The organism is Lysinibacillus sp. FW301-JW8, assembly GCF_058788755.1.
Genome location: NZ_JBYTBB010000004.1, coordinates 57,672 through 115,342 on the forward strand (window position 1 = coordinate 57,672; position 57,671 = coordinate 115,342).

57 protein-coding genes, 3 pseudogenes and 2 riboswitches (2 of these 62 cut by a window edge) are annotated in these 57,671 nt (G+C 36.7%); of the genes and pseudogenes, 44 read left to right on the forward strand and 16 right to left on the reverse strand.

The window, feature by feature from the left end; all coding sequences use genetic code 11:
- The 6 genes in view from AC3WOM_RS02845 to AC3WOM_RS02870 are tightly spaced (at most 34 nt apart) and all read left to right on the forward strand, a layout consistent with a single transcriptional unit that may run on beyond the window.
- Positions 1–306, forward strand: partial view of a nucleotide pyrophosphohydrolase gene (locus AC3WOM_RS02845; protein WP_492444832.1) — the 3' portion only. Its footprint begins 30 nt before the window's first position; 306 of the gene's 336 nt are visible here — the last part of the coding sequence; its start codon lies beyond the left edge, outside the window; the stop codon is at positions 304–306.
- The gene (gene dapB / locus AC3WOM_RS02850; protein WP_492444834.1) at positions 306–1,103 is read left to right on the forward strand and encodes a 4-hydroxy-tetrahydrodipicolinate reductase; all 798 of its coding nucleotides are present in this window, start codon (positions 306–308) and stop codon (positions 1,101–1,103) included. Before AC3WOM_RS02845 ends, dapB begins: the two co-directional genes overlap by 1 nt.
- Before the next feature lie 19 nt (positions 1,104–1,122).
- Positions 1,123–1,527 (forward strand): methylglyoxal synthase, encoded by a 405-nt coding sequence (gene mgsA, locus AC3WOM_RS02855; RefSeq protein WP_369595134.1) that lies wholly within the window; start codon positions 1,123–1,125, stop codon positions 1,525–1,527.
- A 34-nt stretch (positions 1,528–1,561) separates the two neighbouring features.
- Positions 1,562–2,707, forward strand: coding sequence for an N-acetyl-alpha-D-glucosaminyl L-malate synthase BshA (bshA, locus tag AC3WOM_RS02860; protein ID WP_427544372.1), 1,146 nt, complete (start codon positions 1,562–1,564; stop codon positions 2,705–2,707).
- Positions 2,694–3,872 carry a CCA tRNA nucleotidyltransferase gene (locus tag AC3WOM_RS02865; RefSeq protein WP_492444837.1) on the forward strand — a complete coding sequence of 393 codons (1,179 nt, stop codon included), beginning with the start codon at positions 2,694–2,696 and terminating at the stop codon, positions 3,870–3,872. The genes bshA and AC3WOM_RS02865 overlap by 14 nt, the downstream gene beginning before the upstream one ends.
- The gene (locus AC3WOM_RS02870) at positions 3,850–4,833 is read left to right on the forward strand and encodes a biotin--[acetyl-CoA-carboxylase] ligase (RefSeq protein WP_427544366.1); all 984 of its coding nucleotides are present in this window, start codon (positions 3,850–3,852) and stop codon (positions 4,831–4,833) included. The genes AC3WOM_RS02865 and AC3WOM_RS02870 overlap by 23 nt, the downstream gene beginning before the upstream one ends.
- Positions 4,834–4,875: 42 nt before the next feature.
- Here the strand turns inward: AC3WOM_RS02870 and AC3WOM_RS02875 are convergent, their stop codons facing one another.
- Genes AC3WOM_RS02875 through AC3WOM_RS02885 form a run of 3 tightly spaced genes read right to left on the reverse strand, consistent with a single transcriptional unit; the run spans position 4,876 to position 6,628 of the window.
- Positions 4,876–5,712 carry a DUF4097 family beta strand repeat-containing protein gene (locus tag AC3WOM_RS02875; RefSeq protein ID WP_427544363.1) on the reverse strand — a complete coding sequence of 279 codons (837 nt, stop codon included), beginning with the start codon at positions 5,710–5,712 and terminating at the stop codon, positions 4,876–4,878.
- The gene (locus AC3WOM_RS02880) at positions 5,713–6,315 is read right to left on the reverse strand and encodes a DUF1700 domain-containing protein (RefSeq protein ID WP_492444839.1); all 603 of its coding nucleotides are present in this window, start codon (positions 6,313–6,315) and stop codon (positions 5,713–5,715) included.
- Entirely contained in the window at positions 6,308–6,628 is a 321-nt protein-coding gene (locus AC3WOM_RS02885; RefSeq protein ID WP_054770306.1) for a PadR family transcriptional regulator, read from the reverse strand. The genes AC3WOM_RS02880 and AC3WOM_RS02885 overlap by 8 nt, the downstream gene beginning before the upstream one ends.
- 207 nt (positions 6,629–6,835) lie before the next feature.
- On the opposite strand from AC3WOM_RS02885, the gene AC3WOM_RS02890 reads away from it, so the two are divergent.
- The 6 genes and pseudogenes from AC3WOM_RS02890 to dinG all read left to right on the forward strand — a co-directional run bounded on the left by AC3WOM_RS02890 (position 6,836) and on the right by dinG (position 13,629).
- Positions 6,836–7,513 carry a TetR/AcrR family transcriptional regulator gene (locus AC3WOM_RS02890; protein ID WP_492444841.1) on the forward strand — a complete coding sequence of 226 codons (678 nt, stop codon included), beginning with the start codon at positions 6,836–6,838 and terminating at the stop codon, positions 7,511–7,513.
- Positions 7,510–8,271 (forward strand): annotated as a pseudogene (locus AC3WOM_RS02895) (CPBP family intramembrane glutamic endopeptidase). Before AC3WOM_RS02890 ends, AC3WOM_RS02895 begins: the two are co-directional and overlap by 4 nt.
- 381 nt (positions 8,272–8,652) lie before the next feature.
- Complete coding sequence (gene panB, locus AC3WOM_RS02900; RefSeq protein ID WP_427544351.1) at positions 8,653–9,489, forward strand: 3-methyl-2-oxobutanoate hydroxymethyltransferase; 837 nt, start codon at positions 8,653–8,655, stop codon at positions 9,487–9,489.
- Positions 9,489–10,343, forward strand: coding sequence for a pantoate--beta-alanine ligase (panC, locus tag AC3WOM_RS02905; protein ID WP_492444843.1), 855 nt, complete (start codon positions 9,489–9,491; stop codon positions 10,341–10,343). The genes panB and panC overlap by 1 nt, the downstream gene beginning before the upstream one ends.
- 1 nt (position 10,344) lies before the next feature.
- Complete coding sequence (gene panD / locus AC3WOM_RS02910; RefSeq protein WP_492444845.1) at positions 10,345–10,728, forward strand: aspartate 1-decarboxylase; 384 nt, start codon at positions 10,345–10,347, stop codon at positions 10,726–10,728.
- 129 nt (positions 10,729–10,857) lie between these two features.
- Entirely contained in the window at positions 10,858–13,629 is a 2,772-nt protein-coding gene (dinG, locus tag AC3WOM_RS02915; protein ID WP_492444847.1) for an ATP-dependent DNA helicase DinG, read from the forward strand.
- A gap of 302 nt (positions 13,630–13,931) precedes the next feature.
- On the opposite strand, the gene AC3WOM_RS02920 is transcribed toward dinG, so the two are convergent.
- Entirely contained in the window at positions 13,932–15,719 is a 1,788-nt protein-coding gene (locus AC3WOM_RS02920) for a sensor domain-containing diguanylate cyclase (RefSeq protein ID WP_492444849.1), read from the reverse strand.
- 232 nt (positions 15,720–15,951) lie between these two features.
- Between AC3WOM_RS02920 and AC3WOM_RS02925 the strand changes: the two genes are divergently transcribed.
- The 6 genes from AC3WOM_RS02925 to AC3WOM_RS02950 all read left to right on the forward strand — a co-directional run bounded on the left by AC3WOM_RS02925 (position 15,952) and on the right by AC3WOM_RS02950 (position 20,897).
- Complete coding sequence (locus tag AC3WOM_RS02925) at positions 15,952–16,722, forward strand: isocitrate lyase/PEP mutase family protein (protein ID WP_492444851.1); 771 nt, start codon at positions 15,952–15,954, stop codon at positions 16,720–16,722.
- A 19-nt stretch (positions 16,723–16,741) separates the two neighbouring features.
- A complete protein-coding gene (locus tag AC3WOM_RS02930; protein WP_492444853.1) occupies positions 16,742–17,308 on the forward strand; it encodes a bifunctional transcriptional activator/DNA repair enzyme AdaA in 567 nt (188 codons plus the stop codon).
- The gene (locus AC3WOM_RS02935; protein WP_492444855.1) at positions 17,305–18,222 is read left to right on the forward strand and encodes a DNA-3-methyladenine glycosylase family protein; all 918 of its coding nucleotides are present in this window, start codon (positions 17,305–17,307) and stop codon (positions 18,220–18,222) included. Before AC3WOM_RS02930 ends, AC3WOM_RS02935 begins: the two co-directional genes overlap by 4 nt.
- Positions 18,206–18,691 (forward strand): methylated-DNA--[protein]-cysteine S-methyltransferase, encoded by a 486-nt coding sequence (locus tag AC3WOM_RS02940; protein ID WP_427546782.1) that lies wholly within the window; start codon positions 18,206–18,208, stop codon positions 18,689–18,691. The genes AC3WOM_RS02935 and AC3WOM_RS02940 overlap by 17 nt, the downstream gene beginning before the upstream one ends.
- Positions 18,692–18,908: 217 nt before the next feature.
- The gene (locus tag AC3WOM_RS02945) at positions 18,909–19,259 is read left to right on the forward strand and encodes a DUF378 domain-containing protein (RefSeq protein WP_427546784.1); all 351 of its coding nucleotides are present in this window, start codon (positions 18,909–18,911) and stop codon (positions 19,257–19,259) included.
- Between the two features lie 273 nt (positions 19,260–19,532).
- On the forward strand, positions 19,533–20,897 hold the full coding sequence (locus AC3WOM_RS02950; protein WP_427546787.1) for an amino acid permease: 1,365 nt from the start codon (positions 19,533–19,535) through the stop codon (positions 20,895–20,897).
- A 96-nt stretch (positions 20,898–20,993) separates the two neighbouring features.
- On the opposite strand, the gene pgeF is transcribed toward AC3WOM_RS02950, so the two are convergent.
- The gene (pgeF, locus tag AC3WOM_RS02955) at positions 20,994–21,758 is read right to left on the reverse strand and encodes a peptidoglycan editing factor PgeF (protein ID WP_427546789.1); all 765 of its coding nucleotides are present in this window, start codon (positions 21,756–21,758) and stop codon (positions 20,994–20,996) included.
- A 145-nt stretch (positions 21,759–21,903) separates the two neighbouring features.
- Between pgeF and AC3WOM_RS02960 the strand changes: the two genes are divergently transcribed.
- The 4 genes from AC3WOM_RS02960 (at position 21,904) to AC3WOM_RS02975 (ending at position 25,905) form a co-directional block, all read left to right on the forward strand.
- Entirely contained in the window at positions 21,904–22,527 is a 624-nt protein-coding gene (locus AC3WOM_RS02960; RefSeq protein ID WP_492444858.1) for a transmembrane-type terpene cyclase, read from the forward strand.
- A 256-nt stretch (positions 22,528–22,783) separates the two neighbouring features.
- Complete coding sequence (safA, locus tag AC3WOM_RS02965) at positions 22,784–23,392, forward strand: SafA/ExsA family spore coat assembly protein (RefSeq protein ID WP_492444860.1); 609 nt, start codon at positions 22,784–22,786, stop codon at positions 23,390–23,392.
- A gap of 458 nt (positions 23,393–23,850) precedes the next feature.
- Positions 23,851–24,825, forward strand: coding sequence for a VanW family protein (locus AC3WOM_RS02970; protein ID WP_492444862.1), 975 nt, complete (start codon positions 23,851–23,853; stop codon positions 24,823–24,825).
- 255 nt (positions 24,826–25,080) lie between these two features.
- Positions 25,081–25,905 carry a methyl-accepting chemotaxis protein gene (locus AC3WOM_RS02975; protein ID WP_492444863.1) on the forward strand — a complete coding sequence of 275 codons (825 nt, stop codon included), beginning with the start codon at positions 25,081–25,083 and terminating at the stop codon, positions 25,903–25,905.
- 46 nt (positions 25,906–25,951) lie between these two features.
- Here the strand turns inward: AC3WOM_RS02975 and AC3WOM_RS02980 are convergent, their stop codons facing one another.
- The 3 genes from AC3WOM_RS02980 to AC3WOM_RS02990 all read right to left on the reverse strand — a co-directional run bounded on the left by AC3WOM_RS02980 (position 25,952) and on the right by AC3WOM_RS02990 (position 29,231).
- Positions 25,952–26,569 (reverse strand): HAD hydrolase-like protein, encoded by a 618-nt coding sequence (locus tag AC3WOM_RS02980; protein ID WP_492444865.1) that lies wholly within the window; start codon positions 26,567–26,569, stop codon positions 25,952–25,954.
- A gap of 758 nt (positions 26,570–27,327) precedes the next feature.
- A complete protein-coding gene (locus AC3WOM_RS02985; protein ID WP_492444867.1) occupies positions 27,328–28,104 on the reverse strand; it encodes a YibE/F family protein in 777 nt (258 codons plus the stop codon).
- On the reverse strand, positions 28,104–29,231 hold the full coding sequence (locus AC3WOM_RS02990) for a YibE/F family protein (RefSeq protein WP_492444868.1): 1,128 nt from the start codon (positions 29,229–29,231) through the stop codon (positions 28,104–28,106). Before AC3WOM_RS02990 ends, AC3WOM_RS02985 begins: the two co-directional genes overlap by 1 nt.
- 212 nt (positions 29,232–29,443) lie before the next feature.
- Between AC3WOM_RS02990 and AC3WOM_RS02995 the strand changes: the two are divergent.
- From AC3WOM_RS02995 to splB, 15 genes and pseudogenes are all read left to right on the forward strand, one after another.
- Positions 29,444–30,346 (forward strand): annotated as a pseudogene (locus AC3WOM_RS02995) (SDR family oxidoreductase).
- Positions 30,347–30,650: 304 nt separating this feature from the next.
- A riboswitch (FMN riboswitch) is annotated at positions 30,651–30,776 on the forward strand.
- 118 nt (positions 30,777–30,894) lie between these two features.
- A riboswitch (FMN riboswitch) is annotated at positions 30,895–31,020 on the forward strand.
- A gap of 240 nt (positions 31,021–31,260) precedes the next feature.
- Positions 31,261–31,899, forward strand: coding sequence for a riboflavin synthase (ribE, locus tag AC3WOM_RS03000; RefSeq protein WP_492444869.1), 639 nt, complete (start codon positions 31,261–31,263; stop codon positions 31,897–31,899).
- A 27-nt stretch (positions 31,900–31,926) separates the two neighbouring features.
- Positions 31,927–32,544 (forward strand): 3,4-dihydroxy-2-butanone-4-phosphate synthase, encoded by a 618-nt coding sequence (gene ribB / locus AC3WOM_RS03005; protein ID WP_492444870.1) that lies wholly within the window; start codon positions 31,927–31,929, stop codon positions 32,542–32,544.
- A 17-nt stretch (positions 32,545–32,561) separates the two neighbouring features.
- A complete protein-coding gene (gene ribH / locus AC3WOM_RS03010; RefSeq protein ID WP_492444872.1) occupies positions 32,562–33,029 on the forward strand; it encodes a 6,7-dimethyl-8-ribityllumazine synthase in 468 nt (155 codons plus the stop codon).
- Positions 33,030–33,186: 157 nt separating this feature from the next.
- The gene (locus AC3WOM_RS03015) at positions 33,187–34,641 is read left to right on the forward strand and encodes a spore germination protein (RefSeq protein WP_492444874.1); all 1,455 of its coding nucleotides are present in this window, start codon (positions 33,187–33,189) and stop codon (positions 34,639–34,641) included.
- A gap of 102 nt (positions 34,642–34,743) precedes the next feature.
- The gene (locus AC3WOM_RS03020) at positions 34,744–35,769 is read left to right on the forward strand and encodes a C45 family autoproteolytic acyltransferase/hydrolase (protein WP_492444876.1); all 1,026 of its coding nucleotides are present in this window, start codon (positions 34,744–34,746) and stop codon (positions 35,767–35,769) included.
- Positions 35,770–36,073: 304 nt separating this feature from the next.
- A complete protein-coding gene (locus AC3WOM_RS03025) occupies positions 36,074–37,381 on the forward strand; it encodes a sensor histidine kinase (RefSeq protein ID WP_492444878.1) in 1,308 nt (435 codons plus the stop codon).
- A gap of 119 nt (positions 37,382–37,500) precedes the next feature.
- Positions 37,501–38,049 carry a histidine phosphatase family protein gene (locus AC3WOM_RS03030; protein ID WP_427546828.1) on the forward strand — a complete coding sequence of 183 codons (549 nt, stop codon included), beginning with the start codon at positions 37,501–37,503 and terminating at the stop codon, positions 38,047–38,049.
- A gap of 24 nt (positions 38,050–38,073) precedes the next feature.
- Complete coding sequence (locus tag AC3WOM_RS03035) at positions 38,074–38,922, forward strand: GNAT family N-acetyltransferase (protein ID WP_492444880.1); 849 nt, start codon at positions 38,074–38,076, stop codon at positions 38,920–38,922.
- A 163-nt stretch (positions 38,923–39,085) separates the two neighbouring features.
- A complete protein-coding gene (locus AC3WOM_RS03040) occupies positions 39,086–39,694 on the forward strand; it encodes a transglutaminase-like domain-containing protein (protein WP_492444882.1) in 609 nt (202 codons plus the stop codon).
- 97 nt (positions 39,695–39,791) lie between these two features.
- Positions 39,792–40,013 carry a DUF2829 domain-containing protein gene (locus tag AC3WOM_RS03045; RefSeq protein ID WP_492444884.1) on the forward strand — a complete coding sequence of 74 codons (222 nt, stop codon included), beginning with the start codon at positions 39,792–39,794 and terminating at the stop codon, positions 40,011–40,013.
- 54 nt (positions 40,014–40,067) lie between these two features.
- Positions 40,068–40,823, forward strand: a complete 756-nt coding sequence (locus AC3WOM_RS03050) for a 3-oxoacyl-ACP reductase (protein ID WP_492444886.1) — start codon at positions 40,068–40,070, stop codon at positions 40,821–40,823.
- 151 nt (positions 40,824–40,974) lie between these two features.
- On the forward strand, positions 40,975–41,484 hold the full coding sequence (locus tag AC3WOM_RS03055) for a QueT transporter family protein (RefSeq protein WP_492444888.1): 510 nt from the start codon (positions 40,975–40,977) through the stop codon (positions 41,482–41,484).
- A 140-nt stretch (positions 41,485–41,624) separates the two neighbouring features.
- Entirely contained in the window at positions 41,625–41,849 is a 225-nt protein-coding gene (locus AC3WOM_RS03060) for a transcriptional regulator SplA domain-containing protein (protein WP_427546852.1), read from the forward strand.
- 13 nt (positions 41,850–41,862) lie between these two features.
- Entirely contained in the window at positions 41,863–42,891 is a 1,029-nt protein-coding gene (gene splB, locus AC3WOM_RS03065) for a spore photoproduct lyase (protein WP_492444889.1), read from the forward strand.
- A gap of 35 nt (positions 42,892–42,926) precedes the next feature.
- Here the strand turns inward: splB and AC3WOM_RS03070 are convergent, their stop codons facing one another.
- Positions 42,927–43,376 carry an NUDIX hydrolase gene (locus AC3WOM_RS03070; RefSeq protein WP_427546858.1) on the reverse strand — a complete coding sequence of 150 codons (450 nt, stop codon included), beginning with the start codon at positions 43,374–43,376 and terminating at the stop codon, positions 42,927–42,929.
- Positions 43,377–43,515: 139 nt separating this feature from the next.
- Between AC3WOM_RS03070 and AC3WOM_RS03075 the strand changes: the two genes are divergently transcribed.
- Both AC3WOM_RS03075 and AC3WOM_RS03080 read left to right on the forward strand, forming a co-directional pair.
- Positions 43,516–44,454: an arginine deiminase family protein gene (locus tag AC3WOM_RS03075; protein ID WP_492444890.1), complete on the forward strand. Its 939-nt coding sequence runs from the start codon at positions 43,516–43,518 to the stop codon at positions 44,452–44,454.
- Positions 44,455–44,473: 19 nt separating this feature from the next.
- Positions 44,474–45,787, forward strand: a complete 1,314-nt coding sequence (locus AC3WOM_RS03080) for an amino acid permease (protein ID WP_492444892.1) — start codon at positions 44,474–44,476, stop codon at positions 45,785–45,787.
- Here the strand turns inward: AC3WOM_RS03080 and AC3WOM_RS03085 are convergent.
- Positions 45,784–46,539, reverse strand: coding sequence for a YqcI/YcgG family protein (locus AC3WOM_RS03085; protein WP_492444893.1), 756 nt, complete (start codon positions 46,537–46,539; stop codon positions 45,784–45,786). The two genes, AC3WOM_RS03080 and AC3WOM_RS03085, sit on opposite strands and share 4 nt — an antisense overlap.
- Positions 46,540–46,880: 341 nt before the next feature.
- On the reverse strand, positions 46,881–47,318 hold the full coding sequence (locus AC3WOM_RS03090) for a MarR family winged helix-turn-helix transcriptional regulator (protein ID WP_492444895.1): 438 nt from the start codon (positions 47,316–47,318) through the stop codon (positions 46,881–46,883).
- A gap of 120 nt (positions 47,319–47,438) precedes the next feature.
- On the opposite strand from AC3WOM_RS03090, the gene AC3WOM_RS03095 reads away from it, so the two are divergent.
- Positions 47,439–48,026, forward strand: coding sequence for an NAD(P)H-dependent oxidoreductase (locus AC3WOM_RS03095; protein ID WP_492444897.1), 588 nt, complete (start codon positions 47,439–47,441; stop codon positions 48,024–48,026).
- A gap of 24 nt (positions 48,027–48,050) precedes the next feature.
- Here the strand turns inward: AC3WOM_RS03095 and AC3WOM_RS03100 are convergent, their stop codons facing one another.
- The 5 genes and pseudogenes from AC3WOM_RS03100 to AC3WOM_RS03120 form a co-directional block, all read right to left on the reverse strand.
- Positions 48,051–49,124 (reverse strand): sensor histidine kinase, encoded by a 1,074-nt coding sequence (locus tag AC3WOM_RS03100; protein ID WP_492444899.1) that lies wholly within the window; start codon positions 49,122–49,124, stop codon positions 48,051–48,053.
- Positions 49,121–49,798: a response regulator transcription factor gene (locus tag AC3WOM_RS03105; RefSeq protein WP_427546877.1), complete on the reverse strand. Its 678-nt coding sequence runs from the start codon at positions 49,796–49,798 to the stop codon at positions 49,121–49,123. Before AC3WOM_RS03105 ends, AC3WOM_RS03100 begins: the two co-directional genes overlap by 4 nt.
- A 17-nt stretch (positions 49,799–49,815) precedes the next feature.
- Positions 49,816–51,570 (reverse strand): ABC transporter ATP-binding protein, encoded by a 1,755-nt coding sequence (locus AC3WOM_RS03110; RefSeq protein WP_427546880.1) that lies wholly within the window; start codon positions 51,568–51,570, stop codon positions 49,816–49,818.
- A 149-nt stretch (positions 51,571–51,719) separates the two neighbouring features.
- A pseudogene (locus AC3WOM_RS03115) lies at positions 51,720–52,088 on the reverse strand (helix-turn-helix domain-containing protein); the annotation flags it as partial.
- A gap of 196 nt (positions 52,089–52,284) precedes the next feature.
- Positions 52,285–53,478, reverse strand: a complete 1,194-nt coding sequence (locus AC3WOM_RS03120) for an MFS transporter (RefSeq protein ID WP_492444902.1) — start codon at positions 53,476–53,478, stop codon at positions 52,285–52,287.
- 126 nt (positions 53,479–53,604) lie between these two features.
- Here AC3WOM_RS03120 and AC3WOM_RS03125 point away from each other — a divergent pair, with 126 nt between their 5' ends.
- The 4 genes from AC3WOM_RS03125 to AC3WOM_RS03140 all read left to right on the forward strand — a co-directional run.
- Positions 53,605–54,483, forward strand: coding sequence for a LysR family transcriptional regulator (locus tag AC3WOM_RS03125; RefSeq protein ID WP_492444904.1), 879 nt, complete (start codon positions 53,605–53,607; stop codon positions 54,481–54,483).
- Positions 54,484–54,717: 234 nt separating this feature from the next.
- Positions 54,718–55,980, forward strand: coding sequence for an MFS transporter (locus tag AC3WOM_RS03130; RefSeq protein WP_492444906.1), 1,263 nt, complete (start codon positions 54,718–54,720; stop codon positions 55,978–55,980).
- 134 nt (positions 55,981–56,114) lie between these two features.
- Positions 56,115–56,885 carry a helix-turn-helix domain-containing protein gene (locus AC3WOM_RS03135; RefSeq protein WP_427549045.1) on the forward strand — a complete coding sequence of 257 codons (771 nt, stop codon included), beginning with the start codon at positions 56,115–56,117 and terminating at the stop codon, positions 56,883–56,885.
- 28 nt (positions 56,886–56,913) lie between these two features.
- Positions 56,914–57,671, forward strand: the start of a protein-coding gene (locus AC3WOM_RS03140) for an efflux RND transporter permease subunit (protein WP_492444908.1). It continues 2,248 nt past the right edge of the window; 758 of the gene's 3,006 nt are visible here — the first part of the coding sequence; it begins with the start codon at positions 56,914–56,916; the stop codon falls past the right edge of the window.

A 57,671-nucleotide genomic window follows, 5' to 3' on the forward strand; every position in this document is an offset into this window, starting at 1 on the left:
CAGCAGCGTGTTGATGATTATATAGGACAATTTAAGGAAGGTTACTTCCCACCCTTTGAATTATTGGCACGGTTAACAGAGGAACTTGGTGAATTATCACGAGAGGTACAGGATGCTTATGGACAAAAAAAGAAAAAGAGTACAGAGGGAACAAATAGCATCGAAGAAGAATTAGGCGACTTTTTCTTTGTGTTAGTTTGCTTTGCCAATGCACAAGGTATTAAATTAGACGAAGCACTTTTACGCGTCATACATAAATTTGAAACGAGAGATAAAGATCGCTGGACTAGAAAGGATGAGGAATAATGTCGATTCGTGTAGCAATTGCAGGACCTAGGGGAAAAATGGGAGCTGAGGCTGTACATACAGTTATGAAACATGACAAAATGGAATTAGTAGCTGTACTAGATTATAAGGAAGTAGGAAAAACGTTAGCTGATTTAGACATGTTTCCAGCGAGCTATACAGTACCTATATTTACAGAAATGCATGATCTTGTAGAGGCAGCCGCACCAGACGTACTAGTGGATTTAACGAACCCACATGCAGTATATAAGCATACAAAAGAAGCATTACATTTAAATGTACGACCTGTCATAGGTACAACAGGTTTTACAGATAGACAACTAGAGGAATTATCAGCAATTGCAAAAGAAAAAGAACTAGGCTGCATTATTGCCCCAAACTTTGCGATCGGTGCAATATTGATGATGAAATTCGCGAAAGAGGCGGCAAAATACTTACCAGATGTAGAAATTATTGAAATGCACCACGATCAAAAGCTAGATGCACCATCTGGAACGGCTGTGAAAACGGCACAATTGATTCAAGAAGTTCGAGCACCAAAAGTGCAAGGACATCCTGAAGAAAAAGAAACGATTGCTGGCGCTAGAGGGGGAGAGTTTGATGGCATGCGCATACATTCTGCCCGATTGCCAGGTTTAGTGGCACACCAACAAGTTTTATTTGGTGGGGATGGACAGTTATTAACGATACGCCATGATTCTTTAAATCGTAATTCTTTTATGTCAGGGATAGCCTTTTGCGTAGAAGAGGTTATGAAAATGGATCAGCTTGTATATGGTTTAGAAAACATCATCTAAAGATGGGGATGGACGCTTTATGAAAATCGCACTAATTGCACATGATCGTAAAAAAGATAATTTAGTACAGTTTGCTATTGCTTACAAAGATATTTTAAATGAACATCATTTGTACGCTACAGGAACAACAGGACTGCGTGTAATTGAAGCTACAGGTTTAGAGGTTACACGTTTTCGTTCAGGTCCACTTGGCGGAGATCAACAGATTGGCGCAATGATTGCCAATAATGATATGGATATGGTTATTTTTTTCCGTGATCCTTTAACAGCACAGCCACATGAGCCGGATGTTTCTGCACTTATCCGTCTTTGTGATGTTTACCAAGTGCCACTGGCGACAAATATGGGAACTGCAGAAATATTACTTAAAGGCCTGCAAGAGGGCTTTGTGGATTGGAGACTGATTCAAGAAAGACGAAATTAACAAAAAGACGCGATTTAGAAAGGATGATCATCGAATGAGAAAGCTAAAAATCGGCATTACCTGTTATCCAACTGTTGGAGGCTCTGGTGTTATTGCGACAGAATTAGGAAAAATGCTTGCAGAGAGAGGACACGAAATTCATTTCATCACCTCAAGCGTACCATTTCGATTGAATAAAATATATCCAACCGTCTTTTTCCATGAAGTTGAAGTGAACAACTATTCGGTATTTCAATATCCGCCATATGATATAGCTTTAGCAAGTAAGATGGCTGATGTCATTAAGGATGAAGAACTGGATGTATTGCATGTACATTATGCTATTCCACATGCAGTATGTGCGGTATTAGCACGTGAGATGAGTGGGCGAGATATTGGCATTGTCACAACCTTACATGGCACAGATATATCAGTGCTAGGGCAGGATTCTACTCTGTCACAAGCTATAAAGTATGGAATTGATAAATCTGATATTGTTACTACAGTATCCAAAGCCTTAAAGGAACAAACTTATGAACTGATAGATACGGTAAAACCTATTGAAACGATTTACAACTTTGTAGATGAACGTGAATACTTCCCTCGTAATTCTAGTAATTTAAAGGAACAATTTGGTATTCAAGATGATGAAAAAGTCATTATCCATGTCTCTAACTTCCGTAAAATTAAGAATCTTCCGCATATTGTGGATTCATTTATGAAAATTCGTGCGAATATGAAGGCAAAATTATTATTAGTAGGAGATGGACCAGAAAAGCATCGTGTAATGGACCAAGTAAAGGAAAGTCCTTATGTAAAAGATGTTTTATTTTTAGGCAAGCAAGAAAACTTGGCTGAATTGTATGCCATCAGTGATCTAAAATTATTACTTTCACAGCAGGAATCATTCGGGCTGGTATTATTGGAAGCAATGGCGTGTGGTGTGCCTTGTATTGGTTCAAATGTTGGCGGAATTCCTGAGGTTATCGACCATGGTGTGGATGGCTATATCGTGGAATTAGGGGATACAGATGCCGTTGCAGAGTACGCTGTGAATTTATTGCAGGATGAAGAAAAATTACAACGTTTCCGTAAAGCTGCTATCCGTGCTGTCGATGAAAAATTCCACTCAACTAAAATCGTTGAGCAATATGAAAAATTGTATGAGAAGGTTGCGGAAAGAAATCATGCAAAACAATAAAGAATGGCAAATAGCCTATTCAGTTTTAGAACAATTAGAAAACGCAGGCTTTGAAGCAGTAATAGTAGGTGGTGCGGTGCGAGATACAATACTCGACCGCCCTGCCCACGACGTAGATGTGGCGACAAATGCCATGCCAGAAGAAGTAAAGACCGTTTTTAATCATACAGCTGATATAGGTATTCAGCATGGGACGGTACTTGTTATCGTGCCTGCCGGTTCTGTAGAGGTAACGACATTTCGCACCGATGGACAATATACGGATCACCGTAGACCTGAGGAAGTGCAGTTTGTGCGTTCGCTCAAGGAAGATTTACAGCGCCGAGATTTTACGATGAATGCCATTGCGATGTGCCGCGATGGTTCATTCGTTGATTTTTACGGAGGACATCAGGATATTGAAGCTGGTGTTATTCGAGCTGTAGGTAATCCTCAGATTCGATTTACTGAGGATGCGTTACGAATGCTTCGAGCAGTACGGTTTACAGCCCAGCTTGGTTTTGAAATTGAATCTGCAACATTGCAGGCGATACAGAACAAAGCCGCTGATATTTCCTGGATTGCGAATGAACGCATAAAGGCGGAGCTTGATAAGATGTGGATAGGGAAAGATGTTTTTAAGGGTATTAAAATTCTTGAAGAAAGTGGTTTAGCCAATTATTTGCATGGCTCTTTTGAGGCTAATCAGTGGAGTGATTTTAAGGCTCACAATAAGCTAGTAGGCTGGGCATATTTTGCAGTGTTACAGGGTGAATGTTGGCAAGACATATTGCGCTACTATCGATTATCGAATAAGGAAACCGGATTTGTTAAGTCCGTGCTAGCCGCTTTAGAGGCCTTAAAAAGAGGTTGGTCGAATATGGATTACTTGATGTTTACGCAGCAAGAACTTGAAACAGCTCGCTATTTTGCAGAGCTGAGGCAACTTAGCGTTCACATACCACAGCAAAGTATAGCTGAATTACAGGCTCAGCTTCCTATAAAACATCAGCAGGAATTAGTAGTAAACGGTTCGGACTTATTAACATGGTCTGGAAAAAAGGGTGGACCATGGATAAAAGAAGCATTACAGAAGATGCTAGAAGCAGTCGTGAATGGCGAACTACAAAATGACCGACAACAGATAAAGGAATGGATAGAGCATGAGTATTTCCATGAAGGATGAAATTTTAAAAAGAATATTAGCAGCGAATGGTGAAGCGGTTTCAGGTCAGGAGCTGGCAGATTCTCTTGGTGTGTCACGTACAGCAGTTTGGAAGCATATGCAGACATTACAGGAGGAAGGCTACACATTTGAAACGATTAAGAAAAAAGGTTATGTGCTGACAGGAGTACCTAATAGTTTAAGTCCAACACAAATTGAGCTTTTTCTAAATACAAAACAGTTTGGCCGTGAAATCCACTATTTTGATGTAGTAGATTCAACACAAACTATTGCTCATAAGCTTGCACAGGAGGGCGCACCACAAGGTACGGTTATAATTGGAGAAGAGCAAACAGCTGGCCGTGGCCGTCTGGCTCGTATGTGGGAATCTGCTAATGGCACTGGCATTTGGATGACTATTATTGTGAGACCAGATGTTACACCCCAGCAGGCGTCATCTTATACGCTTGTCGTGGCAGTTGCAGTGACAATGGCAATTAAGACATTATATAAACAAGTTGAACCGGCTATTAAATGGCCAAATGATCTACTCATTAACGGAAAAAAATGTACAGGCATTTTAACGGAGATGCAGGCGGAGGCAGATCTTGTACAAGCACTTCTTGTCGGTATAGGCATAAATGCAAATCAGGTGGCATCCGATTTTTCACCAGATATATCTGAAATTGCAACATCTCTACGCTTAGAAGCGGGTGAGGAGATTAACCGTGCTGCACTTGTTGCAACAATCTTACAGTACTTAGAGCAATTTACAGAGTTATATGTCAAAGAGGGCTTTACGAGTATAAAAGCGCTATGGGAGCAAATGTCCTGTACAATTGGTCAACGTATTGAGGTTACGACAATACGTGAACGTTTTGAAGGTATTGCTAGTGGAATTACAGACGATGGAGTACTACAGCTTACCCAAGATGATGGTACAATCCGAACAATTTATGCAGGCGATATAAAAATAAAATAAAAATAAGCTGCAAGTTCATTCTTGCAGCTTATTTTAATGTCATTATTTTAAAGACACATCTAAATCACCATGTGACAAGGAAACATTCAATTGATGATCACCTTTGTTCAATTGAGTAACTGTGCCACTTTGTTCTTCGTCATTGATCGAAACATCACCAAAACTTGTTTTTAATTCATAACCTATTTCACTTTGTTTATTCAGTAAGTGAAGCGTTGCATCTCCAAAGCTAGAGGTAATAGTGGTTTGACCATTTAAAGTTCCATCCATATTTATATCACCATGCTTGCTGTTAATGCTGGTGCCGTTACTAAAATATTGTTGGAGCGTTAAATCACCAAAATCCTGGGTAATCTCGGTTTTCTCACCAGTGGTATTAGCAAATGTAATATCACCATAATCTTGAATAAGATTAAGCTGTTGATAATGTAAATCATGAAGGGAAGTATCTCCGAATTTACTGTCTATCACAATCAAATCTAGTTGTTTATCTGCTGGAACATAGAGTTTGATAGAAGGAGTAGAAAAGCTAGCAAAACCAAATTGCATGCGATTCTTTTTCTTCGCTTTTGCTTCAATCGTCAAGGTTCCATTTTCAATATGATACGTTATATCTTGTTGCTCAAGTACATTTGCTTCTAATTTATAGTCGCTATCACTCGCGATAATGTTAATATCGCCATAGTCATTCACTATATTTATACTCGTAAATGCATCCAAATCATATGATTGACTGACTAATGTATTATTGTCTGGTAAATGCAGACCATCCTCATCTTTGATAAAGAACCATCGACCACCTGAAAAATAGCCGACTACTGCTAATAATATACCTAACGCAATCATTGTCATCGCTAAAAGGGTATTTTTGGAAGTCATTTACAAACCTCCTTTTCGTTTTTTCGTTATTTTGTGGAATAATCTCCCCAATGTCTCAACCGAAATAAGGACGATTTTCTTGATAAAACGAGCGACGATTGGGAAGAGTAAAACACCCAAGCCTGTTATGATAAAGCCAACCCCCATAAAGAGCAGAGCAGTGGGCCAATCCTCTGTTAAAATGAAGAAGCCTGAAACAAGGGCCGCAATTCCACCGAAAAAAATACTGATGATGCCAGCTCCAATAGCAAAGATAAAACTGATAATGACCGCACCTAATGAAAAAATAAGTGCAATAGCCGTTGCAAGTAATGGCAGAGAAAGTGGTGCTGATAGTATAGCTAGAATAATAAGCCAAATGGCTGTCATATTCTTTTTAGCTGACTTTTCTGAAGAAGTCTCTAAATCTTTCAGTGCAAAATCAGCTAATATTTGTGAGGAAACTTGTGAAGGGGAGCCGAGTTCTGTGATTACCCTTTGTTCATTCTCCTCTCCCGCCTCTTCAAAGTATTCTTCATAATAGGCAAGTGCAGCGTCTAATTCATGGGCAGGAAGCCGACGTAATTTTCCTCGAAGCTTTTTTAAATAGCTTACTCTATCCATTTACATTACCTCCTAAAAGTACACAATCAACCTTTTCCTTATAGAGTTTCCATTCTTTTAAAAGCTCTAGTAATCGTATTCGACCTTGTTCAGTAATTTGGTAATACCGTCTATTTCTACCTTGATACGGCTGATCGTAGGTTGTTAGGTAGTTTGCTTTTTGTAATCGACGTAACACTGGATATAACGTTGATTCTGAAATATCCATCACAGACTGAACTTGCTGTGTTAATAAATAGCCATATGCATCCTCTTTATCGACAATAGCAAGCACACAAGCATCAAGCAAAGCTGAGCCAAGCTGAAATGTCATCTTTTCCCACCTCTCGATGTATTACTTATACAAGGTTCTATATTATATATCATATAGTATGTGGATATTATATGATGTATAGCATTGATTTGTCAAATTTTATAAAAAATAAATGACAATATTGTCATTTTTACTTGAAATAAAAAATTGGTTAAAGTAATCTAAAAATGATACTAGTGTCATTTTTATAAAAAGGAGGATAATAGGGTGCCAAAGGTAAGCAAAGAATATGTAAAGGAAAAGAAAATGAGGATTTTAGAATCTGCCTTAACTGTTTGTAAAATGAAGCCACTCTACGATATTACGATGAGAGATATTATTAAAGCCTCAGGTATGAGTCAAGGGGGAATCTACCGTTATTATTCAGACTTAGATGAAATACTTGTTGAGGTCATAAACCAATCTAATGCTAACGCAGATTATAAACATGTTGTTGATGAAATAATGGAAACTAACGATTCACCCAAAACATCAATGATTCAATTATTTAATTTTCTTGGAGAGTATATAAAGGAAAACTTATCAACAGTGGGAAAATTCCAATTTGAGCTCACCATTTTATTTGCAAACAATCCAGCAAGGCAGGAGAAAATTTTGTCAAACATCACTGAGAATGAAAGTGGCCAATATTTAATACACAATATTTCTAATGTCATTCATAAGGGAATAACTACAGGCTACTTTCAGCCAACGATTTCGATTGAGGACCTATCTATCTTTATGGTCACCTCAATTGATGGCATTGTTAGGGATGTTTTATTGCAAAAATGTTATGGCGTTTTACCGATTGATCAAATGCAGTTTGATGAAATTAAATTGATGAATACACTATGTAAATCTGTGTTATTACTACTAGGTGCAAAAGAAGGGAGGACAGAGCATTGAGAGTAGAGATAAGAAGATTTTTAGTACTTACCTTTGCTACATCATGGTTCTTATGGGGAGGCTTAGCCATCTTAACACAGCTAAATCTTTTAAAATTTGGTAATGCGATTTCGATGATATTATTTATTCTAGGAGGTGTCACGCCAGCATTTTGTGAGATTTGGTTGAAAAAGAAATATTCAACGAAAGAAGAGTTTCAATCTTTTGTCCATAATATAAAAAATGCTAAACACCCTTTATCGTGGTACATATTTGTTATTAGCTTGGCATTTATCGCTTGCTTTTTACCAACTCTCTGGGGTGGAGCTGTAATGGAAAAACCACTATATCTAGCATTAATAGAACTTCCAATTATGATCATTGGAGGAGGTTTAGAGGAAATAGGCTAGCGTGGATTTTTACAGCCAACTTTGCAAAAAAGATGGTCTCCATTACTCAGTACATTTATGGTAGGTGCCATTTGGACAATTTGGCATTTACCATTATGGTTTGTCGTGGGCTCTAATCAAATGACTATGAATTTCCTTTGGTTCACTTTAACTGCTTTGGCGTTATCCTTTTTATTAACCATTATTTATCTTTCCACTAAAAGTATTTTTCTCTGTATTATTTTCCATGCTTTCATTAATTCACTTTGGGATGTTTTTATTCCGATTACAAATGTGACGTCTGGCTTATGGACTTTTTTATTGGCTTTCCTTCTTTTTACAATTTTTGAAGCCTATCGAAAAAAGAGTTTTCGCATAGTAAGAACATAAAGACTCTTACACTGAAATCATAAAGTAAATGTAATTATAAGAAAATAATAATTGAAGATTAGTAGGGAAATCTGTTATAGTATGTGCTGAAGGGCAGTATCCTTTGTGAACGGCACCTTCAAAAGCGTAAGACTTATTTCTAATAAATATCTGCCTTGATCTTTTAGAGACAGGGACGGAAGAAAACGAACGTTCTAAAATGGAACCTGATTCAGATATAGGCTATTAAGTATGCCTATAAAATAATCAAGTTACTGCCTCTTATGGAAATTGCAATGTAGGAGGTAATTTTGACCATGAACGAAACACTATCCTTCTGTCCAATTTAGGACCAGAAGGGTTTTTTCTGTTTTCTTTCCTTAAAAAAAGGAGGACTACATGATGAAAACTACTTCAGATTTTTTAAAGATGAAGGGAGCAGGTGAGAAAATTGTCATGCTGACTGCATATGATTATCCTGCTGCAAGATTCGCGGAGGAAGCGGATGTTGATATGATTCTAGTGGGCGATTCACTAGGAATGGTGGTGCTGGGCTATAACTCTACAATGCCAGTAACTGTAGCAGATATGGTTCATCATGCAAAAGCAGTGCGCCGTGGTGCAAAGGATACATTTGTCGTTGTGGATATGCCGTTTGGTTCCTATCACGGTGATGTAAACGAGACGTTGAAAACAGCTGTATTCATGATGCAGGAAACGGGTGCGGATGCACTAAAGTTAGAAGGGGCTGATGAAGTTATACCAGCGATACGTAAATTAACGTCAGCTGGTATTCCAGTGGTAGCTCATTTAGGGTTACTTCCACAATCGGCAGGAGTACTAGGCGGCTATAAGGTGCAGGGTAAAACCGCAGAGCAGGCAACGAAGCTACTAGAAGATGCAAAAAAATGCCAAGAGGCTGGAGCTTGTGCTGTTGTTGTCGAATGTATCCCACATCAGCTTACAGAGTTGCTATCTGCTAATCTAATCATTCCAACGATTGGCATTGGTGCAGGAGTAGAGGCTGATGGGCAAGTATTGGTTTATCATGACATGCTCGGCTACGGCTCCCATCATGTACCAAAATTTGTAGAGCGTTTTGGTGATATGGGGAACGAGGCAAGTCGTGGAATTGCAGATTATGTAACTGCAGTGAAAGCTGGAACATTCCCAGCGCCAAAGCATTTCTTCACGATGAAAGAGGAAGCACTGGATCAGCTATATGGGGGCGTAAAGTAATGAAAGTAGTCACAACAATTCAAGCACTAACGGCTGCAATCCAAGCAATAAAACGAAATCAACAATCAATTGGTCTAGTTCCAACGATGGGTTACTTACATGAGGGACATTTAACTCTTGCACAGACAGCTCGTGCTGAAAATGATGTAGTTGTAATGAGTATTTTTGTCAATCCAACGCAATTTGGACCAAACGAAGATTTTGAAAGCTATCCACGAGACCTGCCGCGAGATACGGAATTGGCAGCTTCAGCAGGGGTAGATATCGTTTTCGCACCAAGTGTTGAGGAAATGTATCCTTATGATGGCGGCATTCGTATTCATGCGGGTAAACAAGCAACCATTCTTTGTGGCGCGAGTCGCCCTGGGCATTTTGATGGCGTTTTACAGGTCGTATCAAAATTATTTCACCTAGTACAACCAACAAAAGCATATTTCGGCCAGAAGGATGCACAGCAAGTTGCTATAATTGCTACAATGGTCCGTGATTTTAACTATCCGTTAGAAATGCGAGTCGTTCCAATTGTACGTGAGGAGGATGGTTTAGCAAAATCCTCGCGTAATATCTATTTAAATGAGGCAGAGCGTTTGGAGGCACCTGCGATTTATGAAGCACTACAGCTAGCCCGCGATAGCTTTTTAACGAATGGTGAAGCAGAGACCGCTCTTACGAAGGCAAAAGCACATATTGCTACAAAGACAAGTGGCAAAATAGATTATATGGAACTATTAGCGTATCCAGATTTAACACCAGTCACTGCTAACACTGAGCAAGTATTATTGGCTGCGGCTGTCTATATTGGTAGCACTCGTTTAATTGATAATTGTATCTTTAATGTGAAAGAGGGATTATAAAATGTTGAGAATGATGATGAACAGTAAAATCCACCGTGCAACAGTGACACAAGCAGATTTAAATTATGTTGGTTCTATTACAATTGATGAGGATATTTTAGATGCAGTAGGTATGCTTCCAAATGAAAAAGTGCATGTTGTGAATAATAATAATGGGGCACGCTTTGAAACTTATATTATTGCAGGAGAGCGTGGATCAGGCGTTATTTGTGTCAATGGAGCAGCAGCACGTCTAGTACAGCGTGGAGATATTGTCATTATTATTTCTTATGTGTATGTAGATAATAAAGAGGCCAAAGAGCATAAGCCAACTGTGGCAATTATGGGTGAGGGCAATTCGATAAAAGAAATGATTACCCATGAGCCAGAGGCAACAATACTGTAGTATAAAAGGGAGCGTGTACAAATTGTGCATGCTTCTTTTTTATGTTTACTTGTAAAAGGCAAAGGGATGCTGCTAAACCAAAAATATGATAAAATTCATCTATCTAATGTGAACTGTGAGTTGAGATGTATGATGGAAAGTCAAAAATATGCAATTGTTGATTTGGAGACAACAGGTCATTCTCCAGCAAATGGGGACCGAATGATTCAAATCGCCATTGTAATTATGAAAGATTGGCAAATTGAGCGTACCTTTACAAAGTTTATTAATCCTGGTAAAGCCATTCCGCCTTTTATTCAGGATTTAACACATATTACGGATAAGGATGTAAAGGATGCATTGCCGTTTGAGGCACATGCCGACTACATATATGAACTGCTTGCTGAATGTGTGTTTGTCGCGCATAATGCAGATTTTGACTTATCCTTTTTACAAGCAGAATTTAAGCGTGCTGGCTTATCGAAATGGCAGGGCAAAAAGATGGATACGGTTGAGCTTGCCAAAATCTTGTTTCCAACATCACTTAGCTTTAAGCTAGGTGATTTAGCAGCAGATTTAAATATACCATTAGCGAATGCACATCGTGCGGATGATGATGCTATGGCAACTGCCGAACTTTTTAAATGTTGCTGGAAGGAGCTACTCGAACTTCCACAGCTAACCCTAGAGCAAATGCATAAACGATCATTTAGATTAAAATCAAATATATCCCAACTGTTTTTTGAGGCTCTTCAAATTAAACGGCAGCATGTAACGAGTAATGAAAATGTTTCCTACTACCGAAATTTAGCGATATGCGCTGGACGAAAACAGCAAACTAGCAATACGAAAATTGTATCTTTTCCACAAACAGCAGCTGAAAAAACATTGTTAATGGCAAAGACTATGCCAAACTTTGAGGAAAGGCCTGCACAATTTGGCATGATGGATACAATTTGGCAGGCTTTGAATGCAAAAAAAGAATGTGTCATTGAAGCCTCCACAGGTATTGGTAAAACAGTTGGCTATTTATTACCTGCGATTTTATATGCGCAAGCAGTGAATAAAAAAATCACTATAAGCACATATACATCTCATTTACAGGAGCAGCTTGTAGAGGAGGAGCTACCAAAGATTGAAAAAATTCTTGGTACAAAAGTCAATATTGCTGTTTTAAAGGGGATGCAGCATTATATTGATGTTGCACGCTTTGAGCAATGTATGGTCTACGCAGATGAATCCTATGATGATACTTTTACGATTTTACAGATTTTAGTTTGGCTTACTAAAACCGAAACAGGTGTCCTGAGTGAGCTCAATGTTTCAGGTGGAGGGCAGTTATTTATCGAGAAAATCCGTAAAATGCCTGATGAGAAAATATCAAGGGGCTTTGATTTCTATGAGCAAGCATTAAAAAATAGTGAGACTGCTGATTGCATTGTGACCAATCATTCTATGGTACTCAGTGATTTAGTACGGCAAACACCAATTTTTACTCAAATTAATGGGTGGATTATTGATGAAGCTCATCAATTTATACAAGCTACAATGCAGCAGGATGAAATTGTCTTCTCCTATACACAGTGGAAGTATATGTTTGGTCAAATTGGCACAATGGAGGAAACTGCATTATTTCATCAATTTAGTCAAGCTGCTAAGAAACGACAGCGAGTACCTATGCAAAGCTTACAGCGATTAGATACGCAATTTATACGCCTGCAACGTACATTTGATGAAACTATCCAGCGCGCTGCTCTACAAATGCAGCAGCAAATCAAAAGGAAACAGGCAAGTAGCAAATACACCTTATTTTTAGAGGATGTGCCACTAGCCAAAGAACCACTGTTAAAGGTGATCAAGCTTACGCAGCAGTGGCTTGATTTAGCGACAGAAGTAGGTCAGATATTTGAGAATAATATTGAGCAATTGGACAATAATGAGCTTTACCTATTATCGGAGTGGCATTATTGGATTCGTGAGATGAAGGTGAAAATTGCTGAATGGGAAGAAATTTTCCTATCCTCTCAGACTGAAAATTCTGTATGGCTGGAATTTGATGTACGAAGTATTCCAGGCAGTCTTCATGCCTTTAAGAAGCCAGTAAATGTTACGCCAATTATCCAAAAAGTGCTTGCACCGCTTCGTAAGCAAGCAAGTATAATTTGGACTTCAGGAACGTTAACGGTGCCAGGTAATGAGCGATTTGTGACACGGCAGCTTGGTATTACTGATAGCGTTGAAGTCACAAAGCTACAAGCACCTCCAGCTTATTATGCTGGTGCCAAAGCCTATATTGTCACGGATATGCCTGATATTCAACATGTATCGCAGGATGAATATATTGAAGCGGTTGCCCACGCGATTACTCGAACAGTACGTATGACAGAGGGGCGATGCTTTGTGCTCTTTACTGCACAAGATATGCTTCGTAAAACTGTAGAGTTGATTCAGGACAGTGAACTTCTTGATGATTACATGCTTTTTGCGCAAGGCGTAACAGGAGGCAGTCGCATGCGAATCCTAAAATCATTCCAAAAGTTTAGTCATGCTGTCCTCTTTGGCACCAACAGCTTCTGGGAAGGCGTGGATGTACCAGGAGACGCACTCGCATCAGTTATTGTGGTACGTTTGCCATTTTCCTCTCCAGAAGAGCCTGTATTTAAGGCACGGGCAAAACATATTACCGCACAAGGTCGCAATTCCTTCAATGAGTTATCATTACCTGAAGCCATCATGCGCTTTAAACAGGGTTTTGGCCGTCTGATACGCTCGTCTCAAGATAAAGGAGCCTTTATCGTGCTGGATCGTCGCGTTACGACAAAATCGTATGGTAAGGAATTTATCAAAGCTTTACCACCGATTGATGTAAAGAAATTGCAGCTACCGGAGCTATTAAAAGAACTGAATCATTGGCAGAAATAAATGTTAAAATCCCTTTTAGTCCATTGCTAAAAGGGTTTTTTTATGGCAAGGAGGGGTTGGAGCAAAGTGAAGGTGATTTCTGATTAGTAAGTATGTGACACAGATTATAGTGTTGGGGAACTGATCAAAAATAGGGGAAGCCGATCGAAAAACGCGGGGAGCTGATCGAAAAACGGGTGGAGCCGATCAAAAGTGAAGGAACCTTATTTCTACTGGGCATTAAAAATCAATAAAAAACCCTCAAAGAAACCGATGAGGGCAAGAATCTTGTATTGTTGTTGGCAAAATGTAATTTCTAACCTCTATTGAGAGGAGACCTGGGGATCCTCTATTAAAAATTCCACACAGTTTCGACCACTTTCCTTTGCTTGATATAACGCTTTATCACATCTTGATAATAAGGTATGAAGAGAATCTCCCTTGACATAGCTAGTTACCCCAAAGCTACTAGTCTTTCGTTTAACAATAGAGAAAGAATAATTTTCTAATTGCTGTCGGAGTGTTTCAGAAAGCTGCACTGCCTGTTCAAGAGTTGTATTAGGGCAGATCACTAAAAATTCCTCGCCTCCCCATCTTCCAATAGTATCTTGTTCGCGAATACTGGCTTGAAGAAGTTCAGCAGCTTCTTTTAATACCATGTCTCCTATTTGATGACCGAATTCATCATTTACTGCTTTAAAATAATCGATATCTAGGAGAATGATGGATAAGAGTATGTCTTGCTGCTGCGCATGTTCAAATGCTTCTTCTAAATCATGATCTAACCTTACTCGATTTGGAATTTGGGTAAGCCGGTCTGTATTTGCTAAGTGTTCAAGCTCCAATTTTGCCTTTTCTAGTTCTTGAGTTCGTTCTTGCACCTTATGTTCAAGGGTTTCATTCAGTATCTGCTGCATTTCTTGATGCTCTTTTTTGATAATATTGATTTTATCGCCCAATGCTAATGATAAAAATATGGATTCAAACATGGCACCAATGGCGGGAATATCCTCAAAAATACGTGGGTGGAAAGGAATCATATTTAAAAAGGCTAATGCCTGGACTATGACAGAGCCAAGCAAAACAGTCCAGCCTATCATATAAAATCTAGCCATTTTTTGGCCCTTTAACAATACAAACAAACCGCATATCCATAGAAATACAAAGACCACTACAGCAAAAGTTGTTGTAAAATTATTAACAATTGAAACATCAGGAATGATAAACACAGCCAATAAAGAAAGGCAAGTTATCCCCAAGAGAAGCCTTCCTACCATGTGGAATCTTGGTAAATATTTTTTTAATTCAAGAAATTCTAAACAAAATAGAAGCATAAACAAAAATAATAGATTACCGCTAATGACTAAGGATTTGATTAAAATCCATGAAGGTACTAATTGACCTACTAATTCAATATCTAAAGAATTCAATGTTGCTTGATAAAGAATAAAGCTAAACATATATAAAACATAGTATAAATAAGCTTTTTCCTTTAATGAAAAGTATAAAAAGAGATTATAGATTAAAAGAGCAGATAGAAAGCCATAAAAGATTCCTGTTAAATGTTTATAGTCAATCACACTATTAATCAAGCTATCCGTTGTATACAGATAAGAGATTACGCTTAAGGGCATAACCCCATCTAACTTTAGATAAATTTCTTTTATTGAAGGATCATTGATATGAAATATATTGGAGCGATACTGAATGTATTGTTCATCAATATTTGATATTCCCCTCTTTTGTACATGATAGGAACCGTCTTCTTTCACTAGGAATAGCTCAATATTATCCAGCTTATCAGTTATCTCAATCCAGTAATCTTCTTTATCCGTTATTAACTCTTGAATCGATAATTTTAGCCAAATCGTATCCGTTGTATGCCAAAAAAATAAATAGTCCTGATGGCTAGCAACAAAGGATTTATCATATGTACCACTTACTAGATCCTCTATGGTAGCTTTATTGGTAGTATCTCGAAAAATATCATAATGCTGACCTAAAATAATAGGATCTGTTTGCTCCGCAGCATGACCTGTCGAAATAGGCAAAAATAGTAATGCGATTAAAAAATAAAATATCAAGCTATTTTTCATCATTTTATTTTTCATTATTCAGCTTTTCTCCTGTCCTTCTGATACTGGAAAGTTTGCAAATAAATTTAATAAGATTACTAACAATCAAGTTTTTTATGTAAATATATCATATTCTATTCTATGTTAGTAACGACAATAAAAGAAATTAAACAGAAAGGTGAACAGACCATAAGAGCAAGATTTAGGACGAGTTGAATGTATCTTTCCTGATAATATGATGACTAATATATCATGAGGAGGCTACATAATGTCAAAAATTCAGGAATTCCATCAACTACATGCTGGCAAGGAGCTTTTATTAATAGGAAATGTTTGGGATTTATTATCTGCATTACTATTAGAGGAAGCAGGGTTCAAAGCGATTGGTACAACAAGCTGGGGGATTGCGAACTCATTGGGGTATGCAGATGGTGAGTTTATTGATTTTGATCGTCATTTGTCTATTATTAAAACCATGACAGACAATGTAAAAATACCTGTATCCGCAGATATTGAGGCAGGTTATGGTAGTGAACAGAAAACCATTTTAGATAATGTTTTAAGGACAGCAGATGTTGGTGTTGCTGGGATTAACATTGAGGATTCATTAAAAAAGCAAAAAGGATTACGAAACCTCAAGGAGCATTGTCATCTACTAGAAGCAATGAGAACGATGCTAGATAATCGAGGTTATAACAATTTCTTTATTAATGCTAGAACAGATACGTATTTTCAGATGCAGGAACCGTTCAATGAAATGATGGAAAGAGCTAAGTTCTATGTAGAGAGTGGAGCGAGTGGCATATTTATTCCTGGATTAACTAATGAAAAGGAAATAAAGGAGATAACTTCTAATATAAATGCCCCTATTAATCTACTTTCTTTACCAGAACTAACAGATTATCATAAACTGAAAGCGTTAGGGGTTAAACGATTTAGCTTCGGCAATGCGTTATCAGATAAATTAATCGCCTATTTGAAAATGAATGCTTCCCAATTACTAGAGGAGCAAAATACAGCATGTTTATATGAAAAATAACATAAAGGGGGAAAATATAGTGGGCACGAAAATTAACCTTTCTTTTGATGAAAAGTGGGAAAAAATTATAGCTTGTGATCAAACGTATGACGGTCTTTTTTATACGGCTGTCAAAACCACTAAAATTTATTGTCGTCCCTCATGCAAATCGAGAAAGCCCAAAAAAATAAATGTAGAATTTTACGATGAAATACAAAAGGTTGAGAATGCTGGTTATCGTGCATGTAAAAGATGCCAGCCTGAGATAGAGCATTCCCCCCATGCTCAGCTCATTAAAGATGTAACAGCCTACTTAATCAATGGGTATAAACAAAGACTAACCTTGCAGGATATTGCGAATCATATTAGGATTAGTCCATTTCATCTAGAGCGACTATTTAAACAAGAAACCGGGGAAACACCACGAAGTTATTTAGAAAAAATCCGAATAGATAAGGTTGCCTACCTTTTAAAAAACTCATGCTATTCTAATCTTGAAATTTGCTATGAAGCAGGCTTTCAAAGTTCCTCAAACTTCTATAAAGTATTTCGACATGTTAAGCATTGCTCTCCTAGTGAATATCGCGAAAAGGAGCTAAGAGGATGAATTGGATTAGTCAGGAGAACTCTATAGAGATTTATCCGCCAAAAGAATTCAATGCTCAAGAGTGTTTAATTTTTTTAAAAAGGTCTGATCAGGAAGTACTGCATCAGATAAAGGATGACTTTTTATATAAACTGCTGCAAATAAATGAGCAGCCAATTTTATGTCAAATAAAATTACAATCAAACTCCATCAAAGTCGTGTTTCCTATGCATGTCCCATCTGAAAGAAGTCACGAAGAAATTGCTCAGTATATTTGGGCATGGTTTGATTTAGAAAAAGATTTGAACAGTTTCTACAAAATGGCTAAAGAGGATATTATATTGAAGCTACTTGTACAAAACTATTATGGATTACGCATAATTGGCATGCCTGATTTATTTGAGGCACTCGTATGGGCAATTAGTGGGCAGCAAATTAATTTAACATTTGCTTACACATTAAAGAGAAAATTTGTAGAGCAATTTGGGGAAAACGTGACGTTTAAGGGAGAAACCTACTGGCTGTTTCCAACGCCTGAAAGGATTGCGACAATCCAGGTGGACGATTTACGTCAATTACAATTTACTCTTAGAAAATCACAATACATTATTGATATCGCTAAGATGATGGCAAGTGGACAATTATCAAAAGAAAAATTACTTTTAAAAACAGACTATGATGAAATGAAAAAATATCTAGTAACGATTCGAGGAGTCGGTGCATGGACAGCGGATTATGTGCTAATGAAGTGCTTACAGCAACCTGAGTCATTTCCAATTGCTGATGTTGGACTTCATAATGCTTTAAAAAAGCAATTAGTACTAAATCAAAAGCCAACGATTGAAGAAATAACTAGTTACTCTATCCATTGGACAGGCTGGCAGGCATATGCCACTTTTTATTTATGGAGGTCTTTATATGATGAAACGCTATAAATTAGATTATCTTTCGCCTATTGGTATCCTTGAAATAGAGGGAACAGCTACACATATAGTTTCTATTATGTTCTCAGAGCAGGAGCAACTCATAAATGTTCCTCATAAAGATACGCCGCAAATCTTAATTGAGTGTCATCAGCAAATACATGAGTATTTTATTGGTGAGCGTCAAGAATTTAACATTTCCTATGATTTTGAGGGAACAGTCTTTCAAAAAGATGTATGGAATGCCTTAACAAATATTGAATATGGTGAAACAGCAAGCTATAAAGACATTGCCGTTTCAATTGGCAATGAAAAAGCGGTAAGAGCAGTAGGCAGTGCAAATGGAAAAAATAAATTAAGTATCGTTGTTCCTTGTCATCGCATAATTGGCTCAAATGGAACGTTAACAGGCTATGAAGGCGGGCTGTGGAGAAAGGAATGGCTACTTCAGCATGAAAACTCAAATCAAAGGTCTAAATAACTCCTAAATATTGGGATGTTTACTAAATGAAAAACGTTTTACCTCTCTTTATTTGTAGTCAGAACTTTGCCTTTATGCTGTTTGTATAAAACAGCGGTTATTGCAAAAAATAAGACCGTCAAAATAAGCGATTTGATTACAATCAGTATTTGTAGTTTCATCTCTGTTATGACAGTTTTTCTGGACTTTTTTGATTACAAATGAAGGAGGTGTAGAAGTGAGCGTAGTTTACAGAATTGCCTTAGTATTAGTCATTATTGGTGCCATCAACTGGGGACTCATAGGATTCTTTAGGTTCGATTTAGTGGCTTATTTGTTCGGTGGGCAAACTGCAGTATTGTCAAGATGGATTTATGCATTAGTCGGGATAGCCGGAATCATAACCATACCGATTCTTGTGAAGCGTTTTGAGGAGGATGAAGATTTCGATCCGCATACTCGTATAGACAGAAATCCAAGTTACGGTATGGAGGCTGGAGAAGAGGCGGATTTCACTGAAGTAGAAACAACTGAAGTGAAGAAAGTAGAAAAAAGAGAGCCTTCAAATAAGTCTAAAAACAGAAAGTAATCGCAATTTAAAACTGGTGACCATTTGGTGAGGGCACTGAAAAAGTCGATTTTTAGTTTTTCAGTGCCCTTCCATTTGGTTCGTCAGTTTTTTTGTGCCTTGCTTTAGCTTTTATTACCCTTATTAGTAAGTTAATAACTATATTTTTTAGCCTTCGTATTAAAAAAATATGTTTTTCCTAAAAATACAATTGTGTTTTTAGAGTGTATTTATTATTATAGAAAAAGTAATTATTCAACTTAGAAAAACATCAAAGAAAGAGGCGTTATTTGAGTGGTAAACAAAGAATTAAAAAGAGGGTTAGAGGCACGTCATATCCAAATGATTGCGCTAGGTGGTACAATTGGCGTTGGTCTATTTATGGGTTCAGCCAGTGCTATTCAGTGGACAGGTCCCTCCGTGCTTCTTGCCTATGCCATAGCTGGTATCTTTATCTTTTTTATTATGCGGGCTATGGGAGAGATGCTGTATATGGAGCCAAGTACAGGCTCTTTTGCAACATTTGGCTATAAATATATTCATCCATTGGCTGGTTATTTAACAGCATGGAGTAACTGGTTTCAATGGATTATTGTAGGTATGTCAGAAATAATTGCGGTGGGTACATATATGCAATACTGGTATCCAGATTTACCAGGTTGGATTCCGGGGTTCATTGCAATGGTTATTTTAGGTGTCGCTAACTTTATTTCAGTAAAATCATTTGGTGAGTTTGAATTTTGGTTTGCGATGATAAAAATCGTTACAATTATTTTAATGATTATCGCGGGAATCGGTCTTATTTTCTTTGGTCTAGGTAATGATGGTATTGCTATTGGGCTATCTAATCTATGGGATCATGGGGGCTTCTTTACAGGTGGCTGGACAGGCTTCTTCTTCGCCTTATCATTAGTAGTTGCTGCCTATCAAGGGGTCGAGCTGATTGGTATTACAGCTGGAGAAGCAAAAAATCCTCAAAAAACAATTACAAATGCAATTCAAAGTATTATTTGGCGTATTTTAATCTTTTATATTGGTGCCATTTTTGTCATCGTAACGGTATATCCATGGAATGAATTAGGTACAATTGGCAGTCCCTTTGTCGCTACGTTTGCTAAGGTGGGGATCACAGCAGCAGCTGGTATTATTAATTTTGTTGTAATTACAGCAGCAATGTCGGGCTGTAATAGTGGGATTTATAGTGCTGGTCGAATGTTGTATACATTGGCTATGAATGGTCAAGCACCGAGATTTTTTGCCAAACTTTCTCATAATGGTGTGCCGTTATTCGGGACGGCAGGTGTTTTAGTAGGTCTAGTGATTGGCGTAGTCTTAAGCTATTTAGCGCCAGAAAATTTATTTGTCTATGTTTATAGTGCAAGTGTTTTACCAGGAATGGTACCTTGGTTTATTATTTTAATCAGTCAAATAGGATTCAGAAAAGCACATGGTGCGGAGCTATCTAAGCACCCATTCAAAATGCCATTTGCTCCGATTACAAACTATTTGACAATCGCCTTTTTAGTAATGGTACTAATCGGAATGTGGTTTAATGATGATACACGCGTTTCATTAATCGTGGGAATTATTTTCTTAGCTTTAGTGACGATAAGCTATTATGTATTTGGCATTGGTAAAAACCGTCATGAGCATCAGTAGTGTGAGAAGGAAGTGTCTATTTGGAGATGCTCCTTTCATTGCTAGAACATATTATAAATAGAGTAGGGACAATCTATCGCGGATTGTCCCTTTTACCTATTGTTCTTTTCGTATAATATAGCTTAAATGTCTGCCGGCTTGTTTGTCTTCGCGGTAGGAAAAACCATTTGGGCTAAGATATGTGCAGGTTGCATCAATGTCAATCTGCTTGGAAGGAATACCAACAAGCTCACATTGTTTTTTGACAGTTTGTTGATTATCAATATGATATTTTTTAGTTTGAGCATTATAATACATAAAATCCTCAGCGTAGCCTAGATTGTGGAATTTTTCATAGACATCCGTATCTACCTCAAATTTTTGTTGACTCAGTGCCATACCGATTTGTACATGAAAATCTTGTGGCTGACAGTGCTCTTGCTCGATTAGATGCTGGAAAAGCTTCACTGTCACTTCCTTCACTGTCCCTTGCCAGCCAGAATGCACAACGCCAATGAGCCCATTGACTTCATTATAAAAAATTACTGGTACACAATCGGCAGTAAAGCTACATAAAAGTAAATTTGGCTCACGTGTGTAAAGTGCATCAGTATTGGCAATGGCAGTATCCAATTGCTCAGCTCCTCGTCCTTTATCGGAGGCTGTAACGCAATAAAAATTAGCACTATGTGTTTGCTGTGTGCAGACAAAACTATTGAGGCTGCAATGCAACGAAGCTGCTAAATTTTTGCGATTTTCAAGCACATCCGCTATATTCACACAAGTATGCAAAGCCATATTATTATGTTCTAGCTCAATCTGATCTTTTAAGGTAATGCCAGCAATAAATGGGGCATTATCCACATAAATTTTAGTTTTCATATCATCACCTCGTCTTACTATATAGGATTGAGTTGTGAATGTATAGGCACTTCATACTTATACCCTTCTATTATATTTTTAGACATAAAGAATAGATTTCTTCACATATAGTATCGAAGAATCATAAATAGAAGGAGTGTGTATAATGGCTCAAGAAAAGCTTTTATTAATTTGTCAATTAGGCATGGGGCTATTTTGGATTATTACATATATACTCATTATCAAGCAGGGATTCCAAGATAAGAAGTATGGAATGCCAATGGCCGCCATTTGTGCCAATATTTCATGGGAATTTATCTTTGCCTTTATGTACCCACAAAACGATCTCCAAAGGATGATTACCTTTCTTTGGTTTATATTAGACATTATTATAATGATGCAATATTTAAGATATGGTCATAAAGAATATCGAAAATTAATTCCTAGTAAAATATTTTATGCATCATTTTTCATAACGCTTGGTGCTAGCTTTTTCATTATTTTAGCAATGATGCATGAATTTAATGATATAGCTGGAATATATGCGGCATTTTCACAAAATCTGATGATGTCAGGGCTGTTTATTGCCTTGTTATTACAAAGAGGAAATCTTAGCGGTCAATCGATGGGCATAGCATTTTGTAAAATGCTTGGCACTGTATTTGCAGCAGTAGGCTTTTATATGTACTTTCGAACTCCCTTGATTACCATTATTTCACTTGCGACTCTATTTTATGATGGACTCTATATTGTTTTAATTTATAGACTTTATCGAAAAAAGGTTAAATAAAATACCTTTTTACTTAAATTATGGGCAAGTATAATTGGTTTTTGTTTTAAAAAATGTTGGTAATTTATACCGATTACAATCATATTGCAATAATGTTACATAGCTAAACAGTGAGAACAGCGCTGTATAAGTCATTGTGTACCTGTTTTTAGCTTGTGTCATACAATTGTAAAATTCCTTCCAAATATTTAGTGATGATTAATACTTAGAAACTATTTACGATAAATATAGAGCCAATAAGGAAGGAATGAATAACATGTTTAAAAGAGTAAAAAAAGCAGCACTTGCGTCCGTATTATCTGCATCCTTATTAATTCCAGTCGGGGCGATGGCAGCCGATTCATATACAGTTGTAGCAGGTGATTCTCTTTGGAAAATTGCTGTAAAAACACAAACAGGTATACAAGAACTAATTGAAGCAAATCCACAACTTGCAAATCCAGATCAAATTAATCCGGGACAAAAAATTAATATTCCTACGAAAGAGCAGGCAAGCGTTGAACAGGAAGTTGTAACATTAGTCAATGCAGAGCGAGCTAAAGAAGGTCTACCAGCCTTAAAAGAAGAATGGGAGCTTTCTCGAGTGGCAAATTATAAATCTCAAGATATGCATGATAAAAAGTACTTTGATCACACAAGTCCAACTTACGGTACACCATTTACAATGATGAAAAACTTTGGAATAACGTATAAATCGGCTGGCGAAAATATTGCAATGGGACAACGTTCAGCAGAGGAAGTTGTGAAAGCATGGATGAATAGTACTGGTCATAGAGCTAATATTTTAAATAAAAACTACACACATATCGGCGTAGGATATGTGAAGGATGGTAACTACTGGACACAAATGTTTATTCAAAAATAGTATTGTATTGCCTGAATCAAAGTCAGGTATGCTTTATTTTCATTAAAACTCATATAGATTGAAGGACATCTCGTACTTGGCATATAATAAAAAAGTATATTTTGAAGTATATTTATAAATTACAAGAAGGACATTCATCCACAATTTATGGAAAATAATAGTTGAAACTCAAAAAGAGCGTCTAGTAGCTAAAACTAGCTATTAGGTGCTCTTTTCAATGTAATCATGTTTAATTTTAGATTTTAACATTTTTCATTATTGCTTTTTGAGGAGGATGGCCTGTGCTCGTGATTTCACCCACTTCTTTTCAAGCTCTAATAGGAAATAGTTGTTTTGAAGGTATACTACATGTTATTTATAGATTTTCATTTGCAAATAAAAACCCAAAAAAGTAACACACTATCCTCGATATATGAATAAGATGTTTCTGTAGTGACGATAGAGGTAGGTGTTTGTTCATGAAAAAGCAATGGATACCCATGCTTTGTATGCTCTGCACAATTGGACTAGTCGGCTGTCAAGAGAAATCGGTGCAAGAGAAAAAGCTGGAACAGGAAGTACAAGATTTAGAGCAGGAGCAACAGGCTGTTATGTATGAGCAAAAGCAACAATTGGAGACTGTTGTGGAAATTGTTGATCCTTCCACAAATACGGTTATACAGACAATTTCTCCAAATGAAATGGGTTATGAAAACAATGTGCCATCGTATACAAAGGAAATTGAACATTTGGCAAAAGCGTTGGCAAGAGGAAGTGGAGATACAGCTGGTTATGACCAGCGCATGATACTTGATAGGCTGGATGATAACGGAAAAATAATAAAGGGCAGTCCTTTAATTGTTTTAAAAGAAAAAGAATTGGTGGATAGAATATTAGAGGCTTCAGCATCTGGTGGTAAAGTAGTGATGCCGCTTTATATAACAGAAAGCGGTTATTATCTGGAGGATATTCCTTATTTAGAGGAAACCGTTGTCGCATCTTATACCACTTATTTTAATAGTGCTGATGTCGGAAGAAATAAAAATATCCAATTATCTGCTAAAGCGATTCATAATGTTATTGTCGGAAGCGGGGATTATTTTTCATTTAACACCGTTGTTGGACCAAGAGATGAGGAGAATGGTTATCAGCCTGCACCAGAAATCATTAATAAGAAGGTGGTGATGGGCATTGGTGGTGGTATTTGTCAAACTTCGTCAACTTTGTTTAATGCAGTAGATCAGTTGCCAATTAAGTTTGTTGAACGTCATCACCATTCCTTAGATGTTGGCTATGTTCCAAAGGGAAGGGATGCTACGGTATCCTATGGAGGCTTAGATTTTAGGTTTCACAACACAAGTGACGTACCGTTTTTAATCAAATCTATTTACGGGGAAAATTTTTTAACTGTGGAGATAAGGACAGCAAAAAAATATGTAGAATTATTGAAATAAACATAATTAATGCTAAAGACACCTCTGCTCAAGGGGTGTCTTTTTAAATGTGTCATGCTATAGTTAAATTGAGGTATTTCAGTATAATGATGGTTCATCCTTATAGGCTAATGCAGTGTATATGGTTGGGAATATTTTGATTCTGAAAAAAATATTTTGACACTTTTAATTACCTTATAAAGAGCTCTTAAACAGAAAATGCACCTCATATGATGGATGAACCTTTATCGTGTAAATGGGGAAGGGGAAAAGACAATGCATGCAAAGCTACAGGCAGCAATAGACTCAATCGATTTTTACCAGGTAACCTATCCAGAAGATGCTTGTATAATTGTTGCAGATACAGAGAGAGTCCTTGCCTACAAGCCAGGAAAACAAGTGGATTTAAAGGTTGGTGTCGGTGATCCTGTAGGTAAATATCGTGGAACAACAACTGAAAAGGCACTTAGCTCAGGTAGATTTATCCGAGAAGAGCGAAGTGCTGAGGATTTTGGCATGGCCTATATTGCATCTGCACAGCCTATTTTTGAAGGTGGACAAGTAATCGGTGTTATCAGTGCGATCCTTTCAAATGAAAAAATGGACCATATGCGTTTACTAGCAACAGAGCTATCGAGCTCAGTGGAAGAAATGACTGCGACGAATGAAGAATTAGCAAAGGCAAGTGTAGATGTTTCCAATCGATTAGAGGAACTATCTAAGTTCTCAGAGTCCATGACTGGTGATATTCAACAAATTAATGCCATTGTAGATTTAGTTAAAGATTTAGCTATGAAATCAAAAATTCTTGGATTAAATGCATCCATCGAGGCAGCTCGTTCTGGTGAGCATGGACGTGGCTTTGCAGTAGTTGCCACTGAGATTCAAAAAATGTCTCAAAGCAGTACCGAAAGTGCGAATAGCATTACAAACCAATTAGAGAGTATTAAACAAGCCATAGATCAAGTAAACGAATCAGCAAATCAAATTGCAGCATTTACTCAACAGTTTTCAGCGAGTATGTATGAATTAACAGATGCCTATAAAGGTGTTAATAGCACAGCAGAAAAATTAATGCACATTAGTGAAGTGAAGAATTAAAAAGAGGGGTATAGCCTTTCTATTTTATGGCTATACCCCTCTTTGATTAAATAATTTCTAAAATTTCCTTTGGAGCAGTTATTTTATATTCAGGCTCTTCCTGTTGAATTACCTCAATAGAATCATATCCCCAAGAAACCCAAATAATTGGTACCCCGACTTTTTTACATGCTACAATATCTCTTTGTTCATCCCCTATATATAAAACGTCTGATGCAGTACTGCTGGAGTCCTTTAAAAATTTCTTCAGCACTTTATCCTTCCCAAAAATACGATTTGAGCAAAGTACATTTGATACACAATGAATATCATTCATTTTTAGAAATTCTAAAATATTCTCCTGGGAATTGGACGAAATAATAAGGATTTTATAGCCTCTTTTATCAATTTCCATCAGCACATCCTTGATTCCCTCATAAAGATGAACCTCATTTAAGGACTGTCGGTATAGACGATAAAATTGAGGTAAAATCATGGGTAATTTATACATTGGAAAATCAAATAATTTACTGCGCTCCGCTATGGATAATTTTTTCAATGATTCAATTTCCTTTAACTCTATTCCTTTAAATTTATATTTTTGTGCAAGTGTATTCCAAGCTGATGCAAATACAGCCGTAGAATCAGCCAATGTGCCATCAAAATCAAAGATGATATATTTCATTGAAAATGTTCTCCTTTATGTTCTAGTTGTATAGACGCTTAGTCCTTGAAAATGTTACGTACCTAAGAAATCCGATTTAAAGTATAATAACAAGATTCTATAGCATATGAAGCAGGTGGTGGTAAATGACCCTAGGAAAGTAATTTTTTCAATTATGTACAAATGCAAAATGGACATCGCTGTGGTAAATATTGTATCGGAAAATGCTCCTATTGAATAATGAAAAGCTTTATTTTGGAGAAAGCAGAAAAATGCCTTACTTAACATACAAAAAACCAAAGAACTTCAAATAAAAGTCTTTGGTTTTGCATATATAAATCTTATTTACTGTGTTTTCTTCATAATTAATGAAAGTATTACATTAACTAAAAGAGCTACGATCTGTTTTAATTCTTTATCCACTTGCTAAAACTCCTTCGATAGCTAAAAAGATTATAGTGAAGTTAACATAATAAAATTACAGAATTTTCAGTTAAAAAAATTGTGCAAAATTCTGTACCCTCTGGTGAATCTATTCGGATGTTAAATTTAAATCCTGATGTTGATTATCAGCGATTATTTTCCTTTAGTTAGTACATCTCCATAATACTAACTCGCCTGTTTTTTACTATAGCAAAAAAAATTTTTCTAATGTAAGCACTTTTATTATGTTTCACAATACGATTTCGCAACTTAGACAAACTTTTTAGACATAGTATTCATTTTTAAATAAAAAAGTACCTTTCATCCTATGTGTGTGGTGGAAAGGTACATATTAATTATGATGCATTTTCTGTTTTTTCTTTTTTTCTTATTAAATAATAGGCATTTACAGATGCAGTAATAGGAATGATTAATGCAATCCCAATACCTGCACAAAAGATCATCATTAATTCAGTGCTAAATACTTTAGAATTAATGATCTCACCAATTGAATAGGACAGATCCTTAAACCATATAAGCAAGCTTAAATATCCACCGAAAAAAGCAAAAAATAGAGTATTAGTATCTGTACCTAAAATATCCCTTCCTATGCTCATTCCTAATGTAAATAGTTTCTTTTTACTAATAAATGGATTGTGATGAAGAATCTCATGCATAGAAGTGGAAATTGAAATCGCAACATCCAAAATGGCTCCAATTGTACTCATAATGATAACCGAAGCACTGATTTGCACAAAATTGACACCAATATAAAGGGAGAATATACTAATTTCCTCTGTTGATTCCTCTCCAAATCCTTGAAGCATAGATTTATCCGTTATCCATACAATGAAAAGTAACAAAATAATGATTGTTATCATCGTAGAAATAAAAGCAGTGACTGTTTTACTACTTATTTGATTAATATAAAAAAGGCTAATCCAACTTATAACAATACAGGCGATCAACGTTAATAAAATTGGACTATTTTTTGGATTAGTCATTAAAAAGATAGTAATAAAGAGAACCCCAAAGTTTATAAATAAAGATAGGAAAGATCGTGCTCCTTTTTTTCCGCCAATAACGATCATCAAGATGAATAAAATAGCAGTTAACCACACTAATACATTCATTATTTTGCCCTCTTTCGATTAATGAAAAAAATAGAAGTGTATAGACTAATGGGAATTGTTAAGACAACACCAATTCCACCTGAAAGGGCCCTAGTTAATTCTAATGAAAGGTTCAAGGAAAGTGTTTGTCCTAATGGATAAGAGTTTTTCAAATATAAAATTAACATAGGAATTGAACCACTAATATAAACAAAAAACAAAATACTTGTAATTGTTCCCATAATGTCTTTTCCGATATCCATCCCAGAGGTTTTCAGTGCTTGATTAGAAATATTTTGATTTTGATTAAATAAGGCAAAAATTGAAGAAGACATTGTAATAGAGACATCCATTACAGCTCCTAGTGCCCCAATAAATAACCCAGCCATAAAAATCACTCGATAAGGTCGTGTTAGAAATTGCATTTCTTCATATCGAAGCCCATTCTCGGATGTAATCCATAGAACTAAAGCGCTAATCAATACAGAAATAAAGGTTCCTAAAAGTGTTGCAACAATTGCTGCATAAGTTTTTTCATTAAAGCCGTTAATGAGAATTAAAGAAATAACTGTAAATAAAAGAACACAGACCCCGCTGATGAGTAACAAGCTTATATTTGAATGCTTTACGTATAAATCTAAGGAATATGATAAAACAAGAGCATTCACCATTAAACTTATAATTGAAAACAACCCTTGCTTCCTGCCAACTATTAGCAATGCAAAAATAAACACCCACGTTATCATTAAAACGAATTGATCACGCTTCACGTCTAAGATTGTACCTGTTAAATCTCCATTCTTGTCCTTGCTTTCTTTAATGGTAACAAACAAGTTATTTCCGGTATGATATTCTTGATCGAATGCCCCAGAGGTAGAATAGTTATTTTTTAATTTGATAATCTGACCTTTTTCTTGTCCATTTTTTAAGACAGCAGTAATATGCTGTGTATATACATAATCCTTATTATTATACATATCTGTTACAGGCGTTGAATCTATCACATGTATTTTAATCACTTCTGCAATAGGGCGTTGATAAAAGGCTTCGTTATTATTAACAAAAAATACAGAGGCGATGAAGCAAAATGCTAATAGAACATAAAATACAATTTGTTTATACTTTCTTATTTTCACTAGGTTATGCAACAGTAAAACCTCCGTTGAAAGGGACGCTATAAATAATGACTCACGATATCACTGTGATTTTTTATTGTCAAGTGAACCGCAAATTGATTTCATTTTTACTGTTTATGGTTAATTGAGAGGTTGTGTCGTGCTGTATGTCTTTTCCTAGCATTAGCAACATATATCTAATCATATCGAATCGTGTAGTTTCCATATTGGAAGGAGGTTACAATGTGATTCCGAAATATCCTTATATTGGATATGAAACAAAGTGCAAGCAAGTTCCCATTACATTCCCACCACAGCATCAAGATGTTCAGCCAGGGCTAGAATATGTTATGCGGCCAGTTCCTATTTCTGACAACCCGGCATATAAAGGAATCGGAAAATTAAATGGGAAAATCGCTATAATTACTGGGGGAGATAGTGGAATTGGTCGTGCGGTTGCAATCGGATTTGCAAAGGAAGGAGCCCAGATGGCTATTACCTATATGCCACATGAATGACCTGATGCAGAAGCAACGAAGCAAATGGTGGAGGTATATGGGCAATCCATTCTATTAATTGAAGGGGATTTACGTCATCCCGAGTTTTCTAAGGAAGCAGTAAGAAAAACGATTGAGTGTTACGGTAAGCAAGACATACTTATTTTAAATCAAGGTGTACAATTCCCGCAGCAAAGCTTTTTAGATATCTCAAAAGAACAATTGAATGATACCTATGAAACCAATATTTTCCCTCATTTTTATATGACAAAGGCAGGATTACCTTATATGAAGCAGGGTGAGGCAATTATTTCCACCGCTTCCGTGACTGCTTACGCTGGAGCCCCGTTACTTGTCGATTATTCTTCTACAAAAGGAGCGATTGTTTCATTCACTAGATCATTATCCTTGCAATTAGCGAGTAAGGGAATACGAGTGAATGCAGTTGCCCCTGGACCGATCTGGACCCCACTAATTGTCTCTAGCTATTCCGCAGAATATGTCAAAACAATGGGCTTAGAAACCCCGATGAAACGAGCTGGGCAACCATTTGAACTTGCACCTACCTATATTTATTTAGCTTCTGATGATTCTTCTTTTGTTACGGGTCAGGTACTGCATGTCAATTGTGGCATTATGACGGAAACGTAAGTAATTTTAAAGTTGTAGTCGATTAATTTGTAAAACAAAAGTAATTCAAATGAAGGGTGATTTTTCCAATTATTTTATCTTCATTCATTTTCTATGCGAAAGCGAGGCGACAGCAACAATTACGCCAAGGCGAAATTGAACTTCAATCAGAACAATTTTTGAGGTCAAATCGGCTGTGAGAAAATCGAGGAGTTGAATGTAGCAGAACTGTTTAATGAAGACATACTTGATAAAAGAACAATTTTTATAAACAATTGTATGGATAATATTATAAAATAGTGTTATCGTAAAGAATAAGCTAAATAAAATCCTTCAGGGTAGGGTGAAATTCCCAATCGGCGGTGATGAAGTAATTCAAAGTCCGTGAGCGAAAGCTGATTTGGTGCAAATCCAAAACCGACAGTGATAGTCTGGATGGGAGAAGGGTAAAAGTGCAAACTTTTTAAATTCGTATGAATTTATAAGGTTTATTTGATTATGCTTTTATGTTAACTTCCCGTCGTTGAGATTGGGAGGTTTTTTTATTTAGCGAATAAATTAAATAGCGAAATGTTCTTCGGGGTAGGGTGAAATTCCCAATCGGCGGTGATGAAGCAATTCAAAGTCCGTGAGCGAAAGCTGATTTGGTGCAAATCCAAAACCGACAGTGATAGTCTGGATGGGAGAAGAACGATGAGATGACAGCCTATGGAAAAAATAGAGTATCCAAAAGGTTTATTTGTTGACGTCTTATTTATATGAACTCCCAAACCCCTTTCAAAACGATGAAGGGGTTTTTGTTTGTTAGTGGGATAGAATGCTGAAAGTGATGAATAGAAATAGAAAAGTGATGGATTGACCCCAAAAACTGATGCATAGAATCACAAAACCGATGGATAGAGCCTTTAACGCGTAGAAAGAAAGCAGGTGGAAAAATGTTTACAGGGATTGTTGAGGATATTGGTACAATGAAAACCTTGCAAATCGATCAGCAAAGTATGAAAATAACGGTTCTTTCAGCAAAAATGGTGGAGGATGTAAAGCTCGGAGACAGTATAGCGGTCAATGGTGTTTGTTTAACAGTGACAAACTTTACTGATCGAGAGCTGACAATGGATGTCATGCCAGAAACGGTGAAGGCAACTAATTTGCAGCAGCTTGCTGTAGGAGATCCAGTTAACTTAGAGCGCGCCATGCCTGCGAATGGACGATTCGGTGGTCATTTTGTATCTGGGCATGTTGATGGAGTAGGAAAAATAGTACGTAAGCGACCATTAGCAAACGCAGTTTATATTGATATTGAGCTATCCGAGGAATTAATAAACAACTGTATACCAAAAGGCTCTATTACAATTGATGGTACGAGCTTAACACTTTTTCATGTTGAGCAAAAAAGTGTCACAGTATCACTAATACCACACACGTATAAGGAAACTCTTTTAGGTATGAAGAAAATAGGTGCTCCCGTTAATATTGAAACGGATTTAGTTGGAAAATACATTTTACACCAGCTAAAGCGTAATCAGGAAGTGCCAGCTATTACGAGAGATTTTTTAGCACAAAACGGATTTTAAACGATGAATGGTAAGGAGGTGCCAATATTGCTACACACAATTGAAGAAGCAATAGAGGATTTAAAACAGGGCAAGATGATTATTGTAGTAGACGATGAGGATCGAGAAAATGAAGGAGATTTACTGGCTTTAGCAGAGCATATGACGCCTGAAACGATAAACTTTATGGCGACATATGGAAGAGGCCTTATCTGCACACCGATTACACAGCAGCTCGCACAAAAATTAGCCTTACAACCTATGGTAAGTAACAATACAGACAATCATCAAACAGCATTTACAGTTAGCATTGATCATATGGATACAACAACAGGAATTAGCGCCTTCGAACGAGCAATGACAATAAAAAAAATGATTGAACCACAAGCAAAGGCAGAGGATTTTCGTAGACCTGGTCATGTATTTCCGCTAATCGCAAAGGAGAATGGTGTGTTAGAGCGTAGAGGTCACACCGAAGCAACCACTGATTTAGCAAAGCTTTGTCACAGTATTCCCGCAGGCATTATTTGTGAAATTATGGGGAACGATGGCAAAATGCTACGCTTCGATGAATTGATCAGCTATGCAACGCATCATCAGCTAAAAATAATTTCAATTGAAGAATTAGTGTTATATCGTCAGCAAAATCACAAAATTACAATTTAAAAGAGGAGAATTTAGATATGGGTAAAACATTTGAAGCACAATTAATTGGTACAGACTTAAAAATTGCTATCGTAGTAGGTCGATTCAATGAATTTATTACAAGTAAATTATTAGATGGAGCACTCGATGGTTTAAAGCGTCACGGTGTAGCTGAGGACTCTATTGATGTAGCATGGGTTCCTGGTGCATTTGAGGTTCCATTTATTTCAAAACAACTGGCAGAAACAAAGAAATATGATGCCATTATTGGTTTAGGGACAGTGATTCGTGGCTCTACAACACATTATGACTATGTATGCAATGAATCAGCAAAAGGAATTGCCAATGTATCATTAACAACAAATGTGCCAGTTATTTTTGGCATTGTGACAACTGAAAATATTGAGCAAGCCATTGAACGTGCTGGTACAAAATCAGGTAATAAAGGCTATGATTCTGCAATGTCTGCTATTGAAATGGCGAATTTAAAGAGAATGATTGGCTAAAACATAGTTTGATTTTATTTAATTGAAATTATTCATTTAAAGTATCTTATCCTCCTAAAACCTGAATATTTTAAACAAGCATGGGGAAAATATTGTGTAAGTGTATTGATGCATGTACGAATCTGGAGCTGAATCAGTAGGAGATGAGGAATATTCAATGGAACAAATCGTAAATTTGCAAACTTTGAAGGCATTATTTCAACGCTCTGCTGATGTGATTTTTCAAAGGTATACAATGCAGCAACATACAGTACATGTTATTTATTGTGATGCAATGATTAATGAACAATTACTACAAAGCGTTATTGTTCAAGAGCTCCAATCGATGCTTGAAAAGACTTCAGGTGAATTATTAGCGGAAGATATTATAAAGCATCTACACATTCCTCATTTGAACAAAATCTCAGAAAAAGAGGAAGTCATTACAAAACTCTATAAAGGACATGTGCTGCTGTATTTTGAAGATGCACAATTATTATTTACAAGTTATATTCCTAAAAAGCCAAACCGAGAGCCTAGAGAAACATCCCTTGAATTAGTCATAAAGGGTCCAAGAGACGATTTTATTGAGGATATCGATATTAATATTGCTTTATTACGAAAACGATTACCTACAAATTCATTAAGTGTTGAAACATATGAAATCGGCAAGCGTTCTAAAACATCTGTAGCAATCCTTTATATGGATGATATTGTTAATAAAGAAATGCTAGAGGACATCAAAGTACATCTTCAAAAAGTAGATACGGATATTGTGTTTAGTGGCGATATTTTAATGGAGAGAATTGAGCAAAGCGCAAAAATTCTTCCTAGACATGATTACACAGGTCGTCCTGATTTTGCTGTACAGGCCTTAATCAATGGTAGAATTGTAATAATGGTGGATGGTGTCACCTATGCCATTATTACACCAGCAAACGTGCTTCTAGTCTTTAAATCAGGCGAGGATTATTATTATCCGATTTTTGTAAGTTCTATGGAAAGACTGCTACGCATTGTTGGCATATTAATTAGCGTGCTTTTACCAGGCTTCTGGCTAGCGCTTACGACCTATCATCAAGAGCAATTACCTTTGATTCTTTTAGCAACAGTTGTGCAATCAAGGACAGGGCTTCCGTTTCCAACAGTTCTAGAAATATTACTAATGGTATTTATGTTTGAAATGTTCCGTGAGGCCAATATACGGCTCCCAAGTATCATTAGTGGATCAATGAGTGTCGTTGGAGGTTTAATTATTGGTGATGCAGCTATTAAAGCTGGTATAACTAGTCCTTCGATGATAGTTGTCATTGCTATTTCTAGCATTGCAGCCTATACGCTTGTCAATCAATCCTTTGTCACGGCAATGAGTATATTCCGCGTTATCATTATATTAGCGGCAGCATTTTTCGGCTTGTATGGCTTCTTTATAGCGATTTTTTTCATTCTGCTATATACAGCAAATTTGCGAGTGCTTGGCATTCCATATTTAAATTTAGGAGCAGATTTAGATTGGCAGGATATGAAAAAATCCTTAGTGAGATTATCTCCTAAAGGCTACGGTAAACGCCCAGCATTTTTAAATTTGCAGGATAAAACTAGAACTTCTCGTAAAAACAAAAAAATGGACTAGGTACTGGTATACCTAGTCCATAATTATTTTCTTGACCTTCTATTTGCTTGAAGCTTTATGATGTTGGAAAATAAGTAAGTTCAATAAGGGAGAGAAATCAACATGTCAGGTTATGAAGGGTTAATCGTCAAAGTTGAAAATGTGAGCGGTAGCTATCACCAAATTGGTTTACAGCAAAGCAAGGGGCTTTTATCTTTACTACAGATGCCAAAAGATATTTTACTGCACTTAACTAGATCTACTAATACTCAAACAGCGAAACAACTTTTACAGAAACATTGTCCACAGCTCATCCATGAGATGGAACGCTTGAGTGCTGGTTCAGCTTTATCGGTAGCCACTGTGCTTAGATTGTACAGTGGCTATTCTATTTCTTTTCCGGAGATGGGCTGCACAGCATTAGTGAAGGATGGGATGTATGTCCGTAATTATGATTTCAGTCCAGCTTTGTACGATGCTAGGCTTGTCTTTTCTAATCCAGAGAATGGTTATGCAAGTATCGGGTTTAGTCAGCAAATCATTGGTAGACTGGATGGGATGAATGAATACGGGTTAGTTGTTGGTCTGCATTTTGTTAATCATGAGTACTCTGAAGAAGGCTTTATTGCTTCTACAATTGTTCGTATACTATTAGAGCAATGTAAAACAATCGAAGAGGCATGTATGTTAATAAAGGAAATTCCCCATGGTTACTGCTATAATTATTCTATGACAGATTGTAGCGGGAGAGCTATAGTAGTAGAAGCCACCCCACAGAAGCAAGTGATAAAGCGGGAAAACCCATTAATTTGTACAAATCATTTTGAATCCATACATTTAATAGAAAAAAATAAGAAAATGATAGAAGGTTCTATTCACAGAAAGCGGTTTTTAACGAAATTACTGGAGGAAGAGCTTTCCATTACAGCCGTCTATCAACATTTTAATGCTGAAAATTCACCATTATTTTATGATAATTATCACGAATACTTCGGCACATTACATACGATTATTTATCAGCCGAAAACATTAAAGATCCTTGTCGGAATCGGAGGGAATGCACAGCCAATAGCATTTTCATTTAAAGAATACTTGGCGAGAGCTCTAACGCTTCCAAAAGAGATAAAAGGCATCATCTATACAAATTAAAGCTGTTTGGTAAAATCATACATGTTTTCGAAAAGGAGGTAGCTTGCAGGCTACTCTCTTTTTTTACTTTGCTTGGCACTTAAAATAAAAATTGCTTTTATGATTTTGATAAAGTAGGATAAACAAGAAATATACTCTAAAGGAAGAACACTAAACAACTAAAAAAGAAGAAGTTTATTATAGTATAATGATTACGATCATTTACAAATTTGTTTCGGTTGACATAGCCGCTATAAAAACCTTGCTCCAGCTACATCATGTCATGTCATTATTCATTTCTAGAGATGAGGAAGTACCACTTAGTATGAAAAATCGAAAATTAAAACTAATCCTAATCCTATCAACTATTTTATTACTATTGTTTACTAGTTTAAATATCTTTACATCGTATATTAAAATGAAAAAAACGGTAGAAGAATCCATTGCGAACCAAAGTCTGGAAGCTGCTATTTCGATTGCATCCTCAATCGATGTGGAGGCGTACCAACGATTTTTAAATAATCCAGAAAAGACTGATTACTATTGGGAATTACGAAGCTATTTAAATGATGCGAGAATTAAACTTGGTGCATTATTTGTTTATACCTTACAGGTAGATAATCCAAAGGTTTCACATGCTATGATTATGGGAATGCCTAGTGAATTAACAGAAGGCTTTGATATTGGAGAGGTCTGTACAGTTCCTGAGCAGCAAGTACAAAGGGCTTATATGGGAGAAACATATGTGACAGAGGTAATCCCAGATTCTGTACATGGTTCTTATCTTTCAGTTGGAGCACCAATTAGAGATAAAACAGGTACGATTATTGCATACCTTGGCATTGATATTAGTGCGGATACACTGAATGGCATAAAGGGAAAAGTAATCGAGGATAATCTGTTTATCTTTATTTTTAATGGCGTATTTATTTTAATTGTGATTGCTTCATTTTTATTTTTACAAAGATGGTATCAAAAAGAGGTTGCTAAAGAGGTTGGGGCAACGGAGGATACCTATCTAGCTGAAATTAAAACCTTAATTACTTCTGTATCCTCCCTAAGACATGATTTTACTAATCATATACAAGTATTGCATGGACTACTTCAACTAGATAAGCCTGAACAGGCAAAGCAATATTTATCTTCACTGTCGAAAGAGGTGCAGGCGATTAGGTCATTGAAGTTAAATATTAATCATCCTGGCTTATCGATTTTATTGCAGACGAAAAAATTAACAGCCCAAAATCATAATATCGATATGGATTTCACCATTTCACAGAATGATTTTAATAAAATAAAGACAACAGATTTAATCAAAATTTTATCAAACTTAATTGATAATGCCATTGACGCTGCAACAGAATTACCAGAAGGGCAACGGAAAATAACTATTTGTTGTAATGCAGATGATCTGTATTATGAATTTAAAGTTACCAATACGGGGCCAAATATTTTAGATGCTTCCCAAATATATAAGCAAGGATTTTCCACTAAAAAACCAGAAAGTGGGAAAATTAGAGGGCAGGGCTTATTTATTGTCAATGAAATTGTCCATAAATATAACGGGCAAATTTCGATTGATTCATCCAAACATTTAGAGACAACCGCCATTGTAAATATTCCAATAAAATAAACAGCTAAGCTTCCTATAAATACAGTGTAGGAAGCTTTTTTGGCTATATAGTGATCGTTTCTGACAGCTGATTCATATATTACTATGAAGCTAAATGGTATTATTAGGAGGAAAGAAAATTGAATATATCAGATCTTGATTTATGGAGAAAAGGTGGATTCATTTTATATGCACGACATGGAGAAGCAACAGTCGGTATAGATCAGCTGAATTTAAGTTTTCAAGATTGTATGAGTCAGAGAAATCTATCTGAGGAGGGGCGTAGGGAGGCAATATATTTTGGACAACTACTGAGACATTGGCAAATTCCAGTTGCTTCACCGATTATTGCAAGTCCTTTTTGTCGTACAATTGAGACGGCACAACTTGCATTTCCAAACACATGTATACAAATTGATCCCTTTTGGTTTGATATCTATTCGTTAGGTGGAAAAATCCCTCTAAATGAACAGACGAGAATACTGTCAAACTTACAGGCTGTATTAGAAAAGAAGCCTCCATATCGAATGAATCAAGCAATCATTGCCCATAGCTTTCCAGAAGGTATAGGGTTAGGGCATATTTCAAATATGGGGGTGGTCGTTGTGAAGCCGCTTGGTGCTGGAAATGGCTATGAAATTGTCAAAAAGCTGACTTTGGAGAAATTGGCTCGACTCAATTACCAGTAACTTTATATTGAAATGAGGGGAATTATGGAAATCAAAACAGTATCGCAATGCACATTAGAACAAGTTCTACATGCCTGGAATAAAGGCTTTGAAGGATATTTTGTCGAGATTGATATGAATGAAGAGATGTTTTTAACTCGGCTTGTGGGAGAAGGATTATCGCCAAAGCTGTCAATTGTTGCATTTGCAAATGATAAACCTGTTGGCATTGTAATGAATGGCTTTAGACAAATTGATGGCAAGAAAACATCTTGGAATGGAGGAACGGGCGTCTCTCCGAATTATCGTGGAAAGGGTGTCTCTCGAGCTTTAATGGAAGAAACTATTGCCATTTATGAAAGAGAGGGCATTGAAATAGCAACTCTTGAAGCTATTAAAGAGAATGTGGCAGCCATTGCTTTATATAAGAAATTTGGCTATGTCATTACAGATCACCTACTCTATTTAAGTGGAGATTTTGAAGCGAAAATTAACAAACAAAGGGTATTGCAGGTGAAAACGATAAGACCAGAGCAGCTTGCACATTTACCTGTTTATCGGGAAGAGGTTCCATGGCAATGTAGCTGGCAGAGCAATAAACAAGGGGAAGCAAAAGTTTTTTATAATGACCACGAAGAAGCTATCGGTTATCTACTATATAGAACAGTATGTAATCAAGAGGGAGCTATTGACAGAATCATTTTGTACCAGTTAGAGCTGTTGGAAAATGGCAAGGTGGAGGATATTCCGTACTTTCTATCGACCATAACGAATCAAATGGTAAAAATCACTACAGTGAATTTTTTTGCAAGTAACCCAGCAACAGAGTTTTTCCTTAAAAATGGACTTGAAGTGACGACAGAGCAGGTACAGATGAAGAAGTACTGGGGCTAGAAAACTGCTCAGGCAGAGAAAAAATTTGCTCGGCTAGCGAAGAGACCCGCTCAGGTAGCCAAAAAACTGTTGTGAACAGCAGCGATAGTCAAATGACTATATAAATCTATTTGCATAAAAATCCGTATTTATTTATAATTATTCCAAAAGGAGAATTAGATTTATGAAGCTGATTCCTGAGGCGACGGATTTAAATGAATATTTACAAGAACTGGAATATGTGGATTATCGTCATCCACTAATTTATCAAAAAATTGGTGAGATCTTTGAGAACCAATCTTCGGAAATAGAAATGGTGAGGACAGCTTTCCTATTTGTTAGAGATGAAATATCACACTCTGGGGACATTCAAAGTTCAAATATTACTTGTAAAGCCTCAGAAGTTCTAACAGAGCGTGAGGGAATCTGCTACGCAAAGTCTAATCTATTAGCAGCGCTGCTAAGAGGTGCAGGGATTCCAACTGGTTTTTGTTATCAACGATTAATGCTCTTTCATACCCCAGAAGAAGGCTATTGTCTCCATGCCTTAAATGGAGTTTATCTAAGGTCTTTAAATCGTTGGATTCGTTTAGATGCTCGTGGCAATAAACCGGGCGTTCAGGCTGAATTCTCTGTAAACGAGGAAATACTAGCCTTTCCAATAAACGAAAAGCTTGAAGAAACAGATTATCCTATTATCTACACTGCACCTAATAAAAACACAATGGCTACTTTAAGTTCACATACAAATGCATTAGAAATGTATATGCATCGATTACCTGATGTATTGTAAATTTACAAAGATGTTTAGTAGCTCATTATTCTATTGTTAACATTTGAGAATTCCAGTATACTATTTCGATAAAGAATGTTGAAAGAGGTTGAATGGAATGACGTTTGAAGAAATATTACCACGCTTAAAAGCAGGAGAAAAAGTGATTCGTAAGGGTTGGGGCGGTGCTGAATTGTATGTAAAGCTAGTTGGCAAAGGAGAGCATGAAGGCGAGACTTTAAATCCTTATTTTTTAATTAATGTACATGGTGAGGGTTATACAATGTTTACACCGACAGTTTGTGATTTATTAGCCGATGATTGGATTATTGTTGATTAAATAAAGGAGTCCATCTCAATAGAGGTGGCTTCTTTTGTTTTGAGGAGAGATGTTATGAAATTTGAAGAGTATCAGGGAAAGACGGTTTTTATTACAGGTGCCGCTTCAGGAATTGGTCAGGCTCAGGCCATTGCCTTTTTGGAAAATGGCGCAAATGTATTTGGATTTGACTTGGACGAAGCTGGTTTAATCCATTTACAACAGCAATTTCCTGGGCAATTTTCTTACTGTTTAGGCAGTGTAAGCAAGCAAAAGGATGTTGAAAAGTCGTTTTATAGCGCAATATCGCTATTTAAACAAATCGATATTTTATGTAATACGGCAGGTATTTTAGATGGTTTTGCCAAAACTCTGGATACAGATGAAGCGCTTTGGGATGCTATTATGAATACCAATTTAAAGGGAACTTATTTCGTTACGAATACGATTCTGCCTCATATGGTAGAAAGGAAGTCTGGCGTTATTATTAATATGGCATCGATTGCTGGACTAGTTGCAGGTGGTGGAGGTGCAGCTTATACAGCTTCTAAGCATGCTATTGTTGGCTATACGAAGCAGTTAGACTTAGATTATTGTCGTGAAGGCATTCGTGCCAATGCTATAGCACCAGGTGCCATCCAAACACCCATGAATCAGGCAGATTTTGAAGGAGATGGTGAAATGGCTAAATGGGTAGCCGATGAAACGCCTGCTGGTCGCTGGGCACAACCGCACGAAGTAGCGAATTTAACACTCTTCTTGGCAAGTTCTGTAGCTGATTATATTCATGGAACTGTTATGCCAATTGATGGTGGCTGGCTGACAAAATAGCATTGTTCAATAAGATATTCTTCTGCTATAATACGCAGGTAAGCAAAAATTGGCTTGCACTGCGGCACTTCAGATAGGGCGAAAAGCTCTCTTCCTTTGGTCGTAGTTATTACTAAAATAGCGATATGCTATTTTACAAAGGAGAATAAAATTGAATATATCTATTGTAAAAGAGTCTAGCCGTATTTCTGTAAGTGAGCTTACAAAGACGGCCCTTGTTGCAGCTTTATATGTTGCTGTAACTGTTTTATTGTCAGTCATTAGCTTTGGCGCTGTCCAGCTGCGTTTGTCAGAGATGTTTAATTATCTGGCATTGTACAATAAGCGCTATGTTGCAGCGGTGACGATAGGCGTAATACTCGCTAATTTCATGTCGCCAACATGGATATTAGATGTGCCGATTGGTGGGATTGCGACTTTTCTAGTGTTAATACTTTGCAGAAGCATCACAAAACATATGAAAAATGACATTGTAAAAATGGTAGTGACCGCATTGATTTTTGCTATATCAATGTTTACGGTTGTTGGACAATTAACAATCCTTTATGACCTTCCATTTTGGGCTACATGGTTTACAGTGGGAGTAGGGGAATTATTGTCTATGACTGTAGGTGGTCTGACTATATATTTATTAAATAAAAAAATTGATTTATCCAAATAAATTTGAAAAGTGAGCCTTTTATTGAAAATAGGGGCTCACTTTTTTCTCGTTTTTCAGAAGCTAAAAAAGAATTTTATAAGATAAACATAATCCTCTTACATTTTCACCAAACTAATGGAAAGACGGAGGAAGGTGAAGAGATGCAGCAACAATACAATGTCGGTGATATCGTTTATATTTTTTATCGTAATCCTCATATTCAGGATGTAGCGAATATACAGGAAGCCGCCGTGGTTTATCATCCAGAACAACCAGAGGAGCTAGCCCTTTTTTTATTTGAAACGTATTATCCAATAACAAATGATACATTGATTTTTTCAAGTGAGATGGCGGCTGAGCAGGCCTATCATCAGTATTTTCATTAAGGGAGAGAATATCATGAATAAACCATTTATCCCTCAGCTCGTCTATTTTGAACCAGATGCACTTCAATATCCACTAGGTCAGGAGCTAAAGGCAAAGTTTGAGCAGATGGGTATCGAAGTTCGTTATACAACTTCGCACAATCAAGTGAGAGATCTCCCAGGAGATAATGATTTTCAAAAGTATCGGGTAGCCAAATCTACATTAGTCGTAGGGATTCGGAAAACCTTAAAATTTGATACTTCTAAGCCCTCAGCTGAATATGCAATTCCATTTGCAACTGGCTGTATGGGGCATTGTCATTATTGTTATTTACAAACAACGATGGGCAGTAAACCTTATATACGTACCTATGTGAATGTCGATGAAATTCTGGAGCAGGCTGATCATTATATGGCAGAACGAGCACCTGACATCACACGCTTTGAGGCATCCTGTACCTCTGATATTGTAGGAATTGATCATCTAACACACACGTTGAAGCGAGCCATCGAGCATTTTGGTCAAAATGAATTAGGTCAATTACGATTTGTGACGAAGTTCCATCATGTGGATCATTTATTGGACGCGAAGCATAATGGGAAGACAAGGTTTCGTTTTAGTGTAAATGCCGATTATGTCATTAAGCATTTTGAGCCAGGTACATCCCCGTTAATAAAACGGATTGAGGCAGCTGGGAAAGTGGCAAGGGCCGGATACCCGCTTGGCTTTATCGTCGCCCCCATCTATCTTCATGATGGATGGCAGGAGGGCTATTATCATATGTTTGAGCGATTGGATGCTGAACTGCCAAAGGAGGTACGAGAGGATATAACGTTTGAGTTTATTCAGCATCGTTTTACAAAGCCAGCTAAACGTGTGATTGAAAAAAATTATCCCATGACAAAGCTAGAGCTCGATGAGACAGTGAGACGATATAAATGGGGCAAATATGGGATTGGTAAATATATTTATCAAAAAGAAGAAGAGGAAGATATTAAGGAACATTTGTATGGCTATATGCAAAAATTCTTTCCTCAAGCGAAATTAGAGTATTTTACGTAACAGTAGCTTAGAGAGAGAACTTGGTGGTTTTCTCTCTAAAGTATTTGTGATACATACGACTCAATAAACCTCCGATTTATAGCTGTTAATCCATCTGGTAAATCTATTAATGAATAGTACTGCATTGTCTCTGATTCATGATAATTAATCACTAAATCGCCTTTTACATTTTTTGTATAGTAGATGGCCGTAACGGAGTAAAATTCATCCCCGTTAGACATTTTAATATAATAATCTGGCCCTGAAAAAATGCCTAGTAACTGTAGGTTTGTAATAGTCAATCCTGTTTCTTCTAGCACTTCTCTTTTAGCGGTATCTTCTAAGCTTTCTCCTAATTCCATCAAACCACCTGGAAGTCCCCACCCTCCTTCGTATCTTTTTTGCAATAATACTTCGTTTGCATTATTAAGAATGATGACAGCTGAACCAGGTAAAATAATAGGTTGATGTCCTACATATTGTCGTAAAAATTGATAGTATTCCATGGTAACACTCATTTCTGTTATTATTTATATCTTTGTATTAATTATCTAAATAATAAAGAAATCCTTCTTTTATTTGCATTTGTATAATCTGAATCACGATGGTAACGCTAACAGAGATCGTTATGGAGAAGGGGAGAATATGATGGATTCATATCAAGTGAATTGCTGGTCAGAGCATGAGGAATTAAAGGTTGTTATGCTTTGTGCACCTTCAATTTTAGATGTAACAGATATAACAATAGCTGAGAACGTTGGTTGGAGTGCGGCTGTTAGCCATAAAAAAGCAATAGATAACTTTATGGAATTGAAGGAAACGTTTGAACATGCAGGTGTAAAAGTTATAGATTATGCCAAAGAACTAGCCAATGAACAACACTTGTTAAGTGAGCAACTTATTAATCGTTATTTTGTGCGCGATCTTGCCTGTGTCTTTGGCAATAAAATATTACCTGGAAATGCAGGGAGCTCGTTAAGATGTCCAGAGTATCCACTTGCACATTCACTTTTAGCAAAGTGGTTTCCAGAACAATTTATGAGTAAGTCGCAGCCTCTTCATCCATTCGAGTGTGGAGATATGATGATTTTAAATAAGGATGCTGTGCTCATTAATCTTGGTATGAGAACGACATTAGAGGCTGTCGAAAGTATTAAGGCTAGCATCTTTCAAGAAGGATTTTCAGAAATTGCCGTTATTGATTTGCCAAAAGGAAATGATACGCTTCATTTAGATATGAACTGTAATGTAGCGAACGCTAATTTGGTGATTGCTAAAAGTTTTGTACGTTATTTTCCAGTGCAGGTGTTCACAGCTCAAAGCAGTCGTTTTGACATGGTAGAACAATTTTTACAAAGACATGGCTTCGACGTATATTGGCTTGAAAAATATAAAACAATTCCTGACATTAATTTTGTGAATATTGATCCGGAAACATTATTGATTAGTAAGCAAGCAACGAAACAGCAATTGATGATGCATCCGCTACTGCAAAAAAAGAAATTGCTTGAAGTTGAAGTCACGGAGCTTGAAAAGGGTGGTGGAGGCATTCGTTGCATGACACTGCCGTTGGTAAGAAAGTAAGCAAAAAGGGTTGATTAAAATGACAGCTAAAACAAGTAAAGGAAGGTTGTCTTGGTGGCAGCTTTCGCTTCTCGGTATAGGTTGTACACTGGGAACAGGTTTTTTTCTTGGGACAAGTATGGCCATTCATAAAAGTGGACCAGCTGTGTTAATTCCTTTTTTATTAGCAGCAATTTGTACTTACATTGTGTATGATGCATTAGTAAAAATGTCTGTTGCTAACCCTGATAAAGGCTCGTTTCGTACCTATGCCAAGCAAGCATTTGGTAGATGGGCAGGATTTAGTAATGGCTGGGTTTATTTGATATCCGAGATTCTCATAATGGGGAGCCAATTGATGGCACTAGGTATTTTTACGAAGTTTTGGTTTCCTGCTTTGCCATTATGGGTGGCTGCGTCTATTTATGCTGCATTAGCGCTAGTTGTTATTTTAACTGGTATGAAGGGCTTTGAAAACTTTCAAAATATCTTTGGGGCATTAAAGGCAGCGGCGATTATCATGTTTATTATCGTAGCTGCAATAATTATCGTGAAAGGCTCGCAATCGTCAACACTTGATTCACTGTATTCGAATTACGAAGAATTTTTCTCACAAGGTATAAAAGGAATTTGGCTTGGACTACTGTATGCCTTTTACGCCTATGGAGGCATTGAAGTGATGGGGTTAATGGTCATCGATTTAAAAAATCCTAAAGAGGCACCAAAAGCAGGAAGAATCATGCTGATTGTTATCACAATTATTTTTATAATGGCCATTGCACTTGCATTGGTACTGGTCTCCTGGAAAGATTTTAATCTTGAGAAGAGCCCTTTTATTACGGCTCTACAGGGTTATCATATACCCTTTGTGACAGATGTTTTTAATGGTGTTTTAATTATTGCTGGCTTTTCAACAATGGTTGCTTCGCTATATGCGGTTATTACAATTCTCGTTACACTTGCAGAAGATCATGATGCCCCTAAAATACTAGCGAAGAAAGGGAAAAGGAAAGTACCATTTCCTGCATTTTTATTTTTAGCGGGTGGTTTAGTGATAACAATTGTGATTGGCTTTCTTATGCCAGAAAAGATTTTTGAATATATGGTTACAGCTGCTGGTCTAATGCTGATCTACAACTGGCTCTTTATTTTAGTGACGTATATGAAGCTCATGGAGTTATCCAAATGGGAGCATGTGAAAAATAGTATGGGGATGTTACTCATCGCTATAACGGTGTCTGGCACATTGGGAGAAAAAACGAGCAGGCTCGGTTTTTTCGTGAGCCTGCTCTTTATGGTCCTAATAGGCATTGCGACCTGGATTGTTGTGAAAAGGGAAAAAAACGAGACTTAATGTATGTTATTCTGTGACATCCGCGAAAAAGGACATTTGGATGGACTATGATTGTCATCACTTAAAAAATATTGCTTCCATTCGTAACTATCCTCTTGTCCGTACCATTTTAAATCAGGATGTCCTGGAAGCGCATCATAGTCAACAATACGTTGGCGAACTAGTTTTTTTAATTTTTGACCGAATGCAGTAGTGTCGTTAATTTCTTCAAATATCCAGCGAGGTTGAATTGCCATTAACAACGTAGAAAAATGGCGACTCCTACGTAATTTGTGGGCGGGCGTTGCACACGAGATAAAATAGGGATCACCGTTAAAACAAAATTCCCATTCAGTGTGAGTTGGATCAGTTGGAATTTCCTCAGGCCACTCGATATCATCAATTTTAGTTAAATTGTTTAAAATGGTCCAAAATAATTGTTGATAATCCGTGACTTTAAAATGGTTAAGCATATCGTTCGGGGTATGAAAGAAAACTGCGAGGGTTGTGTATTTCCCATATGTTTGCGAGAATTTCGCATATTCCTTTAAGCATTGTGCTAATTTCTTGATTGATTGTTCCTCCCGTGGATCCCCGACAAAACTATAGCGCAGATGGTTCGATAAAAAACCCATCCTTGCAGGTACACATGGAAAAGTATTCGCTTCATCAGCAATTGTGGCAGCAAAGTCCGTATAGGCTGATTGTTGCCAAAATGGAAGTGTCTCTAAATGCTCCTCCATCCACTTCCTATCAAATACTACTACTTCCACTTGAGTCTCCTCCTTCTATACACCAATATACTATTAAAGAAAAAGCCAATGGGTTACGAATTTATGGGGCAAGTTTAGTGAAAATATTAATTATCGAGCGAATATATTGATTAAGGGAATGAGCGATTTCGTTAATTGATCACTTTAAGAAATGCTCAGCTCAGTCCAAGAAATGCTCACCTAGTGTAAGGAAGTGATCGAAGTGATCGCTTTAGTCCTGAAAATGATCACAAAAAAGTAAAGAAATAATCAGCTCAGTTTTGGAAATAGCACTTCAATGAGAAAAAAATCACAACTACTTCAATAGTTACTAAAATCTAACTATCTAAAGCAGCATATTCTTAGTCCTTTTGTTGAAAAACCTTTTGATCGAGGATGTCTAGGGCATGTTGAATGTCCTTTAAATCATCCTTTGACGCATGTTGAATAAGCTGTAAAAAGCGTTCTTCGATACAGGCAAAGGCTTCGTCCATCATTTTATCTCCTTCACCGGACAAGCGAATATACTGCTTTCTTCTGTCCTCCGTATCGTTAAATTTTTCAATTAGATGTTGTTCTTGTAATTTTCGTAGTTCACGACTTGTGTTGGGCAAGGACATATGCTGACATTCACTTATTTCGGTCGGTGTGACGGGCTGGCTTACTTTAATATATTCTAGAATTTTATATTGAAGCGGTGTTATATTGGCAACTGTCACATTTTGAGTGAGATCATGAGTCACTTGGTGGACAGTGGCTGTAAACGTCACGAATTGATGAAATAAACTGCTTTTATCCAATTGGATCACCTCTTATTGTCAAGATAACAAATAACTTGTCTTAAAACAATTATCATTTGACAACAAAAATTAAATGGATTATTATTTTGTTATCAAATGATAAGTAATAGGGGGCACATAATGAAAACGTTAATTGTCTATACATATCCAAATCATAAAAGTTTAAATTATGCTTTTTTTCAGGAGGTTAAAAAGGGATGTCAGGAGAATCCTGCAATAGAAGAAATACAAATACTAGATTTATATGAGGAAGAATTCGATCCACGATTAGTATTCCATGAGGATAAACGACGTCGTGATATGCACCGCGATCCGAAATTAGATAAATACCGACAACAGCTTACATGGGCAGATCAAATCGTCTTTGTCTATCCAATTTGGTGGGGGAGACCTCCAGCCATGCTGCTGGGCTATATTGATCAATTATTTGCTTCAAATTTTGCTTATCGGGATACAAAGGGATTATTCCCTATAGGACTCTTAAAAGGGAAGTCAGTTGTCTGTGTGTCTACGATGAAGGGACCAACGAATTATCCTTTCTTATGGTTGAATAATGCCCATAAAATTTTAATGAAAAGAGCTTTGTTTAAGTATGTAGGGATGAAGAAAGTGAAATTTTTTGAGTTTGGTAATATGGAGAGTAAAAAGGGGAAGCAACAGCAAAAGCTTAACAAAGTGTATCGATATTTTAGAAAGGTTGCTTACTAATAGAATTATCTCGTGCAGACGGTCTTAGTCGTTTGCACGAGTTTGTATACTATCGATAGGCAATGTAATGATAAAGGATGTAAATTCAGTTAGCTTGCTCTCTACAGCAATGGTTCCATGATGCATCTCAATAATTTTTTTGACGATGGCTAATCCTAAGCCGCTGCCGCCATTTGCAATTGTTCGTGATTGATCAGCCTTATAAAATCGCTCAAAAATATGCATTTGCTGTTCTTCGGATAGACCAATGCCCGTATCTTGAACTATAACTGTGATTGTATCAAGCTGCTGCGTCATAGACAAAGTAATTGTACCGCAGACAGGCGTAAATTTAATGCTATTCGTTAGCAAATTCATCCATACTTGATTCATCAAATCCTCATCTGCTGTAATGCTTATGTTTTCAAGTTGAAGATCAAAGTCGAGTTGTTTGAGTATCCAATTAGGCTCAAGTGCCAGTACAACATTGCGTAATTGTTTATCAAGTCTATAATTTTTTGCCTCAAATGGATGATGCTGTGATTCTAGGGAAGTAAGTTTAAGCAAATTATCACTTATTTTTGATAAACGATTACTTTCTAATTCAATAATTTCTAAGTAGTGCTGACGCTTTTCTTCAGGCAGATTAATATTTTTAAGAGCTTTCGCAAAGCCATTAATAGATGTTAAAGGTGATTGAATTTCATGGGAGACATTTGAAATAAATTCTTGACGCATTCTTTCAAGCTCACCTAATTCAACAGCCATATGATTGATACCATGTATTAATTGGCCAAATTGGTCCTCTTCATCTCCTTTTAAATCTAATTGGATATTAAAATCACCTTTGGCCATTTGTCTTAATGCATCAACAATGGTATCCCAGTAATTGCGTTGTCGATTAAGCCCTATTAAAAAAATAATAGCGGCTGAACAGGCAAAGAGCACAAATACACCAATTACCGTTCCTAATTGTAGCCAAAAACCATGAGGCGCTAACCCTAACCGACCATAGAGCCATGTAGTTGTGTGAAAGGACATAAAAGCAAATACAGTATTCGCAATGAGGAACAGACAAAAGACCATTGCCAATCTTAAAAAGAATCTTCGCTTTCTCATGATTCCAGTTCCAAGCGATAGCCAAGACCACGAATGGTGCGAATGGCAAAGCCACTCATTTCTTGTGGAAAACGTTCGCGTATTCTTTTAATATGGACATCGACTGTTCGTTCATCTCCCTCATAGTCATAGCCCCAAATTTCTTCGATTAATTGTTCGCGTGAAAATGTTTTACCTGCATAGCTTGCCAACGTAAATAATAGCTCAAACTCTTTTAACCGAAGTATAATAATCTCTCCGTTCATATCGACTTCATGCGTCTGGCGATTGAGTTTGACATTGCCAGCTTCTACAATCTGAGAGAGGGATATGCGATACCTTTTCAATATCGACTTTACTCGAACAATCAGCTCGGCAGGCTCAAACGGCTTCACGAGATAGTCATCTGTGCCAAGATGAAAGCCCTTGACCTTTTGGGAGGTTTCTCCTTTAGCAGTGAGCATGAGGATAGGGAGATCTGTATTGAATGACCGTATTTCCTCACATAATGTCCAGCCATCCATGTTAGGCATCATAATGTCCATCACAACCATATCCACTTTTTCAGAGGCTAACTTGGACAGTGCATCGACACCGTCCGTAGCTTCTATAACTTCTAAACCTTCATTTTGTAAAAATACTTTTACTAATTCTCGAATATGCGCATCATCATCCACCACTAATAGTTTTGTCATCTAAACATATCCCTTCGTTAATCCTCTTTAATTCGTAATTGCTGCTTCGCAAACTCACGATACATCTCATGTGTCTCAAAGAGTGTTTCGTGTGTACCGCAGCCTGTAATATGCCCTTTCTCTATAAACAATATTTGATCGGCATCTACAACTGTTGATAGACGGTGAGCAATGACTAATGTTGTGCGGCCTTGCATTAAATTATCTAACGCTTTTTGTACATAAATCTCTGACTTACTATCTAAACTCGATGTTGCTTCATCAAGCATTAAAATCTGCGGGTTCCGTAATAGTGCTCTTGCAATGGAAATACGCTGACGCTGCCCACCTGAAAGCTTGATTCCTCGTTCTCCAACCTCTGTATCAAATTTATCTGGAAGATCATTTATAAACTGATCAGCATAGGCCATTTTAGCCACTCTTTCTAGCTCATAATCCAGCACTTCACGCTCAATGCCATAGCAAATATTTTCACGAATAGTTCCTGATAGCAGGGCACTTTCCTGCGCCACATAGCCGATTTGACTGCGCCAAGAGTGGAGTGAGAAGGTTTCAATTGGTATATCTCCTAATGTGATGCTACCGCCAGTTGGCTGGTAATATCGCTCTAATAGAGAAAATGTTGTTGTTTTCCCACCACCACTTGGTCCAACGATGGCCGTTACTTTGCCTGGCTCAATTGTAAAGTTAATATTGGACAAAATCGGTTCCTCACCATAAGAAAAGTCGACATTTTTAACATAAATCGGTTGATCTACTTTTTCTACTGTTAAGCCGTCTTCAATATGTTCTTCTTTGTGTTCAAGTAACTCGCTAATTCGTTCCGTAGCCCCCATAGCCTTTTGAAGTTGCGTAAAGAACATTGTTAATTGCGTCATAGGCATAATGATTTGGATTAAATATAAAATAAATGCTACCATATCGCCAGCAGTCAGTTCCCCAGAGGAAACACGAACACCTCCATAGCCAATAATAGCTACAAGTACTGACATTAGTACAAATGAAATTAGTGGCGAAATAAGCGCATGAATTTTTGCTTCTTTTAAGCCAAATGTAAAGAGATTCGTAATGCCCTTTTTTCCACGCTCATATTCAATTTGCTCCGCATTAGATGCCTTAACTAAGCGTGTTTCAGGTAAAACTTGATTTAACACGGAAGTAAACTTCGCTGTCTCATCCTGCATACCCTTTGAGATCACAAACATACGTCTTCCAAGCAGCATTAGAATAACCATCGCAAGTGGAACAGCGATTAGCATCACCATCGTCATTTTCCAATCTAAGAATAAGAGGATAATGATAGAACCGATGATGGAAATAACACCAGATAAACAGTTTGCTAGATGCTCCGTAATAAGCTCCTTCACGACTGCTGTGTCATTAGTAACACGGCTTAATGTTTCACCGGTATCGTGTTCATCATAATAGGGGATTGGTAAATGTAACAGCTTGCGCCAAAGTTGATCTCGTAATTTTGCCACAACATGGTGCCCAACACGATTTAAATAATAAATGGATAATCCGCTAGCAATAGCCTGTGCAATAAAGGCAATACCAAGCAAAATGATTTGCCAATAATCAAGGGATTCTAATGAAAAGCCATCCACTAATTGTTTTGTAAATAATGGGACGATAAAGCCTACGCCCGTTGTAGCTAAACTCATAATTAAGGAAATAACTAGCAGCCAAATAGGTGGTTCAGCCCGTTTTACTAATTGTATAAAACGTCGCCAATCTTGTTTTTTAGTAGTATCTTTTGATGTTTCCTGCAAAGAAATAAGCCTCCTTCATTGTTTCATGGCTTTACTATAGCATGTGTTTATGAACTGAATATGAAATGAATTGCAATGAAGCTGCAAACAATAAAAGGTGATGAGCGTCCAAATCATCACCTTTTGATTTTTGCATGACATCCACTATGTTAGTCTGTGAACTTATCATGATATAAAGACTTTCCAAGTAATCGATAAATTCTTAAGGCTAGTTGGATTTGTAAAAGTTCTTCATAGTTTTTTAAATCAGTTTTTAAAATTTCTTTAATTTTTTCGATACGGTAAATTAATGTGTTGCGATGAATAAACATTTCCTTTGCTGTCTCACTAATATTCATATGATTAATAAAATAATTTTCTAATGTAAGAAGATAGCTTGTACCATGCAAAAGATCATGCTCAAACACAGATCCTAGGCTCTCTAAGAAGAAGTCCTTTAATTGAACCTCGTTAATATTAGAATCTAAAAAATGATAAATGGAATGATCTGCGAAATGGGCTACAGATCCACGTTCGACGATTTTTTCTACTTTGGATAAAATCGTCTTTTTTTATCTACTACCACCTCTATAGAATGGCAAGATGCATGCAGTTTTTTTCCTTTTCAGCAGGCGCATAAACGCCTGTTGACCTCGGCGGATGTCACGGAATTTGATGAGCTTTTAGAGAGAGCTCAAAAAAATCTGGACGCAATTACGCCAAGGCGAAATTGATTTATGGTGCAGTAGCCGTCTCTCTCGAAGTATCTTTAGCCCTCTGATTACCGATTTTTATTTGAATAAGTATCATGGCAATGACGATAACCATCATGCCAATAATGGCTGCTGTAAAACTGCCTGTGAAATCTCGTATAAGACCAACAAATAGTGGACCGAGAGCGGCAAATACGAAGCCAACCGATTGTGTCATAGCAGCCAAGATACTTGCTTCCTTAATGTTTTTGGCCTCATCAATTGGTAATGTTAATCCCAATGAGAATAAACCACCTGCACCGATACCAATAAGGATACTACTTAGCCAAGGGTTAATGGCAAATAGTAACATTAATAGACCGGTTAATTCTAACATCGAACATCCTACTAACCAAACGGCTCTATGCTGAAAACGATTATTTAAAATCGGTACTAAAAATGTTGCAGGCATTTGTGCAACCGTTAATAGTGTTAACATTATGCCAGCCTCTTGTTTACTATAGCCCATATCCTCTGCTATAGGCGGCAGCCAGGCCATAATTGTATAAAACATGAAAGCCATTAAGCCAAAAAAACCAGTTAATAGCCAAGCTTTTTGATTTGTTAGTAGTTGCTTTAAATTATTTTCAGCACTAGAAATGTCTGAGGTAGTTGGAACTGGCTTCTTGTCAATTGGTTTCCACCAAAAGAAAACAGCTATGACAGCAAGAATAGCCCATGATGCAGCAGCCGCTTGCCATGTATGGAAAAGAGTACTTAATGGTATGGAAAGCCCTGAGCCAAGCGAAGCGCCTACAACCAATGCTAACGAATATATACCAACTACACGAGAAGGATTCGTGAATTTTTGTTTAATATAGCCAGATAATAATGGTCCTACGATAGCGATACCAATACCTGAAAGAAGAGCTGTAAGCAGCATCACCCATGCAGAATAGGCAAAAAATCTTGCGGCTGTTGCCAGTCCAATAAGAATCAGTGAGTAGGCAATGGCCCGTTCAATACTCCAGCGATTAGCAAGTTTTATGGCAAATGGTGCAAATAAGCCCATGCATAGTACAGCTAATGAAGTTAGTAAACTTGCAGTAGCAGCACTCATTTGTAATGACTCTCGAATAGTTCCTAACAACGGTGAAACGGAAGTTATCACAGGTCGTAAATTAAAGGAAGCTAAAATTACAGCAATAATTGGTATAATCTTATGTTTTAATTTCATGTTTATTCAACTCCATCTATAGCTTAATAATAATAACAATTTGAAGTCTATAACAATGTATATAATTGTACAATACTATTATTACTATTATAATGATAGGTAAAAACTATGATAGGTCGTGATCTATTGGAAATACGTCATCTTCACTACTTTATGGCTGTTTGTGAGGAGCTGCATTTTACAAAAGCTGCTGAAAAACTTGGTATTTCACAGCCGACGCTAAGTCAGCAAATACGTGTACTTGAGGATGAGATTGGGTTACCGTTGTTTGATCGAATTGGCAAAAAAATCGTGCTTACTGAGGCAGGCACACTACTGATAAGTTATGGAACAGAAATATTAGGTACTTTACAAAATGTCAAAGACTCCATTAAAGATTTAAAGGATATGCAAATAGGACAAATAAGAATCGGGATAATGCCATCTGATTTAGATTATCGAATTACTCAGCTCATCATCGATTTTCACCAAAAGTTTCCCAGAGTTAAATTAAAGATTATGTCATCTATCGAAATTGTACGACAGGTTCTTGACAATGAGGTCGATATTGGTATTGCTATAAACGTTCTTCCAAATAACCAGCTTGTTACGATTCCGCTTTGTCTGGAGGAATATGTGTTAATTGTTTCGAAGGAGCATCCGATGGCAAATCGAGAAAGTATAAAAATAGGGGAATTAAAAGATCTTCCATTGATTATGTATCCTGAAGGTTATTTAGGGCGGGAAATAGTGGAGGAGACGGTGAAAAAACATGGCTTTCAATTAAACTCCATTCTTGAGACAAGTTCAGTAACGTCAATTATTAATCTTGTTAGAGCAAATATAGGGGTAACTGTACAACCTTATCCGTTAATCAAAGAGATGAATGATCCTACCTTGCAAATCGTATACATTCAGGACGACATACCTAGCCGCAGTTTATCAATTATTTATCGAGTAGAGCGTTATGTAAGTGAAGCAACAAAAGCGTTAATTGAACAAGTTAAAATTTATTTCCAAAGCTAGTCCGAATAAGGGCTAGCTTTTTCAAATTTTTCAAACAGTGAATGCTTTAGGGTATGGAAAATATGAGAAATAAATGAAATAGTTGTTCCTTTTTTTGGAGAGATACCATATAATATTTGTAAACCGACAGTCGGTCTATAAAGTTCGCAGAAATTCAAAACGAACTTACACTGGAAAAATGAGTGATGGCTGAAGGGTTTAACATCCATTGAGCAAAAGGAAGGGGTTATTCGAATGGAATCTCAGATAACAAGAAAAGGCTTTTCAAAAGATTTTAACCTAATGGTGATAGGGCAAATTATTTCAATTTTAGGATCTGCTCTTTTAAGATTTGCTCTTTCACTGTATGTACTAGATATAACAGGTCGTGCGGATCTTTTTGCCGTCCTATTTGCAATTTCAAGTATCCCAATTTTACTTGCACCACTTGGAGGGGCTATTGCTGACAGATTCAATCGACGTAATTTAATGGTCATATTTGATTTTGTGAGTAGTATAATTGTGTTTATTCTTTTATTCTGGCTTATAAATGGTAATAGTTCTATCGTTTTTATCGGTATCGTCATGATGTTACTTTCACTTGTTAGTGCGATGTATACACCAGCGGTAATGGCCAGTATCCCTGTACTTGTAGAAGAAGAGAAGCTTGAGCAAGCAAATGGCATAGTTAATGGGATTCAAGCATTGTCGGGTGTAGCGGCTCCTGTGCTAGGAGGGATATTATACGGCATGATTGGCTTAAAAGTACTTGTCATCATGAGTGGTGTGCTCTTTTTTCTATCAGCCCTATTAGAGATGTTTATTACGATACCATTTACTCAACGAGAACAGGACGGACATATTATTCCAATACTTGTCAATGATTTGAAAGAGGGCTTTAGCTATGTAATGAAGCAATCGTTTATATTCAAATGTATGATTTTAGCGGCACTATTAAATTTATTATTAACACCATTGTTTGTTGTAGGTGTACCGATTATTCTCCGTGTCACAATGCAAAGTAGCGATACTTTATATGGAATAGCAATGGGATTAATCGATTTTGCTACTATTTTAGGGGCTTTATCGATGGGATACTTTGCAAAAAAATTGGGTATTACGAATTTGTATATTTGGATTTTCGTCACAGCATTATTGATTGTTCCAATGGCTATTTCAGTTATGCCTCTTATGCTTACTTTTGGCTACTATCCATCTTATATTGTTTTTGTTGTAAGTACCCTTTTGATAGCTATGATTATGACGGTTATTTCCATTTACGTCATTACAGTTGTCCAAAAAGAAACACCAAATGAAAATTTAGGGAAGGTTATGGCTATTATTATTGCCGTTTCACAATGTATGGCACCAATTGGGCAAATTTTGTATGGCTTATTATTTGAGGTATTTAGTAGTAAAATCTATGTTCCTATTATAATGATTGGTTTTTTAATGGTGATCATGGCTTTAGCGACAAAGAGAATTTTACGGTTTGAAGAAAGTGATACAGTAAAATAATTAACTTTTTCTAGGAGTCCCTGATATAAGGGACTTTTTTTATTGCCTCAACGACATGAAAAACAAATCTTAGAGAAACACTTGACCTTCAAGTTGGTTGAAGGTTTACCATTGAAATTGAGAGGTGTGATGATGTGAAAAAATATATGACTATTCAAGAGTTCTCAGAAAGAACAGGTATCACCAAAAGCACACTACGCTTTTATGAAACCAAAAATTTACTACTACCAGAGGAAAGGAGTTTAAATGGCTATCGAGTGTATGCAGACAGCCAGATTGCAACAGTAAAGTTAATATCCACTTTGCGTTTGGCGGATGTTCCTATTAATGAGATTCAACATTATTTACAGGAGCAGGATGAAACGAATCGTCAAAAGATGATGCAAAAATGGATTCAGCATATGAAGAGAAAACGAGATTTATTGGATATTAGCCTGCGCTATTTAGAAAGTGACTCAATTCGAGATGATATTTATTTAATTGATAAAAACGATGAAAAAATTATTTGGTTTACTGCTAAATCTACGACAGGCAAATTTGGAGCAAGCTTTGCACAAAGAGCAAATGAAATAAAACAATTAAATATCCGTATTAAAAGCTACTACTTAAATTATTTATCGGGGCAAGACGAAATTAAAGCCCAAATTGGCTTTGGCGTTCCAGTAGACACAAATTTAAATATATATATAGATTGTGATTTTATTGAACATATGCCTGCTTGTATATGTCTGGCATTACCATTTAAAGAGCATATGTCAACGATTAAGGATGGCTATATTAAATTACTACAATATGCACTTCAACATAAATGGGTCCCCACGCGTTCCATTCTAGAGTGGTATCGAGGTGATGATTTTACACAGTTAGATTTATTATTGCCTGTTATTCAAATGGAGCAGGAGTAGATTTAATATAAAATTAGGAAGGTGAAATATGAAACGATTCATCCGTTTTAGTATGAGAAATGCTTTAACAATGCTATTAGTCATACCTCTTATTATTGTAGGAGGAATTTATTCATTAAAAACATTACATATGGAGAAGTACCCAAACGTCGATATGCCATATTTGACAATAATAATCCCTTATCAGGGAGCCTCGCCCAAACAAGCTATGAATGATATTGGGGAGCAAATGGAAAGGGAGTTCCTCAAGCTTGAAGGAAGAAAAAATGTTTATACAAACGGTGTAATGAATGCGGTCTATTCGACAATCGAATTTGATATGACCGTGGATATGAAGGATGCAGAGCAGCTTGTAAGGAGAAGTGTGGATAGCTTACAATTGCCTAAATTAGCAGGTGAGCCTCAATATGAAATTACGAGACCTGGTGGAAATCCAATTAGTTTTACAATGGGGATATATGCACATGAAAAAATCGACGAAGTCCAAAAGTTTGTAAAGGACATAATACTTCCACGATTAACTATCATAGAGGGTATAAGTGAAATAGAATTGAATGGAACAACAGAAACGTCTGTTTTTATTCGACTTTTACCGCAAAAATTAACAGCAAATGGTTTTACATTCAATGATGTACGAGAGGCAATTGCAGCAAGTAATCTTTCTGTGCCAACTGGAGACATTACTATTTCAAATGAAATATTACCAGTCCGAATAAATAGTGCATTTACATCAATTGAGGATATTAAAGATGTAAAGCTTTTTAAGAAAGAAGGAGAATTTACTGC

Excerpts from the sequence above, each read along its gene's own strand:
- dinG (WP_492444847.1), top strand. The coding sequence starts at position 10,858 with ATGATGGAAAGTCAAAAATATGCAATTGTTGATTTGGAGACAACAGGT.
- AC3WOM_RS03035 (WP_492444880.1), top strand. The coding sequence starts at position 38,074 with ATGGAAATCAAAACAGTATCGCAATGCACATTAGAACAAGTTCTACAT.
- AC3WOM_RS02935 (WP_492444855.1), top strand. The coding sequence starts at position 17,305 with ATGAATTGGATTAGTCAGGAGAACTCTATAGAGATTTATCCGCCAAAA.
- AC3WOM_RS03040 (WP_492444882.1), top strand. The coding sequence starts at position 39,086 with ATGAAGCTGATTCCTGAGGCGACGGATTTAAATGAATATTTACAAGAA.
- AC3WOM_RS03045 (WP_492444884.1), top strand. The coding sequence starts at position 39,792 with ATGACGTTTGAAGAAATATTACCACGCTTAAAAGCAGGAGAAAAAGTG.
- safA (WP_492444860.1), top strand. The coding sequence starts at position 22,784 with ATGTTTAAAAGAGTAAAAAAAGCAGCACTTGCGTCCGTATTATCTGCA.
- mgsA (WP_369595134.1), top strand. The coding sequence starts at position 1,123 with ATGAAAATCGCACTAATTGCACATGATCGTAAAAAAGATAATTTAGTA.
- AC3WOM_RS02960 (WP_492444858.1), top strand. The coding sequence starts at position 21,904 with ATGGCTCAAGAAAAGCTTTTATTAATTTGTCAATTAGGCATGGGGCTA.
- ribH (WP_492444872.1), top strand. The coding sequence starts at position 32,562 with ATGGGTAAAACATTTGAAGCACAATTAATTGGTACAGACTTAAAAATT.
- AC3WOM_RS03100 (WP_492444899.1), bottom strand. The coding sequence starts at position 49,124 with ATGAGAAAGCGAAGATTCTTTTTAAGATTGGCAATGGTCTTTTGTCTG.
- AC3WOM_RS02880 (WP_492444839.1), bottom strand. The coding sequence starts at position 6,315 with ATGGATAGAGTAAGCTATTTAAAAAAGCTTCGAGGAAAATTACGTCGG.
- splB (WP_492444889.1), top strand. The coding sequence starts at position 41,863 with ATGAATAAACCATTTATCCCTCAGCTCGTCTATTTTGAACCAGATGCA.
- AC3WOM_RS03025 (WP_492444878.1), top strand. The coding sequence starts at position 36,074 with ATGAAAAATCGAAAATTAAAACTAATCCTAATCCTATCAACTATTTTA.
- AC3WOM_RS02985 (WP_492444867.1), bottom strand. The coding sequence starts at position 28,104 with ATGAATGTATTAGTGTGGTTAACTGCTATTTTATTCATCTTGATGATC.
- AC3WOM_RS02980 (WP_492444865.1), bottom strand. The coding sequence starts at position 26,569 with ATGAAATATATCATCTTTGATTTTGATGGCACATTGGCTGATTCTACG.
- AC3WOM_RS02940 (WP_427546782.1), top strand. The coding sequence starts at position 18,206 with ATGATGAAACGCTATAAATTAGATTATCTTTCGCCTATTGGTATCCTT.
- AC3WOM_RS03105 (WP_427546877.1), bottom strand. The coding sequence starts at position 49,798 with ATGACAAAACTATTAGTGGTGGATGATGATGCGCATATTCGAGAATTA.
- AC3WOM_RS03075 (WP_492444890.1), top strand. The coding sequence starts at position 43,516 with ATGATGGATTCATATCAAGTGAATTGCTGGTCAGAGCATGAGGAATTA.
- AC3WOM_RS03015 (WP_492444874.1), top strand. The coding sequence starts at position 33,187 with ATGGAACAAATCGTAAATTTGCAAACTTTGAAGGCATTATTTCAACGC.
- AC3WOM_RS02885 (WP_054770306.1), bottom strand. The coding sequence starts at position 6,628 with ATGACATTTCAGCTTGGCTCAGCTTTGCTTGATGCTTGTGTGCTTGCT.
- bshA (WP_427544372.1), top strand. The coding sequence starts at position 1,562 with ATGAGAAAGCTAAAAATCGGCATTACCTGTTATCCAACTGTTGGAGGC.
- ribE (WP_492444869.1), top strand. The coding sequence starts at position 31,261 with ATGTTTACAGGGATTGTTGAGGATATTGGTACAATGAAAACCTTGCAA.
- panB (WP_427544351.1), top strand. The coding sequence starts at position 8,653 with ATGAAAACTACTTCAGATTTTTTAAAGATGAAGGGAGCAGGTGAGAAA.
- AC3WOM_RS03070 (WP_427546858.1), bottom strand. The coding sequence starts at position 43,376 with ATGGAATACTATCAATTTTTACGACAATATGTAGGACATCAACCTATT.
- dapB (WP_492444834.1), top strand. The coding sequence starts at position 306 with ATGTCGATTCGTGTAGCAATTGCAGGACCTAGGGGAAAAATGGGAGCT.
- AC3WOM_RS02970 (WP_492444862.1), top strand. The coding sequence starts at position 23,851 with ATGAAAAAGCAATGGATACCCATGCTTTGTATGCTCTGCACAATTGGA.
- panD (WP_492444845.1), top strand. The coding sequence starts at position 10,345 with ATGTTGAGAATGATGATGAACAGTAAAATCCACCGTGCAACAGTGACA.
- AC3WOM_RS03060 (WP_427546852.1), top strand. The coding sequence starts at position 41,625 with ATGCAGCAACAATACAATGTCGGTGATATCGTTTATATTTTTTATCGT.
- AC3WOM_RS03095 (WP_492444897.1), top strand. The coding sequence starts at position 47,439 with ATGAAAACGTTAATTGTCTATACATATCCAAATCATAAAAGTTTAAAT.
- AC3WOM_RS02920 (WP_492444849.1), bottom strand. The coding sequence starts at position 15,719 with ATGAAAAATAAAATGATGAAAAATAGCTTGATATTTTATTTTTTAATC.
- AC3WOM_RS02875 (WP_427544363.1), bottom strand. The coding sequence starts at position 5,712 with ATGACTTCCAAAAATACCCTTTTAGCGATGACAATGATTGCGTTAGGT.
- AC3WOM_RS02975 (WP_492444863.1), top strand. The coding sequence starts at position 25,081 with ATGCATGCAAAGCTACAGGCAGCAATAGACTCAATCGATTTTTACCAG.
- AC3WOM_RS02870 (WP_427544366.1), top strand. The coding sequence starts at position 3,850 with ATGAGTATTTCCATGAAGGATGAAATTTTAAAAAGAATATTAGCAGCG.
- panC (WP_492444843.1), top strand. The coding sequence starts at position 9,489 with ATGAAAGTAGTCACAACAATTCAAGCACTAACGGCTGCAATCCAAGCA.
- pgeF (WP_427546789.1), bottom strand. The coding sequence starts at position 21,758 with ATGAAAACTAAAATTTATGTGGATAATGCCCCATTTATTGCTGGCATT.
- AC3WOM_RS02925 (WP_492444851.1), top strand. The coding sequence starts at position 15,952 with ATGTCAAAAATTCAGGAATTCCATCAACTACATGCTGGCAAGGAGCTT.
- AC3WOM_RS03120 (WP_492444902.1), bottom strand. The coding sequence starts at position 53,478 with ATGAAATTAAAACATAAGATTATACCAATTATTGCTGTAATTTTAGCT.
- AC3WOM_RS03080 (WP_492444892.1), top strand. The coding sequence starts at position 44,474 with ATGACAGCTAAAACAAGTAAAGGAAGGTTGTCTTGGTGGCAGCTTTCG.
- AC3WOM_RS03130 (WP_492444906.1), top strand. The coding sequence starts at position 54,718 with ATGGAATCTCAGATAACAAGAAAAGGCTTTTCAAAAGATTTTAACCTA.
- AC3WOM_RS02865 (WP_492444837.1), top strand. The coding sequence starts at position 2,694 with ATGCAAAACAATAAAGAATGGCAAATAGCCTATTCAGTTTTAGAACAA.
- AC3WOM_RS03020 (WP_492444876.1), top strand. The coding sequence starts at position 34,744 with ATGTCAGGTTATGAAGGGTTAATCGTCAAAGTTGAAAATGTGAGCGGT.
- AC3WOM_RS03050 (WP_492444886.1), top strand. The coding sequence starts at position 40,068 with ATGAAATTTGAAGAGTATCAGGGAAAGACGGTTTTTATTACAGGTGCC.